Here is a 57,671-nt window from a genome sequence, read left to right as displayed (position 1 = left end):
GAAGTCGTAACAAGGTAGCCGTACCGGAAGGTGCGGCTGGATCACCTCCTTTCTAAGGAGCACTTCTTACCGAGTCCTTCGGGACGAGGTCAGAGGCCACTACGTCGGCAAACGTTCGACGGTGGTTGCTCATGGGTGGAACGTTGATTATTCGGCACCGTCAGTCATCTCGGGCTGCAAGTACTGCTCTTCGGAGCGTGGAAAGCTGATCACGAGTGGTGAGGGTGTCGGGCACGCTGTTGGGTATCTGAAGGTACGGCCGTGAGGTCGCCTTCAGTGCCGGCCCCGGTGAAGCACCAAGGTTCTTGGTGTGTGACGGGTGGTTGGTCGTTGTTTGAGAACTGCACAGTGGACGCGAGCATCTGTGGCCAAGTTTTTAAGGGCGCACGGTGGATGCCTTGGCACCAGGAACCGATGAAGGACGTGGGAGGCCACGATAGTCCCCGGGGAGTCGTCAACCAGGCTTTGATCCGGGGGTTTCCGAATGGGGAAACCCGGCAGTCGTCATGGGCTGTCACCCGCTGCTGAATATATAGGCAGTGTGGAGGGAACGCGGGGAAGTGAAACATCTCAGTACCCGCAGGAAGAGAAAACAACCGTGATTCCGGGAGTAGTGGCGAGCGAAACTGGATGAGGCCAAACCGTATACGTGTGAGACCCGGCAGGGGTTGCGTGTGCGGGGTTGTGGGATCTCTCTTTTACGGTCTGCCGGCCGTGAGACGAGTAAGAAACCGTTGATGTAGGCGAAGGACATGCGAAAGGTCCGGCGTAGAGGGTAAGACCCCCGTAGTCGAAACATTAACGGCTCGTTTGAGAGACACCCAAGTAGCACGGGGCCCGAGAAATCCTGTGTGAATCTGGCGGGACCACCCGTTAAGCCTAAATATTCCCTGGTGACCGATAGCGGATAGTACCGTGAGGGAATGGTGAAAAGTACCGCGGGAGCGGAGTGAAATAGTACCTGAAACCGTGTGCCTACAAGCCGTGGGAGCGTCGCGCAAGGAACTTGTTCCTTGCGTCGTGACTGCGTGCCTTTTGAAGAATGAGCCTGCGAGTTTGCGGTGTGTTGCGAGGTTAACCCGTGTGGGGAAGCCGTAGCGAAAGCGAGTCCGAATAGGGCGATTTAGTAGCGCGCTCAAGACCCGAAGCGGAGTGATCTAGCCATGGGCAGGTTGAAGCGGAGGTAAGACTTCGTGGAGGACCGAACCCACCAGGGTTGAAAACCTGGGGGATGACCTGTGGTTAGGGGTGAAAGGCCAATCAAACTCCGTGATAGCTGGTTCTCCCCGAAATGCATTTAGGTGCAGCGTCGTGTGTTTCTTGCCGGAGGTAGAGCACTGGATAGGCGATGGGCCCTACCGGGTTACTGACCTTAGCCAAACTCCGAATGCCGGTAAGTGAGAGCACGGCAGTGAGACTGTGGGGGATAAGCTCCATGGTCGAGAGGGAAACAGCCCAGAGCATCGACTAAGGCCCCTAAGCGTACGCTAAGTGGGAAAGGATGTGGAGTCGCAGAGACAACCAGGAGGTTGGCTTAGAAGCAGCCACCCTTGAAAGAGTGCGTAATAGCTCACTGGTCAAGTGATTCCGCGCCGACAATGTAGCGGGGCTCAAGCGTACCGCCGAAGTCGTGTCATTGCAGCTATAGGGCCAACGCCCGCTGTGATGGGTAGGGGAGCGTCGTGTGCCGGGTGAAGCAGCACCGGAAGGTAGTTGTGGACGGTTCACGAGTGAGAATGCAGGCATGAGTAGCGATACACACGTGAGAAACGTGTGCGCCGATTGACTAAGGGTTCCTGGGTCAAGCTGATCTGCCCAGGGTAAGTCGGGACCTAAGGCGAGGCCGACAGGCGTAGTCGATGGATAACCGGTTGATATTCCGGTACCCGCTGTGACGCGAAAGACATCGAATCCAGTGATGCTAAGGCCGTGAAGCCGTTCCGGACCCTTCGGGGAATGGAAAGTGGTGGAGCCGCCGGCCCAAGCTGGTAGTAGGTGAGCGATGGGGTGACGCAGGAAGGTAGTCCAGCCCGGGCGATGGTAGTCCCGGGGTAAGGGTGTAGGGCGCTGTCTAGGTAAATCCGGACAGCTTGTGCCTGAGACCTGATGCCGAGCCGATTGTGGTGAAGTGGATGATCCTATGCTGTCGAGAAAAGCCTCTAGCGAGTTTCATGGCGGCCCGTACCCTAAACCGACTCAGGTGGTCAGGTAGAGAATACCGAGGCGTTCGGGTGAACTATGGTTAAGGAACTCGGCAAAATGCCCCCGTAACTTCGGGAGAAGGGGGGCCATTCCTGGTGATTGGACTTGCTCCATGAGCTGGGGGTGGCCGCAGAGACCAGCGAGAAGCGACTGTTTACTAAAAACACAGGTCCGTGCGAAGCCGTAAGGCGATGTATACGGACTGACGCCTGCCCGGTGCTGGAACGTTAAGGGGACCGGTTAGTCACATTTCGGTGTGGCGAAGCTGAGAACTTAAGCGCCAGTAAACGGCGGTGGTAACTATAACCATCCTAAGGTAGCGAAATTCCTTGTCGGGTAAGTTCCGACCTGCACGAATGGCGTAACGACTTCTCGACTGTCTCAACCATAGGCCCGGTGAAATTGCACTACGAGTAAAGATGCTCGTTTCGCGCAGAAGGACGGAAAGACCCCGGGACCTTTACTATAGTTTGATATTGGTGTTCGGTTCGGCTTGTGTAGGATAGGTGGGAGACTTTGAAGCGGCCACGCCAGTGGTTGTGGAGTCGTCGTTGAAATACCACTCTGGTCGTGCTGGATGTCTAACCTGGGTCCGTGATCCGGATCAGGGACAGTGTCTGATGGGTAGTTTAACTGGGGCGGTTGCCTCCCAAAGAGTAACGGAGGCGCCCAAAGGTTCCCTCAGCCTGGTTGGTAATCAGGTGTTGAGTGTAAGTGCACAAGGGAGCTTGACTGTGAGACCGACGGGTCGAGCAGGGACGAAAGTCGGGACTAGTGATCCGGCGGTGGCTTGTGGAAGCGCCGTCGCTCAACGGATAAAAGGTACCCCGGGGATAACAGGCTGATCTTCCCCAAGAGTCCATATCGACGGGATGGTTTGGCACCTCGATGTCGGCTCGTCGCATCCTGGGGCTGGAGTCGGTCCCAAGGGTTGGGCTGTTCGCCCATTAAAGCGGTACGCGAGCTGGGTTTAGAACGTCGTGAGACAGTTCGGTCCCTATCCTCTGTGCGCGTAGGAATATTGAGAAGGGCTGTCCCTAGTACGAGAGGACCGGGACGGACGAACCTCTGGTGTGCCAGTTGTCCTGCCAAGGGCATGGCTGGTTGGCTACGTTCGGAAAGGATAACCGCTGAAAGCATCTAAGCGGGAAGCCTGCTTCGAGATGAGTATTCCCACCCCCTTTGAGGGTTTAAGGCTCCCAGTAGACGACTGGGTTGATAGGCCGGATCTGGAAGCACCGCAAGGTGTGGAGGTGACCGGTACTAATAGGCCGAGGGCTTGTCCTCAGTTGCTCGCGTCCACTGTGTTGGTTCTGAAACCACGAACAACCGTCGTAGCCATGTGCCACGGCTCCGGTTGACAGTTTCATAGTGTTTCGGTGGTCATAGCGTGAGGGAAACGCCCGGTTACATTCCGAACCCGGAAGCTAAGCCTCACAGCGCCGATGGTACTGCAGGGGGGACCCTGTGGGAGAGTAGGACGCCGCCGAACAAATTTTATAGAAAAGCCCCGGACCGGGATACGGTCCGGGGCTTTTCTGCGTTTCAGGAGCGTTTTGGGGAACGCCCCCTCTTTCTTAAAGGCGGCCGGCGGATTTCAGGGCCAGGTAGGCGTCCGCAAGGGCTGGGGCCAATTCGGATGGGGTGGCGTCCACGACGGTGACGCCGTGGCGAGTGAGTTGTTCGGCTGTGCGTAGGCGCTCGGCCTTTGCCTGGGACGCTGACGCGGCGTCGTAGATGGCTTCTGTGGTGCCCCGGGCCGATGTCATCGATTCGACTTTGGGGTCGGCAACCGATGCCAGGACGACCGTGTGGCGTTTCGTGAGACGTGAGAGCACGGGGAGGAGGCCCTCTTCGATGGGGGCCGCGTCCAGGGACGTAAGAAGGACGATGAGGGATCGGCGGTGCGCTGTGTGCAAGGCCGTTGCCGTGAGGCCTCGGGCGTCCGTTTCGATCAGTTCTGGTTCCAGTGGGGCCATGGCGTTGACCAGGGCGGGGAGGACGTCGCCTGCGGTTCGGCCCTGGACCAGGGCGCGGGTGCGGCGGTCGTAGGCCAGCAGGTCCACGCGGTCGCCGGCTCGGGAGGCCAGGGCGCCCAGGAGGAGAGCGGCGTCCATGGAGGCGTCGAGGCGCGGGGCGTCGCCGACTCGGCCGGCGGAGGTGCGGCCGGTGTCGAGGACCAGGAGGATGTGGCGGTCGCGTTCCGGGCGCCACGTGCGGACGGCCACCGCGGAGTGGCGGGCCGTTGCGCGCCAGTCGATGGAGCGGGTGTCGTCTCCGGGAACGTACTCGCGGAGGCTGTCGAATTCTGTGCCCTCGCCCCTGGTCAACACGCTGGTGCGGCCGTCGAGTTCGCGGAGGCGGGCCAGCTTGGAGGGGAGGTGCTTGCGGCTGTGGAAGGGCGGCAGGACACGGACCGTCCAGGGGACCCTGTGGGTGCCTTGGCGGGTGAACAGGCCGAGGGGGCCGTAGGAGCGGATGGTGACGCGGTCGGCCGTGCGGTCGCCTCTGCGGGTGGGCTGGAGGCGCGTCGTGACGCGGCGCCTTTCGCCGGCGGGGATGTTCACGCGGTGGCGGGACGACTCGTACTCCATGCCGGAGTGCCAGCTGCTCGGCGGCCAGGCGTCGCGGAGGGCGGCGCGCAAGGGGCGGCGCGCGGGGTTGGTGATCGTGAGGGTGACGTCGGCCGGGTCTCCGAGACGTACGGAGGTGTCGCCCGAGCGGGTCAGGCGCAGGCGGCGTACGGGGGCGGCCAGGGCGAAGTCGCACGCGCAGGCCAGGGCCAGCGGGGTGTTGACGGCCAGGATGCCGGTCCAGCTGGGGTCCCAGATGCCGACGGGGAGGGAGCCCAGGGCTGCGAGAAGGGCCGTGCGTCCGGTCAGTGCCATTGTCGTGTCGTCCTCCGTCGGGCGTCGGGTCAGCGGGGGACGGGGACGTGGGTCAGGATCGCGTTGATGACGGAATCCGGGGTGACGCCCTCCATTTCGGCCTCCGGGCGCAGTTGGATGCGGTGGCGGAGGGTGGGGAGGGCGAGGGCCTTGACGTCATCGGGGGTGACGTAGTCGCGGCCGGTCAGCCACGCCCAGGCGCGGGCGGTGGCGAGGAGGGCCGTGGCGCCTCGTGGGGAGACGCCGAGGGTGAGCGACGGGGATTCGCGGGTCGCTCGGCAGATGTCGACTACGTAGGCGGTGATTTCCGGGGAGACCGTTGTCTTGGCGACTGCCGCGCGGGCCGTTTCGAGGTCGGCTGCCGTGGCCACCGGGCGGATGCCCGCTGCGTGCAGGTCGCGGGGGTTGAAGCCGGAGGCGTGCCGGGTCAGGACGTCGATCTCGTCCTGGCGGGTAGGCAGCGGAACGTTCAACTTGAGGAGGAAGCGGTCCAGTTGGGCCTCGGGGAGGGGGTAGGTGCCCTCGTACTCGACCGGGTTCTGGGTCGCGACCACCATGAACGGGTCCGGGAGCGGGCGCGCCGTGCCGTCGACCGTGACCTGACGCTCCTCCATCGCTTCGAGGAGGGAGGACTGGGTCTTGGGCGGGGTGCGGTTGATTTCGTCGGCGAGGACAAGGTTGGTGAAGACCGGGCCCGGCTGGAAGGAGAAGCGAGCGGTGTTGGTGTCGTAGACCAGCGAGCCCGTCACGTCGCTCGGCATCAGGTCGGGGGTGAACTGTACGCGCTTCGTGTCGAGTTCGAGGGACGAGGCCAGGGCGCGTACGAGGAGTGTCTTGGCGACGCCGGGCACTCCTTCGAGAAGAACGTGGCCGCGGCAGAGGAGGGCCACGACGAGGCCCGTGACGGTGGAGTCCTGGCCGACCACGGCCTTGGCGATCTCCGTACGCAGGGCCTCCAAAGACGCCCTTGAGCTGCGGGGATCCGTCGTGGGCCCGGCGTTGTCAGTGGTCGGGTCCATCATGGGTTCCGTACCTCACTTTCGAGGGCGTCGAGGTGGTCGGCGAGTGCGATGAGTGCTGCGTCGGTCGCGGGGGGCGGGCCGAAGAGGAGAGTGTGCGGGTCCCGGGCGGGCGTGGGGAGTTGGCGTGCCAGGGCCGGGAGGAAGGTCTCGGGCGAGTGGGCCTGGGAGACGGGGACGCCGATGAGGGGGGCCAGGCGCGTGCGGGTGGAGATACGTAGGGCCGTGGCGGCGCGGTCGCGGGCGTTCGCCTTGCGGTAGAGGCGGGCGCGGCCTTCGACGGTTTCGGAGGCGCGGATCGCGACGGGCAGGCGCTCCTGGACCAGGGGGCCCAGGCGGCGTGCGCGCCACAGTGCGGCCAGTGCTGCCGCGATGAAGAGCTGAAGGGTGCCCCAGAGCCAGCCCTTGGGGATCAGGTCGACGAAGCTGCGGTCGTTCTGCGCGCCGTCGGCCGCCGAGTCGTCGGAGAGGGAGGGGAGGTACCAGACCACATGAGGGCGCGAACCGAGGAGTTGAAGGGCGAGCGAGGCGTTGCCCTGTTCGTCGAGGCGGTCGTTGAGAAGGATGTAGGGGGAACCGAGGACGACCGTGTCGCCTTCGCCGGCGGGGGACGGAAGGCGCAGGAGCGTGGGGGAGCCGTAGCTCGGGTAGCAGGAGTCGGCGCCGGCGAGCGTGCTGCTGTAGCGGTGGCCGCCGGTGTCCGCGGGGCCGGCGCGGCGGGCCTCGGGCAGCGCGCAGCCGGGCGCGAGGGGCTTGTCGGCGGCGGGCTCGGGGTCGGTGGCGACGCCGGGGGCCAGCATGTCGACCGCGGCGGCGCCGGGGGCGACGAGGACGGTGCGGCCGCCGGAGTCGACGGTGGCGGCCTGGAGCCGGGACTGCTGGCGTGCCGTGAGCCGGTCGGGCGCGGCGACCAGGAGGGTGGTGTCGGGGCCTGTCGCCGCGCGGGCCTCGGCGGTCGTGGTGACCACGCGCGTGTCGACGCCCCGGTCGGCGAGGAGTTCGGCGACGGCGCGGCTGCCGCGCTGGTCGGCGGAGCGCGGATCGAGGGCGCCGTGCTGGTCACCGGAGCGGACCACCGCGATGGCCACGGCCGCGACCAAGAGGAAGACCAGGGCCAGGGCGATGCCGCGGGTGCGGGTCCAGATCTGGCGGGCGGTGGGCGTGCTGGAGGTGGTGCCCTCGGGGGCCGGGGGCGACGGGGGCGCGGTGAGGGTCGTCGTGGCGGTGGGGGCTCCGGGGTGTGTTCCGGGCTCGGATTCCGGCTGGTGGCCCGGTGGGTTGATCGGGTGCGCGGTGGCGGGCCGGGGCCGGTCGGGCGTGCGGTCGCCGCCGCTGCGGCCGGAGTTCGGGGTGCGGGGGTCGGTCGGTTCGGTCACCGGGGCGCTCCCGCGGTGGGGGTGAGCGTGGGGGTGGTGCGTTCCACCTCGGTGTCCAGGGTGGACAGGCGCTCGTACGTCTCCGGGGTCGCGGTGCGGCCGCCGTACGCGATGTCGTCGAAGTCGCGGGCCGCCGCGCGGAGGCGGTCCGCGTGCTGGGGCAGCGGGCGGGCCGCTTCGGCGGCGGCCTCGTCGGCGGTGCGGCCGGGGCGCGGGTCGAGGAGGGCGCGCTCCTCCAGGGAGCGGACCAGGGCGCGCATCCGTTCCTGGACGGCCTGGTTCCAGTGTTCCTGGGCGGCGTGCGCCTCGGCGGCCGCGCGGTGTTCGGCGGCGCTGCGCGGGCGGTCGTCGAAGAGCGGGGGCGCGGAGGTGGGGGAGCGGCGCGGTGTGCCGAGGCGCCACCAGAGGGCGGCCGCCACGGCGACGACGGCCAGCAGGATCACGAGCAGGCCGACGGCGCCGCCGGGGGCGGCGCCGGACGCGGCGGAGAAGAGCTCGTCGATCCAGTCCCAGAACTTGTTCAGGGCGCGCATGAACCAGTTCGGGTCGTCCTGGTGGTACGCGGGCTTGGACAGCTCGCGTTTCGCCGCTTCGCGCGCGGGGTCGCGCGGGATCCTCACCGGCGGCTCTTCGCCGCCGGTGAGGACCGACGAGATCGTCGTGTGGAGCACTCCCCCAAGTGCGCTCACGTCATCAACTCCCCGGAGTGGCGCCGGGGGCGGACCCGTAGTCGTGCAGGCCTGCGGAGCGGGCGAGTTCGAGGTCGAGGGCCTCGCGGCGGATCCGCTGGTCGATGTAGAGGAGCACGGTGACGCCGGCCGTGATCGGGAAGGTGATGGTGGAGCCGACGACCGAGCCGATACCGGTGATGATGAGGAAGGCCCAGCCGAAGTTCCCGCCGCTTTCCAGGAGGCTGGTGAAGCCGTCTCCGCTGACCGCCCCGGCGATGGCGGTGAACGGGAAGAGGATGATCTCCGAGACGACCGCGGCGATCAGGGACGCCAGGATCGTGATTCCGAAGACCCGCCACCAGGAGCCGCGGACGAGCTTGGTGGAGCGGCCCATGGCCTTGCGGACGGTCTGCTTCTCCAGCATCAGGGCGGGCGAGGCCAGCGACAGGCGGACCATCAGCCAGATCGTCACGGCGAGGCCGGCGAGACCGCCGACGACTCCGAGTGCGATGCCGCCCGCGGTCGAGCCGAGTGCGCCGACGAGGATGCCGGGCACGATGCTCACGAGCATGATCGCGGCGGCGATCAGCGGGAGGAGCAGCGTCAGACCGAGCAGCCTGAGGATCTGCGGCCGGGCGTCGCGCCAGGCCTCTCCTATGGTGACGGGGCGGCCGAGCACGGCGCGGCTGGTGACCGTCGTCAGCAGGGCTGTCGCGACGATCGTGCCGAGCAGCGTCACGACCGCGACGACCGCGGAGCCGATCAGGAGTGCGCCCAGGGCGCTGAAGATCTCGCGCGGCGTGGCGTCGGGGTTGTCGAGGGCCGTGGTGGTCGCCGCGTCGTTGAGGACGAAGCCCTGGAGGAGGACCGCCAGGAGCTGGGTGACCACGGCGACCGTCAGGGAGATGCCGAGGACGGTGCGCCAGTAGGTCCGCATCGTCGACACCGCGCCGTCGAGGATCTCGCCGACGCCGAGCGGGCGCAGCGGGATGACGCCGGGCTTGGCCGCCGAGGGCTTGCCCTGCCAGCCGCCGCCCCAGCCGGGGTAGCCGCCGCCTCCGGGGCCGCCCGGTCCCTGACCGGGGCCACCGTTTCCGCCTTGGCCGCCCCAGCCCTGACCGCCCCAGCCTTGACCGCCCCAACCCTGACCTTGGCCCTGGCCCTGGCCCTGGCCGGGAGCCGGCGGGGGCGGGGGAGGGGTCTGGGCGGAGCCGGAGGGGGCGGACCACTGGGCGGGCGGGGGCTGCTCCTTGGACCACTTCGGGCCCTGGCCCGCGGCGTCCTGCGGGGGCGCGTCCTGCGGACCGCTGCCCTGTGCGTCGCCGTTCTGCTCGGGGCCGTCCTTACGGTTGCCGTCCGGGCCGTCGGAGGGGGCAGATCCGGGCGATGCCCAGCCCGGAGTGTCGTTCATCGTCGCTCCTTCAAAGTGCCCGTCCGCGGTCGCGGCAGCAGGTTGGCTGCCATCGTGCCATGGGGTGGGTGCCGGATGACCTGGCCCCGTGAGGGCTGCACACCTTCAATTGTCGGGTCGGTACGGGGCAGACTGGGCGGATGGCTGATCAGTACGCGCAATCCGGCGAGGACATATGGCCCATCGACGGCGCACAGCCCGAGGCCGTCGACATCCCGGCGATCCGATGGGAGGAGCCGGCGGAGGGGCCCGTTCTGGTGTTGCTCGACCAGACGCGGCTGCCCGCGGAAGAGGTCGAGCTGGTCTGCACGGATCCGCAGGCCCTGGTGCAGGCGATCCGTACCCTCGCCGTGCGCGGGGCGCCGCTGCTCGGGATCGCCGGGGCGTATGGCGTGGCGCTCGCGGCCGCCCGCGGCTTCGACGTGGAGGAGGCGGCCGACGCGCTGGCGGACGCGCGGCCCACCGCGGTCAATCTGGCGTACGGGGCGCGCAGGGCGCAGGAGGCGTACCGGTCCGCGTTCGGGAGCGGGGCTGGTGACGAGGCGCAGGCGCGGGAGCGGGCTGCCGCGGCGGCGCTCGCCTCGGCGCGGGCGCTGCACGAGGAGGACGCGGCGGCCAGTGCCAAGATGGCCGAGCAGGGTCTGCGGCTCCTCGACGAGCTGGTGCCCGGTGGCAATCACCGCATCCTGACGCACTGCAACACCGGGGCGTTGGTCTCCGGCGGTGAGGGCACGGCTTTCGCGGTCGCGCTCGCCGCGCATCGGGCCGGGCGGCTGCGCCGGCTGTGGGTGGACGAGACGCGCCCGCTGTTGCAGGGGGCTCGTCTGACCGCGTATGAGGCCGCGCGCAACGGGATGGCGTACACATTGCTTACGGACAACGCCGCGGGTTCGCTGTTCGCAGCGGGTGAGGTGGATGCCGTGCTCATCGGCGCGGACCGGATCGCGGCCGACGGTTCGGTGGCCAACAAGGTGGGGAGCTATCCGCTCGCGGTGTTGGCGCGTTACCACCATGTGCCGTTCATCGTGGTCGCGCCGGTGACGACGATCGACCCGGAGACCGCGGACGGGGCTTCCATCGAGGTGGAGCAGCGGGCCGGGCATGAGGTGACGGAGGTCACGGCGCCGCGGGCGCCGCTGGCCGGAGTGGAGGCAGGTGGCGGGATTCCGGTGGCACCACTGGGGACGCAGGCGTACAACCCCGCGTTCGATGTGACGCCTCCGGAGTTGGTGACGGCGATCGTCACGGAGTGGGGCGTTGTGTCGCCTGTGACAAGTGATGGCTTGGGTGAACTGTGTGCCAGCTCACTCCAGGCAACGATGAGCTAATGGGATGATGTGGTCCATGAAGGGACGAGTCCTTGTCGTCGACGACGACACCGCACTGGCCGAGATGCTCGGCATTGTGCTGCGTGGTGAAGGTTTTGAGCCGTCGTTCGTAGCTGACGGCGACAAGGCGCTGGCCGCTTTCCGTGAGACCAAGCCCGATCTGGTGCTGCTCGATCTGATGCTGCCGGGCCGGGACGGTATCGAGGTGTGCCGCCTGATCAGGGCGGAGTCCGGGGTGCCGATCGTGATGCTCACGGCGAAGAGCGACACCGTGGATGTGGTGGTGGGCCTCGAATCGGGGGCCGACGACTACATCGTCAAGCCGTTCAAGCCGAAGGAGCTGGTTGCCCGGATCCGGGCACGGCTGCGGAGATCGGAGGAGCCTGCGCCGGAGCAGCTCGCCATCGGTGACCTGGTCATCGATGTGGCCGGGCATTCGGTGAAGCGGGAAGGACAGCCGATCGCGCTGACGCCGCTCGAGTTCGATCTGCTGGTCGCGCTCGCGCGCAAGCCCTGGCAGGTGTTCACGCGTGAGGTGCTCCTCGAGCAGGTGTGGGGCTACCGGCACGCGGCGGACACGCGTCTGGTCAATGTGCATGTGCAGCGGCTGCGCTCCAAGGTCGAGAAGGACCCGGAGCGGCCGGAGATCGTGGTGACCGTCCGAGGCGTCGGTTACAAGGCAGGACCGAGCTGACGTGTCCCGAAACAGTGCCGCTTCGGCGCCCGGGGCCGCGGGGTCCCGCCCGGAGCGGCCTGTGGGACCCGCGGCGGGACCCACCGCCGCTCGGGGTTCACGGCTGCGCCGGGCCGTCGACGGGGGTCTGCTGCTCCAGGGCGGCATGAAGGGCAGCCCTGTGCTGCGCCTGTTCGCCCGCTGGGTGCGGCGTCCGTTGCTGCCCGCGATGCGGCTGTGGCGGCGCAACATCCAGCTGAAGGTCGTCGTCACGACGCTGCTGATGTCGCTCGGTGTCGTGCTGTTGCTCGGCATCGTCGTCATCGGCTCGGTGCGCAACGGGCTGCTCGACGCCAAGGTGAAGGCCTCGCAGAGTCAGGCCGAGGGCGGTTTCCGCGCGGCCAAGGACAAGGCAGACTCCGCGGCGGCCGGGGTGCGGGACGGTGCGTCCGGTGACAGTCGCACCACGTTGAACCCCAACAACTGGATGAGCGAGCTCGTCACGCAGCTCGCGAGTGGCGGCAAGGGCGCGTTCGACGTCGTGACCCTCAGCTCGAACGATGCTGACAGTGGCAACGGGCGGGCGCCGCGCGGCTCCGGTCTGGTGGACCCGAACCGCAGCGTGCCCGACGACCTGCGGGGGCAGGTCGACCGGATCGCCGGCGCGTCGCAGCAGTACACGAAGATCGTCTACGACGGCGGCAAGGACGCGCAGCCGGGTCTCGTCGTCGGCAAGCGGCTCAACGATCCGCAGGGGCACGCCTATCAGCTGTATTACCTCTTCCCGCTGACGCAGGAGGAGAAGTCTCTCGGCCTGGTCAAGGGGACGCTCGCGACAGCCGGACTCTTCGTCGTGGTGCTGCTCGGGGCCATCGCCTGGCTCGTCGTGCGGCAGGTCGTCACGCCGGTGCGGATGGCGGCGGGGGTCGCCGAGCGGCTCTCCGCGGGCCGCCTCCAGGAGCGTATGAAGGTCACGGGCGAGGACGACATCGCGCGCCTGGGCGAGGCCTTCAACAAGATGGCGCAGAACCTCTATCTGAAGATCCAGCAGCTCGAGGACCTGTCGCGGATGCAGCGGCGGTTCGTCTCGGACGTGAGCCATGAGCTGCGTACGCCGCTGACGACCGTACGGATGGCCGCCGATGTCATCCATGAGGCGCGGGTCGACTTCGATCCGGTGACCGCGCGGTCCGCGGAGTTGCTGGCCGACCAGCTGGACCGGTTCGAGTCGCTGCTGGCCGACCTGCTGGAGATCAGCCGGTTCGATGCCGGGGCCGCCGCGCTGGAGGCCGAGCCGATAGATCTGCGGGAGGTCGTACGGCGCGTGGTGGGCGGCGCCGAGCCGCTCGCGGAGCGCAAGGGCACGCACATCCGGATCGTCGGCGACGACCAGCCGGTGGTCGCAGAGGCGGACGCGCGGCGCGTGGAGCGCGTGCTGCGCAACCTGGTGGTGAACGCCGTGGAGCACGGCGACGGCCAGGACGTCGTGGTGCGGCTCGCGACCGCGGGAGGCGCGGTCGCCGTCGCTGTGCGCGACTACGGAGTGGGACTCAAGCCCGGCGAGGCGACCCGCGTGTTCAGCCGCTTCTGGCGGGCCGACCCGGCACGCGCGCGTACTACGGGCGGGACCGGGCTCGGCCTGTCGATCGCCCTGGAGGACGCGCGGCTGCACGGAGGGTGGTTGCAGGCGTGGGGCGAGCCGGGCGGCGGCTCGCAGTTTCGGCTCACGTTGCCGAGGACGGTGGACGAGGCGCTGCGAGGTTCGCCGATACCGCTGGAACCGGAGGATTCGCGGCGCAATCGGGGACTCGGTGACGCCGGTCTGCCGGGCGCCGACGGCAAGAAGCTCGCCACCGTGCCGGCCCAGGCGCCGCCCGTACCGGCCAAGGCTCCGATCGCCCCGCGCCCCGCGCAGGCGGCGGTGTCCGCCGATCCCACGGCGCTGCCCGGGAGCGGTGCGCGCGTGGTGGCGCGCGGCGGGGCGGCGGGCGAGTCGCGGCAGGCCGAGGACCGTGACGAGCACGGTGACCCGGACGGGCACGGTGGGCGTGACGAGCGCGGCGGGCCGCGCGCGGCGGACGACGAGGCGTCGGCGGAACCCGGCGCGCCCGCGCGGGCGCGTACCGAGCGGACCGCGGCGACATCGCGCGGTGAGGGGAGCGATGGCGGTCGTGGATGAACAGCGGGTGCCGCGGCAGCGGCGCGGGATGCGGGCCGGAATGCTGGCCGGGTGCGGTGCGCTCGTACTCGCCGGCTGCGCGTCGATGCCGGACAACGGGGGTCTCGAATCGGTCGAGGCCTCGCAGCGCCCGGACTCACAGGTGCGCGTCTTCGCCCTGCCGCCGAAGGACGACGTCGGGCCCTCCTCCATTGTCGAGGGCTTCCTGGAGGCGCTGACCAGTGACGATCCCTCGTACACGATGGCGCGCAAGTACCTGACGTCGAAGGCCGCGAAGAACTGGGAGCCCAAGCGGCAGACCGTGGTGCTCGACGACGGCCCCAGCACGCGCCCGACGGGCCGGCCGAATTCGGGGAACGACGGCCGCTCCTACGAACTGACCGGCAAGCAGGTCGCCACGGTCGACCAGCAGCAGGCGTACCAGCCGCGGGGCGGGGCGTACCAGGGGGATCTGCACCTGACGCAGGTGAACACCTCCAAGGGCAAGCAGTGGCGGATCGACGCCCTCCCGGAGGGGGTCGTTCTCGGCGAGTCCGACTTCCAGCGGATCTACAGCTCCGTCAACAAGTACTACTACGCGGTGGATTCGGCGTCGGGCGGTGAGGCCGGGCAGCGGCGCCTGGTCGCGGACCCCGTCTTCGTACGGCAGTGGACCGACCCGCTGACGGAGACCGTCAAGGAGCTGTTGCAGGGGCCGACGCGCTGGCTGAATCCGGTGGTGCGGACGGCGTTTCCGACGCATGCCGCGCTGAAGAAGGGCACCGACTCGCTGGCGCCGGACGACGCCAACAAGCTGACGGTGCCGCTGAACGAGGCGGGCAGCAGGGCCGGGCAGGCCAAGTGCAAGGAGATGGCGGCCCAACTGCTGTTCTCGCTGCGGGACCTGTCGTCGTCGAGCGTGAACGAGGTGGAACTGAAGCGTTCCGACGGCCGGTTCATGTGTGCGATGACCGAGGACGGGGCGGACGCCCTCGCGGCGCCGCGCTCCACCGGGCGCGTCCCGGACCAGTACTTCCTCGACGCCAAGGGCCGCCTGGTGCGGATGCCGGGCAAGAGCAGGTCCGACAAGAGCCCCGAGCAGGTGCCGGGGCCGCTGGGCGAGGGCGAGCAGGTGCTGCGTTCCGTGGCCGTCTCGCGCGACCAGGAGCGCGCGGCGGGGGTCTCGAACGACGGGCGTTCGCTGTACGTGGCGTCGCTGATCGCCGGTGCCTCGCTGGGGGACCCGGTCGCGAGCAGCCACGCCAAGGCGGAGAAGAACGGCTTCACGACGCCCAGTTGGGACGGGAACGGCGATCTGTGGGTGGCCGACCGTGATCCGAAGCACCGGCGGCTGCTGATGTTCGGGCAGGGCCAGGCGGACAAGGTGCAGAAGGTCCGGGTCGAGGGGCTCGGCGACGACGCCACCATCGAGACGGTGAAGGCGTCCGCCGACGGAGCGCGCATCGGACTCCTTGTGTCGGAGAAGGACACCACGTCGCTGTGGATCGGGCGCGTCGAGCGGCACGCCGACGCGAACGGCGACACGGAGGCCTCGGTGACCGAACTGCGCCAGGCGGCACCGCAGATGGAAGAGGTGACGGCCGTGTCGTGGGCGGGCGACAGCCGGCTCGTCGTCGTCGGCCGGGAGCCCGGTGGGCTGCAGCAGATGCAGTACGTGCTGAGCGACGGATCGACGCCGACCGGGCAGGCGCTGCCGGGTCTGACCAGGGTCAGCGAGATCGCGGCGTCGGACAACGACGAACTGCCGCTGCTCGCGCACTCCGACGACGGCATCGTCCGCCTACCCTCCGGGGCGGCGTGGCAGTCGGTGCTGAAGGACGGGACGGCTCCGGTCTATCCGGGGTAGCGACGAGGGCCGTCGGCCCGGGTGTCACCCACACGAGTTCAACCCCTGTTCACAACCGTCGAGTTGTCCACAGGGCGTTGTCCACAGGGCTGGTGGGGCGGCCCGCGGGTCGACACAGTGGTGGGTATGCGGGGGTGGTGGCAGGACTTCTCCGATCTGGTGCTGCCGGCCGAGTGTGCCGGCTGTGGCAGATCTCGTACGACGCTGTGCGCGCGGTGCTCGGCGGCGTTGCGCGGCGCTGTGCCGAGCCGGGTGCGGCCGCGACCGGCTCCGCCGGGGATGCCGGTCGTGTTCGGCGCCGTCCCGTACCGGAACGCGGTGCGGGCCGTGCTCCTCGCCCACAAGGAGCGTGGTGCGCTCGGCCTCGCCCGGCCGCTGGGCGAGGCGCTGGCCGGGGCTGTGCGGGCCGGACTCGTGGACGGCGGGGCCGAGTGGGGCGGCGGGGCCGGGCGGGCTCCTGGCGGCCCTGTGGGCCCCGTGACGCTCGTCCCTGTGCCGTCCGCGCCGCGGGCCGTGCGGGCGCGCGGTCACGATCCGACGCGGCGGATCGCTTACGCGGCGGCGGCCGAGCTGCGCCGTGCGGGTGTCCCGGCGCGGGTGCTGGCCGTGCTGCGGCAGCGGCGAGCGGTGGCCGACCAGTCGGGCCTGGACGCCCGGCAGCGGCTGGTGAATGTGACGGGCGCGCTGGAAGTGGTGGGCGGTGGCAGCGCGTTGCTCACCGGAATTGGCCGGATCGTGCTGGTCGACGACCTGATCACGACGGGTGCTTCTCTCGCGGAGGCGGCGCGCGCAATAGCGGCCGCGACCGGTTACGTGAAGATCGATAGGGAACGCGAGTCGGATCGGGGCCGCTCCGAGGCGGGCCCGGGAAAGGCCGGCGAGATCGCCGGGATCGCGTTTCGAGCGGCCGTGGTGGCCGCGTCTCCGGAATCCTTCGAAATAAACCGGAACTAGTTGGGAATCTGCATCGTTGCAGGTAGAGACAGGGTTCTTTCGCTCGGTTGGAGGTACGTGTCAGTAGAGGGTGCCGACAACCGTCCGGGCGAGATATGTTCGGTTGTGAGGAACTCGGCAGGAAAGGTCTGAGCCACTCCTCACCATTGGATTGCCGTGTCAGGCGCATTGCACAGACAATTTCGCAATCACTCGTCGTGGTGGGGTGTAGATCTTGTCCACGGGGGAGGAGGAGGTGGAAGTCACCGAGTCCGAGACTCCGGAAGTGGCCGGAGTCTGGTGCAAGAGGGAGATGCTCCGCCCAAGGAGCGGGGCTATCCGGGAACGGAGTTCTGCGTGGACATCGTCGTCAAGGGCCGCAAGACCGAAGTACCAGAGCGGTTCCGTAAGCACGTGGCCGAGAAGCTGAAGCTGGAGAAGATCCAGAAGCTCGACGGCAAGGTGATCAGCCTCGACGTTGAGGTGTCCAAGGAGCCGAACCCCCGACAGGCGGACCGGTGCGAGCGTGTGGAGATCACACTGCGCACGCGTGGCCCGGTGATCAGGGCAGAGGCCGCGGCAAGCGACCCGTACGCGGCGCTGGACCTGGCCACGGACAAGCTCGACGCACGCCTGCGCAAGGAGCACGACAAGCGGTCGTCGCGGCGCGGCAAGCGGATCTCTGCGGCAGAGGTCGCCGAGCACGTTCCGGACGCCGCCCTGCTCAACGGGGACGGCACGATCGCCAAGACCGAAGAGGCCGAGCCCGACGGCGTACCGACCACCAAGATGGGCTCGCTGGAGGTCAAGGGCGAGGGCCCGCTCGTCGTCCGTGAGAAGACCCACGTGGCGGCACCCATGACGCTCGATCAGGCGCTCTACGAGATGGAGCTGGTCGGGCACGACTTCTATCTGTTCGTCGACTCCGAGACGAAGGAACCAAGCGTCGTCTACCGGCGGCACGCCTACGACTACGGCGTCATCCACCTCAGCACCGACCCCATGGTCTCCCAGGTCAGGGGAGCCGACGGGGGCGACGCAATCGGCGGCTGACCACAACTGACACCCACTCATCGGGTGCCCCTGAGGTGCGTGTGCGCCCCCAGGGGCACCCTTGTGCGACCCCCTGGTGCACCGCACGGCCATCGCGCCGACGCCGGAGCATGAAATCATGGCGGCGCCGGGTCAACCGGCGTGCTGGTGCCTCGGGTTGGCGCGGCACAGGAAGACAGGCCGCGGCCTTCAGGGGGAGGAACGATGGCGGACAGCTTCGGACTGATGCGGGGCGAGGACGCCGGTGCCGGCGAGGACGGCGCCGACACGGGGCCGGATGCCGGATCCTCGCGCGAGGAACCCATCCGGGTGCTTGTGGTGGACGACCATGCCCTGTTCCGGCGCGGCCTGGAGATCGTCCTCAAGGCCGAGGAGGACATCCTGGTCGTCGGTGAGGCGGGCGACGGGGCGGAGGCCGTGGACAAGGCGGCCGATCTGCTGCCGGACATCGTCCTCATGGACGTACGGATGCCCAAGAGAGGCGGCATCGAGGCGTGCACCTCCATCAAGGAGGTGGCGCCCAGCGCCAAGATCATCATGTTGACGATCAGCGATGAGGAAGCCGATCTCTACGACGCGATCAAGGCGGGCGCGACGGGATATCTGCTGAAGGAGATCTCGACCGACGAGGTGGCCACGGCCATTCGCGCCGTGGCCGACGGGCAGTCGCAGATCAGCCCGTCCATGGCGTCGAAGCTGCTCACCGAGTTCAAGTCGATGATCCAGCGCACGGACGAGCGCCGGCTCGTGCCCGCGCCCCGGCTGACCGACCGGGAGCTCGAGGTGCTCAAGCTGGTGGCGACGGGCATGAACAACCGGGACATCGCCAAGGAGTTGTTCATCTCCGAGAACACCGTGAAGAACCATGTGCGCAACATCCTGGAGAAGCTGCAGCTGCACTCCAGGATGGAGGCCGTGGTGTACGCGATGCGGGAGAAGATCCTGGAGATCCGGTAGGGCGGGGCTCCTGGGGCCGGGCTCCTGGGGTGAGGCCGCGAGCGCAGGGCTGCTAGCGCAGGGCTTCGAGCAGGGCCTTCTTCAGGGGCGCCGACTCCATGTGCTCCACTCTGACGCTGTCGCAGCCGACCCAGCTCGCCGCTTCGTGGAGCGCCGCCGCCACCGCCGGTACGGCCTTCGGGCCGTCCAGGGAGACCTGCTTGGCGACCAGGGTGCTGCCCGCTCGCGCGGGGTCCACGCGGCCCACCAGGCGGCCGCCGGACAGGACCGGCATCGCGAAGTAGCCGTGGATCCGCTTCGGCTTGGGGACGTAGGCCTCCAGGCGGTGCGTGAAGCCGAAGATCCGCTCCGTACGGGCGCGCTCCCAGATCAGGGAGTCGAAGGGGGACAGGAGCGTGGTGCGGTGGCGGCCGCGGGGCGCTGATTCCAGGGCCGTGGGGTCGGCCCAGGCGGGCTTGCCGCCCCAGCCCTCCACCGTGACCGGGACGAGGCCGGTGTCCTCGATCACCGCGTCGAACTGGTCGCTCTTCAGGCGGTGGTAGTCCGCGATGTCCGCGCGCGTGCCGACGCCGAGGGCCTCGCCGGCCTGGCGGACCAGGCGGCGGACGCACTCCGCGTCGTCGAGGTCGTCGTGTAGGAGGGGCGACGGGATCGCGCGCTCCGCCAGGTCGTAGATCCGCCTCCAGCCGCGGCGCTCCACGCAGACCACCTCGCCGTACATCAGCGCGCGCTCGACGGCGATCTTCGACTCGGACCAGTCCCACCACTCGCCCTTGTTCTTCGCGCCGCCCAGTTCCGTGGCGGTGAGTGGGCCTTCCGCGCGGAGTTGCTTGATCACCTGGTCGTACGCGCCGTCGGGGAGGTGGTGGTGCCAGTGGGGGCGGGAGCGGTAGGCGCGGCGGCGGAAGGCGAAGTGCGGCCATTCCTCGATGGGGAGCACGCAGGCGGCGTGCGACCAGTATTCGAAGGCGTGGGGGGCGGAGGACGGGGCCGCGCCCGGCGTCCAGTACGCCGACTCGACCTTGGTCCGGGGGACCGCGCCCAGGCGGGCGTAGGGGATCAGCTCGTGCGAGCGGGCAAGGACGGAGATCGTGTCGAGCTGGACCGCGCCGAGGTGCCGGAGTACGCCACGTACCCCGGCTTTGCGGTCGGGGGCGCCGAGGAAGCCTTGGGCGCGGAGGGCGATGCGGCGGGCTTCGTCGGCGGACAAGGTGGCGGCGGGACGCGGCGAGGTCGTCATGGCCGGAACGATAGAGGCCGGGTCTGACAACGGGGTGGGGGCGGCGCCGGGGGTGGGCTGCGGCGGAGGCGGCTGGTCAGTTCGGGGCCGGGAGGTATGGCAGTGGGGTGGGGAGGTTCAGGTCGGTGGGGAGGAGGGAGGCGAGCCAGCAGTCGCGGAGGACGCCCTTGTTGGGCAGGCCTGCTCGGAGGGTGGCCTCCAGGGTGAAGCCCGCGCGTTCCGCCACCGTGAGGGAGCCCACGTTGCCGACCTCCGCGCGCCACTCCAGGCGTGGACAGGAGAGGTCGGTGAAGGCCCAGCGGGCCACGCCCAGGACGGCCTCCGTCATATAGCCGCGGCCCCGGAACCGCTTGGCCGTCCAGAAGCCGACTTCCCAGGCACCCGCGCGCGGGTGGTGGAGGGAGACCGCGCCGACCACCGGGCCGCTGCCCTCCGTGCGTATCGCGAATGTGTACTCCGTGTCACCGAGCCAGCCGTCCGCGACGACACGGTTGACGAAGTATTCGGCGTCCACGCGCGCGTAAGGCGAGGGAATCGTGGTCCAGCGCTGGATCTCGGGATCCTGGGCCGCGGCGTACACCTCGTCGATGTCGGCGGGCACGAAGGTGCGCAACTGCAGGCGGTCGGTGGTCAGCGTCACGGGGTCCATCGCCCGATTCTGCTCGGCACGCGACGGGGGCGCCACGACTTTTCATGGTCCATACCGGCACCTTCGCGGCGGCCCGCGCGTTGGACCTCATGGCAGACCTCCCGGCACGGTGGGGTCCTCGCATACGATGGCCGTTGCTCTAGTAGTCCTTGGTAGTCCCCAGTAATACTTAGAAGTTTCAGAGAAAACCGACCGTGCCAGGCCCGACCGGCAAGGAGACCAACCCCCGTGTCCGTCCTCCAGAAGATCATGCGTGCAGGCGAAGGCAAGATCCTGCGCAAGCTGCACCGCATCGCGGACCAGGTCAACTCCATCGAAGAGGACTTCGAGAGTCTCTCCGACGCCGAGCTGCGCGCACTCACGGACGAGTACAAGCAGCGGTTGGAGGACGGCGAGACCCTCGACGACCTGCTGCCTGAGGCGTTCGCCACCGTCCGTGAGGCCGCCCGCCGTGTGCTGGGCCAGCGCCCCTACGACGTGCAGCTGATGGGTGGCGCCGCGCTCCACCTCGGTTACGTGGCGGAGATGAAGACCGGTGAGGGCAAGACCCTGGTCGGCACGCTGCCGACGTATCTGAACGCGCTGTCCGGCAAGGGCGTCCACCTGATCACGGTGAACGACTACCTGGCCGAGCGCGACTCCGAGATGATGGGCCGCGTTCACAAGTTCCTCGGCCTGTCCGTCGGCTGCATCCTCGCGAACATGAACCCGGCGCAGCGCCGCGAGATGTACAACTGCGACATCACGTACGGCACGAACAACGAGTTCGGCTTCGACTACCTCCGCGACAACATGGCGTGGTCCCAGGACGAGCTCGTCCAGCGCGGCCACAACTTCGCGGTGGTCGACGAGGTCGACTCCATCCTCGTCGACGAGGCCCGTACGCCGCTGATCATCTCCGGCCCCGCCGACCAGGCCACGAAGTGGTACGGCGACTTCGCCAAGCTCGTCACCCGCCTCAAGAAGGGCGAGGCGGGCAACACGCTGAAGGGCATCGAGGAGACCGGCGACTACGAGGTCGACGAGAAGAAGCGCACCGTGGCCATCCATGAGCCGGGTGTCGCCAAGGTCGAGGACTGGCTCGGGATCGACAACCTCTACGAGTCGGTCAACACGCCGCTCGTGGGTTACCTGAACAACGCCATCAAGGCCAAGGAACTCTTCAAGAAGGACAAGGACTACGTCGTCATCGACGGCGAAGTCATGATCGTCGACGAGCACACCGGCCGTATCCTCGCCGGCCGCCGCTACAACGAGGGCATGCACCAGGCGATCGAGGCGAAGGAAGGGGTGGACATCAAGGATGAGAATCAGACCCTGGCGACCATCACCCTGCAGAACTTCTTCCGCCTCTACGACAAGCTCTCCGGCATGACCGGTACGGCGATGACCGAGGCCGCCGAGTTCCACCAGATCTACAAGCTCGGCGTCGTCCCGATCCCGACCAACAGGCCGATGGTCCGTGCGGACCAGGCCGACCTGATCTACCGCACCGAGGTCGCCAAGTTCGACGCGGTGGTCGACGACATCGCCGAGAAGCACGGCAAGGGGCAGCCGATCCTCGTCGGTACGACCTCCGTCGAGAAGTCCGAGTACCTCTCGCAGCAGCTTGCCAAGCGTGGCGTCCAGCACGAGGTGCTCAACGCCAAGCAGCACGACCGTGAGGCGCCGATCATCGCCCAGGCGGGCCGCAAGGGCGCCGTCACCGTCGCCACGAACATGGCAGGCCGTGGTACCGACATCAAGCTCGGTGGCAACCCGGACGACCTGGCCGAGGCGGAGCTGCGGCAGATGGGCCTCGACCCGGTCGAGCACGTCGAGGAGTGGGCGGCCGCGCTGCCCGCTGCCCTGGAGAAGGCCGAGCAGGCGGTCAAGGCCGAGTTCGAGGAGGTCAAGGACCTCGGCGGGCTCTACGTTCTCGGTACGGAGCGGCACGAGTCGCGGCGTATCGACAACCAGCTGCGCGGTCGTTCCGGTCGTCAGGGCGACCCCGGTGAGTCCCGCTTCTACCTGTCGCTCGGCGACGACCTCATGCGGCTCTTCAAGGCGCAGATGGTCGAGCGCGTGATGTCGATGGCCAACGTGCCGGACGACGTCCCGATCGAGAACAAGATGGTGACCCGCGCCATCGCCTCCGCCCAGTCGCAGGTCGAGCAGCAGAACTTCGAGACGCGTAAGAACGTCCTGAAGTACGACGAGGTGCTCAACCGGCAGCGCGAGGTCATCTACGGCGAGCGCCGCCGCGTCCTGGAGGGCGAGGACCTGCACGAGCAGGTGCAGCACTTCATGGACGACACGATCGACGCCTACATCGGCGCCGAGACCGCCGAGGGCTTCGCCGAGGAGTGGGACCTCGACCGGCTGTGGGGCGCGTTCAAGCAGCTCTACCCGATCAAGGTCACCGTGGAGGAGCTCGAGGACGAGGTGGGGGACCGGGCCGGTCTCACCGCCGAGTTCATCGGCGAGGCCGTCAAGGACGACATCCACGCGCAGTACGAGGCGCGCGAGGAGCAGCTCGGGTCCGAGATCATGCGTGAGCTGGAGCGCCGGGTCGTGCTGAGCGTGCTCGACCGCAAGTGGCGTGAGCACCTCTACGAGATGGACTACCTCCAGGAGGGCATCGGCCTGCGCGCCATGGCGCAGAAGGACCCGCTGGTCGAGTACCAGCGCGAGGGCTTCGACATGTTCACCGCCATGATGGAGGGCATCAAGGAGGAGTCCGTCGGCTACCTGTTCAACCTGGAGGTCCAGGTCGAGCAGCAGGTCGAGGAGGTCCCGGTGGCGGACACGGCGCCGGCGGCGAACCTGGAGAAGCAGGACGCGGTGCCGGCGCAGGCCGGGGGCCGTCCGGAGATCCGGGCCAAGGGCCTGGACACTCCGCAGCGTCCCGACCGGCTGCACTTCCAGGCGCCGAACGCCGAGGGCGGTGTCGACGAGGGCGACTTCGTGACCGAGGGCGGCGGGCCCACGCGCTCCTCTGCGGACGGGCTGACCCGCGCCGAGCGGCGCAAGCAGCAGAAGGGCCGCCGCCGCAAGAAGTGACGCGGCGCGCGTGACGCAGTGTGTGATGCGGCGCGCGTGAAGCAGTGTGTGTGACGCAGTGCGTGTCACGCGATGCGTGAGAAGGGGCTGGGCACGGGGTGCCCAGCCCCTTTCTCGTGCCCTCACCCGCCGACGTCCTCGGTGTCCCGTGGGGGTCGGCCGCCCAGTTCCACCGCCGTGCAGCGCCACCGCTGGTCCTCGCCCAGGGCGAGCCGGAAGGCCAGGGCGTGCAGCCGGGGGCCGACCGCGATGCGGGCGAACACTTCGTAGCTGCCGGGGGCGGGTTCGAAGTGGCCGATGCCGTGCACGGTCGGGCGGGGCCCCGCGCCGGGCAGCAGGGTGCGGCGTTCCACCAGCCAGAGCAGGTCGTCGAAGGCCTGGTGCGCGGCGTGGCGGGCGAACCAGTGCAGGGGCCTGTCGCCGCTGAGCACCAGGAGCAGGCGCTGGGTGAACAGCTCGGTGGGGTGCGGCGGGACCTGTGGTGGGACGCGCCGCGGAACCGCGCCGGGGCGACGGCTGTCGCGGCGGGTGGGCGGCCGGGTGTTTCCGCGTGGCCCCCGCCTGTTCATGACCTTCTGCATGACGCCTCCCGATACCGACCGGTAACTCCTCGTGAGGATCTTGTACGAGGCCGGGGGTGCGGCGGCAAGCGCCGGTGGGCGGCGCCGGGGCGCGGCGGTGGGTTCGCCTATCAGGGTGAGCGGGCGGGCGCGGGGGCCCGGCCCCCGGGAGCGTACGGAGGTCGGCCGCGGGTGGGCGTTGACGCCCGGGCGGACGCGGGCGGCGGCCCGAAGGGGGACGCCCCCACGTATCCTGAAGCCCCCGACGCAGAGCAGAAAGCAGCCGGACCATGCGCGTGTACGTACCTCTGTCCCTGCCTCGACTCGCAGAGGCGTACAAGGCCGGCGAGATCGGGCCCGCGCCCGTCACCGCCTTCGCCGTGACGCCCGCGCTGCGCGAGTGGTACCGGTCCGAGGACATCGAGGAGCTGGAGTACGCGGCGCTCAATCGGGCCGCGCTCGCCTCGCTGCGGCTCGTCGCCGCCGACCCCGCTGCCGCGCGCCGCCGGGTCGTCGTCGCCGTGGACGTGCCGGACCGGGCCGCCGTCGCCGACCAGGACCGCGGAGGCGAGCAGGGCGCGCTCGGCGAGCTGACGGTGCGCGAGACGGTGCCGCTGGCGAAGGTCGCCGCCGTGCACGTCGACTCGGGCGACGCCGACGCCGATGTGGCGGCCGCCGCAGAGGCGCTCGCCGCGGCCGACCGGGGCGACGACGACGCGCAGTTCGTCGTGGACGGCGCCGAGGACCACGACCTGCTGTGGTTCGCCACGCAGGAGATCCCGGGCCTCGTGGGCTAGGTCCTGTCGTCAAACTCCCGTCGTCGCCCGGAGGGCGGCCCGGCGGCGTCTGGCGCCTTGCGAGCGTGCGTGCCAGACGCCGCCGGGCAGACGGGAGTTTGACGACAGGGCCTAGGGCCCTAGGGCGATCGCTGAGGGATCCGCCTCAGGGGTGGGTAGTTTCTTGTCATGGGGAGACACTTCGGGATGCACACGGGTACACACATCGTCTGGGACTGGAACGGCACGCTGTTCCACGACAACGAGGCGGTCATACGCGCCAGCAACGCGGCCTTCGCGGCGGTCGGGCTCGAACCGATCACGCTGGAGAAGTACCGCGAGCTGTACTGCATCCCCATCCCCAAGTTCTACGAGCGGCTGATGGGCCGGCTGCCCACCCAGGCCGAGTGGACGGCGATGGACGGCGCGTTCCACCAGCACTACGAGCGGTACGCGGTGGACTGCCGGCTCACCGAGGGCGTCGAGCTGCTGCTCGCCGGCTGGCAGGAGGCCGGGCGCAGCCAGTCCATCCTCAGCATGGCCGGACACGAGCAACTCGTGCCGCTGGTAAGCCAGTTGGGGATCGCCGAGCGGTTCGTGCGCGTCGACGGGCGGACGGGCCCCTCCGGCGGCAGCAAGACCGAGTACATGGTGCGGCACCTGAAGGTCCTCGACGGCGTGGCCCCGGAGCGGACCGTGGTCATCGGGGACGCCGCGGACGACGCCGTGGCGGCGATCGCCGCGGGCGCGCAGGCCGTGCTCTACACCGGCGGCTCGCACAGCAGGGCCAGCCTCGAAGGGGTGGGCGCTCCCGTCGTCGACACCCTGGCGGAGGCGGTGCGCGAGGCCGAGCGGCTGGCCGCGGCGGCCTGAGCAGCGCCCCCGGGACCCTGAGCAGCGCCCCCGGGACCCTGAACCGCGCCCCCGGCGCCCCGAGCCGCACCCCCGGCCGTCAACCGGAGCGGTGAACCCACCCGTATCCGCCGCCTTTTGCATCGACCCAGTTCACGCTCCGCTGTCGGCTGCGTACGCTGTGGTGGGCCAGTGGCGCGGCGATACGACGGGGGCGGAGTTCATGGGTTTCGGGTTCGGGCAGCGGCGGGGCGGTCAACTCCCCGTAGAAGTAACCACGTTCGTCGGCAGGAAGGGCGAACTGGCCGAGGTGCGGGCCGGGTTCGAGCGTGCCCGCCTCGTCACCCTGGTGGGACCGGGCGGCGTCGGCAAGAGTCGTACGGCGATGCGGGCCGCGGCCGGGCTCGCCGAGCGGTTCCCGGACGGGGTGTGGCTCGTCGAGCTGAGCGCGCTGCGCGACCCCGAGCTGATCCCCGTCACCCTGGCCGCCGTGCTGGAGCTGCCGGAACAGGCAGGCATGGAGCCGCTCGACGCCGTCGTCGCGCACCTTCAGGGACGGCGGCTGCTCATCGTGCTCGACACGTGCGAGCACCTCGTCGACGCCTGCGCCATGCTCACCGATGTGCTGCTGCGGGAGGCGGCAGGCGTCAGCGTGCTCGCCACCAGCAGGCAGCCGCTCGACGTGCCGGGGGAGCGCTGCTGCGCCATCGCGCCGCTCGCCCCCGACGACGCCCTGGAGCTGTTCGTGCAGCGGGCGTCCGCCGTGGTGCCGGGCTTCGCCGTGGACGAGGCGAACCGGGAGCAGCTCGCGGCGCTCGCCCGACGTCTCGACGGGATCCCGCTCGCCATCGAGCTGGCGGCGGTGCGGCTGCGGGCGGTGCCCCTCGAACATCTGGTGGAGCGGCTCGGGCAGCGTTTCGAGGTGCTCACGGGCGGCCGGCGCACCTCGCTGACCCGGCACCAGACGCTGCGTACGGCCATCGGCTGGTCGCACGAACTGTGCACGCCGCAGGAGCGGCTGCTGTGGGCGCGGCTCTCCGTCTTCGCGGGCTCCTTCGAGCTGGCCGCCGCCGAAGTCGTGGGCGCGGGCGGCGAGTTGGCGGGCCCCGACGTGCTCGAGCAGCTCATCGGGCTCGTCGACAAGTCCGTCGTGCAGCGGATCGGGGAGAACGGCAGCCGGTACCGGATGCTCGACACCATCCGCGAGTACGGCGCCGAGTGGCTGGAGGAGGCGGGGCAGTCGGCGGCCGTGCGGCAGCGGCACTCCGCGTACCACCGGGAGCTCGGGCAGCGTTACTGGGACGGCTTCCTGACGACCGAGCAGGTCGGCCACTACCGGGTGCTGCGCGCGGCGCGGGCCGATGTCCGGGCGGCGCTCGAATACGCCTACCAGAGCCCCGACTCGGTGGCCGCCGGCGTGTGGTTCGCCGCGCAGCTCGGCCCGTACTGGCGGGCGGTCGGCCAGCTCTCCGAGGGGCGGTACTGGATCGAGAAGGGGCTCGCGCTCCTCGACGAGGTGGGGCAGGAGCAGGCGTGGGGTCGGTTCATGACCGCCCTCTTCTCGGTGTGGCAGGGGGATCTGCCGGGCGCGCTCGAACTCTTCCACCGGGCCGTCGACATCGCGCGCCGCTCGGGCAACGACCGGGTCGAGCTGTTCTGCGACGCGTATCTGGGCGGCCTCGACGCGCTGTGCGGGGAACCGGACGGGCTCGACGTCATGGAGGACGCGCGGCAGCGGATCCTGGCGCGCGAGGACGGCCTCGGCATCGGCGTCATCCACTACGAAGCGGCTCTGCTGCTCGGCGTACTCGGGGACACGGACGGCGCGCTCGCACTGTGCCGCACGGGGCTCGCCCACCTGGAGAGCACGGGGGAGCGGCAGCTGTTCGGGTCCACGCTCATGGTGCAGGGCGTCATCCTCTGGCTCGCCGGGGAGCGGGTGGAGGCCGTCGCCTCGTTGTGCCGGGGCCTGGAGGCCGCCGCGGAGATCGACGAGGTGCTGATCGCCGCGCTGTGCTGTCTCGGACTCGCCTGGTCCGCCGCGTACGACAAGCGGCAGGTGCGGGCGGCGTGGCTGCTCGGGTACGCGGAGAACGCGCGGCGGCTCGGGGGCGGTGACCCGGTCGGGATGCTGCCGTCACTCTTCGAGGAGCAGGAGACCGTGCGTGGCGCCGTGCTGCGGGCCCTGGGCGAGGAGGAGTTCGGGCGGTGGTGGGGTGTGGGGGCGCGGCTTTCGGGGCGGCAGGTGCTCGATGCCGTACGGGCCGGGGCCGACGCGCCGCCGGTGGCGCAGGTGCCGGCGGCGCGTGGGGGCGGGGTGGATGCGCTCACCCGGCGGGAGCGGGAGGTTGCGGTGCTGGTGGCGGAGGGGATGTCCAACCGGGAGATCGCCGAGCGGTTGGTGATCTCCAAGCGGACGGCTGATGCGCATGTGGAGCATATTTTGGCGAAGTTGGGGGTGGGGTCACGTACGGAGATCCCCTCAATCGCCGGAGGGGCTGAGTTTGCCTAGGTATACGGATTCCGGCTCCGCGTGCGCAGATGCGTATACGGCTCCACGGCGATACCGATGCCGAGGGGGGTCGGGGCGCGGCACGCTGTACAGGTGTCGCGTGCTCTGGAGGAACGGCGCGGCGGGGCGCCGGACGGCAATGGTCAACTCCCCACGGCTGTCGTGGCATCGGCCCCCCGTCGCTGCGTCCGGAGTACGGCGCGTTTCGGTGGCTGCCCTCGTCGGCGGGGCAGCCACCGCACTTACCTAGCTGCCCGCCGGCGCCTTCGCCCGCAGCACCGTCAGGAACTCCCGCATCCACTGCGAGTGGTCCGGCCAGGCGCGGGAGGAGACCAAGGTGCCGTCGACGACCACCTCCGCGTCCTGGAATGTGGCACCCGCCGCCTGCATGTCCGTCTCGAGGGCCGGGTACGCCGTGACGCGTCGGCCCCGCAGGGCGTCGACCGCTGCCGTCAGGAGCGGGCCGTGGCAGATCTGCGCGACGGGCCTGTCGGTGTCGAAGAAGGATTTGATGATCTTGCGGAGCTCGGCGTCGGCGCGCAGATATTCCGGTGCTCGGCCGCCCGGAATCACCAGTGCGGCGTACTGGCCCGGGTCGACTTCGGAGAAGGCCAGGTCGGCCGGCCAGGTGTAGCCGGGCTTCTCCGTGTAGGTGTCGAAGCCGGGCTCGAAGTCGTGGACGACGAACCGCAGCTTCTTGCGGGTCGGAGCCGCGATGTCGACCTCGTAGCCCTCCTCGCGCAGCCGCTGGTAGGGATACAGGACTTCCAGCGATTCCGCCGCGTCGCCGGTGACGATCAGGATTTTGGGTGCCATTGGTCACACACTCCCCTCGCCGGGATCCGCCGTGTCGTCCGCCCAACGTGTCGCCGCCCCGCCCGGCTGGCAAGAGCCCGTACTACGCAAGGGCTTCAGGCGTTCTGTGCAGACTGTCAAAGTTCGCCCCCCTGATTTGTACACAAGCGGCTCATGACGATGCCCCCTCGGGGAGCGATAGCCTGGTCCCGTGATCAGCGCGATATCTCGCGGGGGCATCGTCGCCCCCTGCCCGCGCCGGGAGATCACGACCTGCCACAGCGGTCGTGCCCGGCGCTCAGACGCAGATCATTTCGGGCGGATGGCCTCTTCGTTGAAAACGGCGCATTGTCGTCCTCCCATCTCTCATCCGGGCATAACGTCGTCTCAGACCGGACACCCCGCGTCGGGACGTTGTGCCGAGCGATTCATCTACGCCACATCTACGTCTCGCAACGGCGCGCGACAGGAGCCAGAGGACAATGCAGACCAAGCTGGACGAAGCCAAAGCCGAGCTGCTCACCAGGGCCGCACGGGTAGCTGAGAACAGCCCGGTAGGGGGGAACCTACCGACTGGGGCGACGGGCGAAGGTACGCAAGCCGCCGGGACCACCACCAACACCGACGGCGTGCTCGCGTTCCTCCAGCGCTACTACCTGCACACCGCACCGGAGGACCTGAGCGACCGTGATCCGGTCGATGTCTTCGGGGCCGCACACTCGCACTACCGCCTCGCGGAGAACCGCCCGCAGGGCACGGCCAACGTGAAGGTGCACACGCCGACCGTCGAGGAGAACGGCTGGACGTGCAGCCACTCGGTCGTCGAGGTCGTCACCGACGACATGCCGTTCCTCGTGGACTCCGTGACGAACGAGCTGTCCCGGCAGGGGCGCGGCATCCACGTCGTCATCCACCCGCAGATCACGGTCCGGCGCGATGTCACCGGCAAGCTCCTCGAGGTGCTGCCGGCCGGCTCGTCCGCCGAGGGCCACGACGTGCTCACCGAGTCGTGGATCCACGTCGAGACGGACCGCGAGACCGACCGCTCCGACCTCAAGCAGATCACCGCCGACCTGCTGCGCGTCCTGTCCGACGTACGGGAGTGCGTCGAGGACTGGGAGAAGATGCGGGACTCGGCGCTGCGCATCGCCGAGGAGCTGCCGAGCGAGCCGACCGCCGGTGACCTGCCCGACCAGGAGGTCGATGAGGCCCGCGAGCTGCTGCGCTGGCTGGCCGCCGACCACTTCACGTTCCTCGGGTACCGCGAGTACAACCTCTCCGACGACGACTCGCTGGCCGCCGTGCCCGGCACCGGACTCGGCATCCTGCGCTCCGACCCGCACCACGAGCGCGACGAGCACCACCCGGTCTCGCCGTCCTTCAACCGGCTCCCGGCCGACGCCCGCGCCAAGGCCCGCGAGCACCGCCTGCTTGTCCTCACCAAGGCCAACAGCCGCGCCACCGTGCACCGGCCGAGCTACCTCGACTACGTCGGCGTGAAGAAGTTCGACGCCGAGGGCAATGTCGTCGGCGAGCGGCGCTTCCTGGGGCTCTTCTCCTCCGCCGCGTACACCGAGAGCGTGCGCCGCGTCCCGGTCATCCGCCGCAAGGTCCAAGAGGTCCTCAAGGGCGCGGGCTTCACGCCCAACAGCCACGACGGCCGTGACCTGATGCAGATCATGGAGACGTACCCGCGCGACGAGCTCTTCCAGACGCCCGCCGACGAGCTGCGCTCCATCGTCACCTCCGTCCTGTACCTCCAGGAGCGCCGCCGGCTGCGGCTCTACCTGCGCCAGGACGAGTACGGCCGCTACTACTCGGCCCTCGTCTACCTGCCGCGCGACCGCTACACCACGGGCGTCCGGCTGCGGATCATCGACATCCTCAAGGAGGAGCTCGGCGGCACCAGCGTCGACTTCACCGCCTGGAACACCGAGTCGATCCTCTCCCGGCTGCACTTCGTCGTCCGCGTCCCGCCGGGCACCGAGCTGCCTGAGCTCTCGGACGCCGACAAGGACCGCATCGAGGCCCGCCTCGTCGAGGCCGCCCGCTCCTGGGCCGACGGCTTCGGGGAGGCGCTGAACGCCGAGTGCGGCGAGGAGCGCGCCGCCGAACTGCTGCGCCGCTACGGCCAGGCGTTCCCCGAGGGCTTCAAGGCCGACCACTCGCCGCGCGCCGCCGTGGCCGACCTGGTCCACCTCGAACAGCTCACGCAGGAGAACAAGGACTTCGAGCTCTCCCTGTACGAGCCGGTGGGCGCGGCCCCCGGCGAGCGCCGCTTCAAGATCTACCGGATTGGCGCGCCCGTCTCGCTCTCCGCCGTCCTGCCGGTGCTCCAGCGCCTGGGCGTCGAGGTCACCGACGAGCGCCCGTACGAGCTGCGCTGCAGCGACCGCAAGACCGCGTGGATCTACGACTTCGGCCTGCGCATGCCGAAGCCGGCGAACGGCAACGGGGACGACCTCGGGGCCGACGGCCGCGAGCGCTTCCAGGAGGCCTTCGCCGCCACCTGGACCGGCCTCGCCGAGAACGACGGCTTCAACTCCCTCGTCCTGGGCGCCGGTCTGAACTGGCGTCAGGCGATGGTGCTTCGCGCGTACGCCAAGTACCTGCGCCAGGCGGGCTCCACGTTCTCGCAGGACTACATGGAGGACACGCTCCGGACGAACGTGCACACCACGCGCCTGCTGGTGTCGCTGTTCGAGGCGCGGATGTCGCCGGACCGGCAGCGCGCCGGGACCGAGCTGATCGACGGGCTGCTCGAAGAGGTCGACGGCGCCCTCGACCAGGTCGCGTCCCTCGACGAGGACCGGATCCTGCGGTCCTTCCTCACCGTCATCAAGGCGACGCTGCGGACGAACTTCTTCCAGGAGGCGCTGGGCGGCAAGCCGCACACGTACGTCTCCATGAAGCTCGACCCGAAGGCCATCCCCGACCTGCCCCAGCCCCGGCCCGCGTACGAGATCTGGGTGTACTCGCCGCGTGTCGAGGGTGTGCACCTGCGCTTCGGCAAGGTCGCGCGCGGTGGTCTGCGCTGGTCGGACCGGCGTGAGGACTTCCGTACGGAGATCCTCGGCCTGGTGAAGGCGCAGATGGTGAAGAACACCGTCATCGTGCCGGTCGGCGCGAAGGGCGGCTTCGTCGCCAAGCAGCTGCCCGACCCGTCGGTGGACCGCGACGCCTGGATGGCCGAGGGCATCGCGAGCTACAAGACGTTCATCTCGGCGCTGCTCGACATCACCGACAACCTGGTCGGCGGCGAGGTCGTGCCGCCCGCCGACGTCGTGCGGCACGACGAGGACGACACGTACCTCGTGGTCGCGGCCGACAAGGGCACGGCGTCGTTCTCGGACATCGCCAACGAGGTCGCCGAGTCGTACAACTTCTGGCTCGGTGACGCCTTCGCCTCGGGCGGCTCGGCCGGCTACGACCACAAGGGCATGGGCATCACCGCCCGCGGCGCCTGGGAGTCCGTCAAGCGGCACTTCCGGGAGCTGGGCGTCGACACGCAGTCCGAGGACTTCACGGTCGTCGGCGTCGGCGACATGTCCGGTGACGTGTTCGGCAACGGCATGCTGCTCTCCGAGCACATCCGTCTGGTCGCCGCCTTCGACCACCGGCACATCTTCATCGACCCGAGGCCGGACGCGGCCACCGGCTACGCCGAGCGCCGCCGGATGTTCGAGCTGCCGCGCTCCTCGTGGGCGGACTACAACAAGGAGCTGATCTCGGCGGGCGGCGGCATCTTCCCGCGCTCCGCCAAGTCGATCCAGCTCAACGCCCACATCCGCGAGGCCCTCGGCATCGAGTCCGGCCAGGCGAAGATGACGCCGGCCGAGCTGATGAAGGCCATCCTCCAGGCGCCGGTCGACCTGCTGTGGAACGGCGGCATCGGTACGTACGTCAAGTCGTCGGTCGAGTCCAACGCGGACGTCGGCGACAAGGCCAACGACCCGATCCGCGTCGACGGCCAGGACGTGCGCGCCAAGGTCATCGGCGAGGGCGGCAACCTCGGCGCGACCCAGCTGGGCCGCATCGAGTTCGCCCGCAGCGGCGGCCGGGTGAACACCGACGCCATCGACAACAGCGCCGGCGTCAACACCTCGGACGTCGAGGTGAACATCAAGATCCTGCTCAACGGGCTCGTCTCCGACGGCGACATGACGGTCAAGCAGCGCAACAAGCTGCTGGCCGCCATGACGGACGAGGTCGGCCACCTGGTGCTGCGCAACAACTACGCGCAGAACATCGCGCTGGCCAACTCCTGCGCCCAGGCGCCGTCCCTGCTCCACGCCCACCAGCGGTTCATGCGCCGCCTCGGCAAGCAGGGCCACCTGGACCGGGGCCTGGAGTTCCTGCCCAACGACCGGCAGATCCGTGAACTCCTCAACTCCGGGCGGGGCTTGAGCCAGCCGGAGCTCGCCGTCCTCTTCGCGTACACGAAGATCACGGCCGCCGACGAGCTGATCCGGACCTCGCTCCCGGACGACGCCTACCTGCGCCGCCTGCTGCACGCCTACTTCCCGCAGCCGCTGCGCGAGAAGTACGGCGAGGCGATCGACGGGCACGCGCTGCGCCGCGAGATCATCACGACGGTCCTCGTCAACGACACGGTGAACACGGGCGGTTCGACGTTCCTGCACCGCCTCCGTGAGGAGACGGGCGCGTCTCTGGAGGAGATCGTGCGGGCGCAGCTCGCCGCGCGCGAGATCTTCGGCCTCAGCGAGGTGTGGGACGCGGTCGAGGCGCTCGACAATGTCGTTGCCGCCGACGTCCAGACCCGGGTCCGCCTGCACTCGCGGCGACTTGTCGAGCGCGGCACCCGCTGGCTGCTCAACAACCGTCCGCAGCCGCTCCAGTTGGCGGAGACGATCGACTTCTTCAAGGAGGGCGTCACCGAGGTCTGGGCCGCCATGCCGAAGATGCTGCGCGGCGCCGACGCCGAGTGGTACCAGGGCATCGTCGACGAGCTGACCGGCGCGGGCGTGCCGGAGGAGCTCGCGGAGCGGGTCGCCGGATTCTCGTCCGCGTTCCCGACGCTCGACATCGTGCAGATCGCCGACCGCACGGGCAAGGACGCGCTGTCCGTCGCCGAGGTCTACTACGACCTCGGCGACCGGCTCTCCATCACCCAGCTCATGGACCGCATCATCGAACTGCCGCGCTCCGACCGCTGGCAGTCCATGGCCCGCGCGTCGATCCGTGAGGACCTGTACGCGGCGCACGCCGCGCTCACCGCCGACGTACTGGCGGCGGGCAACGGGACCTCGACGCCCGAGCAGCGGTTCAAGGCGTGGGAGGAGAAGAACGCGGCGATCCTGGGCCGGGCGCGCTCGACCCTGGAGGAGATCCAGGGCTCGGACTCGTTCGACCTGGCGAACCTCTCGGTCGCCATGCGCACGATGCGCACGCTGCTGCGTACGCACTCGTAGCGGATACGCGAACGGGGGCGCCCCGAGCCGGACTTGCGGCTCGGGGCGCCCCCGTTTTGCTGGTCGGGCGCGGTCAGGCGGCGACGGGCGCCTTGGCCTTCTTCGGCTTGGGCTTGCCGGCATCGGTGGCGGCGTTGGTGAACGCCTCGTACTCCTTGAGGACGTCCTCGGTCGGCCCGTCCATCCGCAGCTCGCCGCGCTCCAGCCACAGCACCCGGTCGCAGGTGTCGCGGATGGACTTGTTGCTGTGGCTGACGAGGAAGACGGTGCCCGCGTGCTTGCGCAGCTCCTTGATGCGCTGCTCGGACCGCTTCTGAAAGGCCCGGTCACCGGTCGCCAGCGCCTCATCGATCAACAGCACGTCATGCTCCTTCGCGACGGCGATGGAGAACCGCAGCCGCGCCGCCATGCCGGACGAATACGTCCGCATCGGCAACGTCACGAAATCGCCCTTCTCGTTGATCCCGGAGAAGTCGACGATCTCGTCGTACCGGTCCCGCACCTGCTCGCGCGACATGCCCATCGCGAGCCCGCCGAGCCGCACGTTGCGCTCGCCGGTGAGGTCGTTCATGAGGGCCGCGTTCACGCCGAGCAGGGAGGGCTGCCCGTCGGTGTAGATGTGCCCGTTCTCGGTGGGCAGCAGCCCGGCGACGGCCTTCAACAGGGTTGATTTACCGGACCCGTTGGTCCCGATGAGCCCGATGGCCTCGCCTCGGTAGGCGGTGAAGGACACGTTCTTCACGGCGTGCACCTTCCGCACTCCCGCCCGCTTCTCGGCCCTCTTCCGGCCGCCGAGGATGCGGCTCAGGGCGGCGGTCGCGGCGCCACGGCCCGCGCCCGTTCCATTGACCCGGTAGACGATGTCGACACTGTCGGCGATCACGGTGGGAATCCGCCGGTCGTCCTGGTCGTTGATGTGCTCAGCCACGTCCGTACGTCTCCTCGGCCTTCCAGAAGTAGATGAACCCGCCGACCCCGACAAGCAGTGCCCAGCCGGCCGCCAACGCCCAGATGTGCGGCGGCAGTTGATCCGCGGTGAAGCTGTCGATGAGCGCGAAGCGCATCAGGTCGATGTAGGCGGCGGCCGGGTTGAGCTGGAGCAGCGTCCGTACGAAGGACGGGACGTCCTGCCCGTCCGTCAGCCGGGTCAGGCTCCACATCACGCCGGACGTGTACATCCACGTACGCAGCAGGAACGGCATCAGCTGCGCGAGGTCCGGGGTCTTCGAACCCATCCGCGCCATGATCAGCGCGAGCCCGGTGTTGAACACGAACTGAAGCGCGAGAGCGGGCACCACGAGCAGCCAGGACGGCGCCGGCGGCACGCCCGTCGCCAGCAGGATGACCACGAGCGCGCACATGGAGAACAGCAACTGCTGGAGCTGCTGAAGGCAGAACGAGACCGGCAGCGAGGCCCGCGGGAAGTGCAGGGCCCGGACGAGCCCGAGGTTCCCGGAGATCGCCCGCGTCCCCGCCATCACCGACGACTGCGTGAACGTCCACACGAACACGCCCGTGACCAGGAACGGGATGAAGTCCGGCACACCCCTGCTGGTGCCCATGAGCTTGCCGAAGATGAAGTAGTACACCGCCGCGTTCAGCAGCGGCGTCAGTACCTGCCAGACCTGCCCGAGCTTCGCCCGGCTGTACTGGGCGGTGAGCTTGGCGGTGGAGAAGGACGAGATGAAGTGCCTGCGCTGCCACAGCTGGCGTACGTACGCGGACAGCGAGGGCCGCGCGCCGCTGACGCTCAGCCCGTACCGGGCGGCGAGGGCCGCCGGATCCTCGGGGGTGGACCGCGGTGCCTCCTGCGGGGGAGGCGCGTCCAGGACCTGGCTCACATCCGCTGCTTTCGGTCGGGGGGTGGGGCGACGGCTGGTGTTCACCCGCCGTTTACGTCGGGACGGGTCCGTATCGTCGTGACGTGAGCGTAGGGCGGATCGACGTCGGAACGCAACCGTTTCGTCGTCGCGCGCCTATGCTTTGCCATATGACGACCAACGCCGACTCCCCCAAGCCGACGCGCCGCCGGGCCCCCGCCGGCGCGGCCGTCCTGCGCGAGGACGTGACGGAAGCCATCCGCGCGGCCGTCTTCGAGGAGCTGGCCTCGGTCGGCTACGCGCGCATGTCCATCGAGGGCATCGCGCGCCGCGCGGGCGTCGGCAAGACGGCGGTCTACCGCCGCTGGAAGTCCAAGCTCCACCTGGTCCTCGACCTGGTCTCGGCGATCGCCGTGCAGGGCCTGCCCGCCCCGGACACGGGCTCCCTGGAGGCCGACCTCCGCCTCCTCTACGAGGTCACGTCACGCGCACTGCGCCACCCGGTGGCCGGCCAGATCATCCCGGACCTCCAGGCGGAGGCGGCCCGCAACCCGGAGATCGCCGAGGCCCTTCAGAAGGCGCTGCGCGAGGGGCAGCACGGGGTGGCGAGCGGCATCGTACGAGCGGCGGTGGAGCGCGGAGAGCTGAGCTCGGGCCTCGACGAGGAGCTCGCGCTCGACCTCATCTCGGGCCCGCTGTACTGGCGCACGCTGGTGGTGCGCACGCCGAAGCTGCCGAAGGGGCATCTGAAGAAGCTGTCGGTGGCGACGGCGGCGGCGCTGAAGGCGCTGTGAGCGAGGCGCTGTGAGGGGCTGGGGAATCGCGGGACTGTGACGTAGGACTACGGTCGCGTCGTAGTCCTACGTCACAGTCCCGCCCGCCTCGCGCCTCCCGCCTACGGATCAGGTGGTCGCCACCAAGAAGTCCTCGCCGCTCGACGGGCGCAGGGCGTCCTCGCGGGCCGTGAAGTAGCGGGTCGCCAGCTCCGTGCCCGGTACGTGGCGGGTGGTTGCGAAGCCGGCCTTGCGGGCCAGGGTGAGCATGTCCTCGGGGGCGTAGAAGCTGAGGAAGGGCGTGCCGGAGGCGCTCGCGCCCTTCTTGCTGGTCTCCATGCCCGACCGGTCCGCCTCGTCGAGGAGATCCGCCGGGAGGATGAAGGAGAGCGCCAGGGTCGAGCCCGGGGCCAGCTTCGCGATCTGCTCCAGGGTGGCGGCCGTGGCCTCGCGGGTGAGGTACATGGCGACGCCCGTCGAGACGACGAGCGCCGGGCGGTGCGGATCGAAGCCGGCCGCCGTGAGCCCGTCCCACCAGGACTCCCGCGCCTCGAAGTCGACGGGGACGAGGTGCAGGCGGGGCGGGACCCCGTAGCCGAGCGCTTCGAGGCGGGCGCGCTTCCAGGACTGCGGGCCCGGCTGGTCGACCTCGTAGATGTCGAGGCGGGCGGCGAGTTCCGGGCGGCGCTGGGCCAGCGTGTCCAGGCCCGCGCCGAGGATGACGTACTGGTCGACGCCGCGCTCCGACTCCCGCTCCACGAGGTCCTCGATGAAGCGGGCCCGCGAGACCATCGCGGCCCGGAAGCCGCGGGTCGCGGTCGGCTCCATGTCGGGGCGCTCGCGCCAGTCGGGGGCGGGGGCGAGCAGACGCAGGCCCACCTCGTCCTCCAGTACGTGCGGCGCCTCGTCGACCTGGACGTGCATCGCCCGCCACAGGGCGCAGCGCTCCGCGGTGTTGTCGGGGGCGGGGGTCGGGGGTGTCTGCGTGTTCACGCCCACTCCTTGGTGAGGTCGAGTTCCTCGTTGCGCTCGGTCAGCGAGTACCAGTTGCCGTTGTCGTCGCGGAAGACGGCCTCGATGCCGTACGGGCGTTCCTTCGGTTCCTGGAGGAACTCGACGCCGCGCGCCTTGAACGTCTCGTAGTCGCCGCGGCAGTCGTCGGTGCGAAGGGCGCCGCCGCCGAGGACGCCCTTGGTGACCAGTTCGGTGAGGGCGCGGGCGGACTCGGGGTCGACGCCGTGGCCGTCGGGGCGCATGAGCGCGAGCTCGAACTCCGGCTGGTCCTTGGCGCCGACGGTGATCCAGCGGGAGTCGCCCATGGACATGTCGGTGCGGAGCTCCATGCCGAGCTTCTCGGTGAAGAACGTCTTCGTACGCTCTTGGTCGAGCGTCCAGATGGTGGTGATGCCGACGCCTTTGATCATGGGGGCTCCCGCGGTGTGCTTGTCCTGGCCGGTCCACCGTAGGCAGCGGGAGTGTCAGTCGGCTTCTTCAGAATTGCTGTCTTTGGTCTTGCTGTCGCTGGTCGCGCTGTCGCTGGTCCCGCTGTCTCTGGTCGGGTGGAAGCCGCCTGCCCACAGCAGGGCGTAGCAGCCGGGGATGAGTGCGGCGCCGCGGGCGATCTTCGACCGGCGGTACTCGCCAGGGGTCTGGCCCATGTGCTGCTTGAAGCGCGTCGTGAACGTGCCGAGGCCGGCGAAGCCGACCAGGTGGCAGATCTCGGTGATGCTCAGGTCGCAGGTGCGCAGCATCTCCGCCGCGCGTTCGATGCGGCGCTGGGAGAGGTACTGGCCGGGGGTCCGCCCGTAGGCAGTCTTGAAGACGCGGACGAAGTGCGAGCGCGAGTAGCCGGCGCGGGCCGCCACCGCGTCCAGGTCCAGGGTCTCGTCGGCCCAGTCGCGGTCCATCACGTCCTTGGCGGCGCGGAGCCGGCGGAGGTGCGCGAGGTGGCTTTCGGCGACGGTGTCCATCGCTTCGATCCTGGCACGAAACTCTTAAGTCGTTTAAGTGTGATGTCCGTTACGCTCCATTTGTATGCCTTCGAGGACCCGCCCCGCCGCCACCTTCGACCGCGCCGACCCCTGGCTGACCAAAGCGCTGCCCCGGCTGCGCGGCATCGAGCCGATCAGAAGTTACGGGTACGGCGGCGAGCTGCTGCACGACGACGGGCGGGCCGACATGGAGGCCTACGGCGCGCGCGTCGCCGAGCTCGCGACGCGGCTCGGGGAGGCGCTCCTGTCGTACGGGGCCTCCGCCGAGGAGGCGGTCGCCGGGATGCTCGTCGTCGCCGAGACGTACGGGCTCAGCTACTGCGAGCCGAGCGTCACGCTCGCCTCCGTGTCGCTGTCCGCGCACGCGCCCGGTGAACTCACGCCGCTGCACGCGAACCGGGTGATCCGTAGGCACGCCACCGACTTCCGTACGTTGGGGCGCATCCACGCCCTCGTCGAACGGATCAGTGCCGGGCAGCTCGGGCTCGACGAGGCGCGGGCCGCGATCGCGCGGATCCTCGACGCGCCGGCGGAGCGGGGGCGGTGGGCGGTGTGGCGCGTGCCGGTGCAGACCGGGTTCGTGGCCGCGGGCGGTGGTATCGCTTTCGGTGGTGGCGCGCTCGCGTCGGCGTGTGCCTTCTTCGCCGGGCTGCTCGGGGCGCTGCTGAGCGGCTGGTTGGGGCGCCATGGCGTGCCCGCGTTCTACCGGTCGGCCGTCGCCGCGATGCCGACCGCCGTGCTGGCCGTCGCGATCAGTCACAGCGCGCCGCCGACGACCGTACAGTCCGTCGTGGTCGCCGGGGTGCTGGGGCTGCTGCCGACCGTCACCTTCGTCAGCGCCGTGCAGGACGCGCTCACCGGGCACTATCTGACCGCGCTCGGGCGGCTCTTCGACGCGATGCTGGTGTTCGCCGCGGTGGTCACCGGCGTGGTGGCCGTGCTCGGTGTGGGGCGGCTCGTCGGGTTCGAGGCGCCGGTCGTGCCGACGGCGGAGCGGGCCGAGTATCTGGGGGCGCCCGTCGTGGGCGCCGCCGTGTTCTCGATGGCCGTGGCGGCGCGGGCGCGGACGCCGCGGCGGGACTGGTTGCCCGCGGCGCTGCTCGGGCTCGTCGGGTTCGTGGTGGCGGCCGAGTTCGCGGTCCTCGGGCTTCCCTCGCTCGTCGGTACGGCGGTGGTGGCGGCCGGGGTCGGGTGCGCCGCGCATGCCGTGGCCCGGCGGAGGCGGGAGTCGGCGCTGCCGCTCGTCGTTCCTGGAATCGCGCCGTTGCTGCCGGGCAGTGCGTTGTACGTGGCGTTGGCCGCGCTTGCCTCCGGGCGGACCACGACGGGGGTCGGGGGGCTTGTGCATGCGGCGGCGGTGACGTTGGCGATTGCGGTGGGGGTGGGCCTTGCGGGGGAGGCGGCGCAGCTTGGGCGGAGGGTCCGGGGGGCGGGTTCCCCGGGTTCCGGTGTTGTGGCGCCGCGACGGGGGCCACGTCACGGGGCTCTGCCCCGGACCCCGCTGCTCAATCGCCGCAGGGGCTTGATAATGCCGCGGCGCTAGAGGGTCGCGTTGTCCAGTGCGGTTGTCAGGCGGTCGAGTTGGGAGCGGAGGGATTCGATTTCCTGGAGGTCGAAGCCTGTTGCGGCGGCGATTTTGCGCGGGACCTCGGCCGCGCTTTCCTTCAGCGTCGCGCCGGAGGTCGTGAGGGCGATGGTCACCGAGCGTTCGTCCGTGGCGCTGCGTTCGCGGTGGACGAGGCCGTTCGCCTCCAGGCGCTTGAGGAGCGGGGAGAGGGTGCCGGAGTCGAGGCGGAGGCGTTCGCCGAGGCGCTTGACCGGGATCGGGCCCTCCTCGGGGGCGGCCTCCCAGAGCACCAGCATGACCAGGTACTGCGGATAGGTGAGGCCCAGGTCCTTGAGCAGCGCCCGGTAGATGCCGCCGAAGGCGCGCGACGCCGCGTTGAGCGAGAAGCAGATCTGGCGGTCGAGCCGGAGGAACTCGTCGGTGCTGGGAGTACTGGGAGTGCTGGGCGTGGCCATGCATCCAGGGTAGCGCTCGCGCGATTGAGTTGTGTGCAATTGAATTGTGTGCTCTATTGGTGGAGTACGAAGACAGTCGCGAAGAGATTCACGGAAACGAGAGGCAGGTCCTCCCATGGACGCCATCTACACCGCCGTCGCCACCGCCACCCACGGCCGCGACGGGCGTGCCGTCTCCTCGGACGGCGTGATCGACCTTCAGCTCGGCATCCCGACGGAGATGGGCGGCAACGGCCAGGGCTCCAACCCGGAGCAGCTCTTCGCCGCCGGTTACGCGGCCTGCTTCGGCAGCGCGCTCGGGCTCGTCGGCCGGAGCGCCAAGGTGGACGTCGCCGACGCCGCCGTCACCGCCGAGGTCTCCATCGGCAAGCAGGGCGAGGGCTTCGGGCTCGCCGTCGTGCTCCGCGTCGAGCTGCCCGAGTCGGTCGACGCCGAGACCGGCCGCAAGCTGGTCGAGCAGGCGCACCAGGTGTGCCCGTACTCGAACGCGACCCGCGGCAACATCGACGTGCAGCTCGTCGTCGAGTAGGCCTCAACCGGTCCGCGACGTACCCCCGTTGACCCGCGCGAGCGCCTCGCCCGTCTGTGGGCTCCACGCCACCAGGACCGCCTCCGGCGGCAGCCGCTCGCCCCGGTCGAGCAGCAGCCAGCGGACGCGGTAGCGGTCGGCGACGGCCTCCCGTTCCGCGCGGGTGGACGTGGGGGAGAGGTAGGCGCGCACCGCCGCCCGGCGCCGGTCCCAGTCGGCCCTGTCGACGACCGGGTCGGGGCGGGCGGGCGCGACCAGTGTCGGCCCGTAGCCCGGCAGTGCGCGGACCGGACGGTAGCCGCTGGTGAGGACCGTGTCGCCGGGTGGGATGTGCTGCGCCGCCCAGGTGTACGCGGGCCAGCTCGGCGGCGGGTCGAGGACCGTGGCAAGGAAGCCGAGCGCCGCGCCCGTCGCCGTCAGTGCTCCGAGCACCCGGCGCCGCCGTGGCCAGGGGCGGGGCGCCGCGAGGGCGATCGCCAGGGCGAGCTGGAGCGGCACCACCGTGAGGACCATGGCCGCGCCGTACGCGGAGGGGTGGGCCAGTGCGGCGTACGCGAGGGCCACGACGCCCGCCGCGCACAGGAGCACGAGCGGGTCCTTGCGGTCGCGGCGCAGCCGCAGCCACAGCGGCGGGAGGCCGATCAGCGCGAGCCACGGGAAGTGCGGCTGCGCGGGGTCCGCGTCCGGCCACAGCCACACGAGGCCCACCGCCGCGACCCCCGCCACGGCCCAGCGCGCGCCCTCCCGCCGCAGCCGCCACGCGCCCGCCCACACCCACAGGGCGAGCCCGATCGCGAACGTCGACGGGTAGCCGAGGTCGATCATCAGGGAGCGCAGCGCGAGCGGTTCGGTCCGCCAGTCCGTGCTCGTTCCCCAGAGGAGTGTCAGCGTCAACAGGGCCAGGACCGGGGCCCATTGGCGTGATGTGAGCGCCCGGACGAAGCGGTTCAGGCCCGTCAGTAGAACCAGCAGGTTGGCGGGGCCCGCGAGCTTCATGACCTCCCAGCCCGTCAGGCCCGTCGCCCGCGCGAAGGCGCCCTCCGCCATCGCGTACGGGGAGGAGACGTACGGGTTGCCCGCGCCCGGCAGGTCGACCAGCGGGTGGCGCGGATGCAGCAGGCTCACCTTCAGGCGTTCGATCACCGCCGCGTGCAGCCCGTAGTCGTACGCCATCGGCACCCACCAGTACGCGAGCGTCAGCAGCAGCCAGAACAGGCCGCCGAAGACGAAGAACGGGGTCGGGCGCCAGAAGTGGCCGCCGCGCAGCGCCGTCGCGCCGCGCGCCGCTCCCCGGGCGAGTGCGGTGGTCGTCATGTACGGCATGGGGCATGCGTGCCCCGCCGGAGCGGCCCGCCCCGCCTTTCGTGGGCCGTGCGGGTGAAGGCGCCACGGCCCACATAGGGCGGGCCGGAGTCCGCGACTGCAGCAGGATCCGGCAGAAACGGCCTAGACCGTCAGCGGCCCAGCAAGGAGCGCAGCAGGCCCTTCGGGCGCGGGCCCTGCGTCGGCACGGCCGGTGCCGTCGACTCGTAGCGCGACACCGGCTGCGCCGGGCGCTTCGCCTTCTTGCCGTCGATGCGGATCATCGAGTGCCCGGCGACCTCCTCCGCGCCGTGCCAGAAGTCCTTGCGCCCCGCGAGCATCGCGCCCAGCTCGGTGCGCACCGGCTCGAACGACCCCCACGTCCCGTAGAACTTGGTCGCCGTGATGCACAGCGGCTTCAGCCCTGTCGTGGCGACGGCGCCCCACGTCGCGGCCGCGACGCCCGGACAGTGCTCGGCGCGGAAGTCGTCGAGCACGACGATGCCGTCCTCGCCGAGGAGCTCGCGGGAGGCCTCGATGTCGCCGTGCACGTGCTCGTACAGATGCGAGGCGTCGACATGCACGAAGCGGCAGCTGCCGGGGGCGACAAGAGACGTGATCACGTGCGAGGGGCCCTGCACCACCTCGGGCAACTCGTCATGGAAAGCTTGGTAGTTGGCCTCGAAGGCGGTGCGCGTGAGGCTGCTGTAGGACTTGTTCATCTCCTTGTCGTTCGCCAGGTCGCCGGCGGGCGAGTCGAACAGGTCGCAGACCGTGAAGGTCTCCTTCTCCTCCAGGTACTGCCCCATGAAGATGGCGCTCTTGCCCAGGTAGACGCCGAGTTCGAGGAGATCCCCGCCCTGGCCGAGCGCGCGCTGCCGGCTCAGGAACCAGTCGAAGAGCACCTGGTCGATGTTGTGGAACCAGCCTTTGACGTCGTCGAGCGCGGCCGGGCGGGGCAGTTCGGCGGGCGCGGTGTGGGACTCGTGCTGCATGTCAGCTCCAGTACGGATGACGTGGGTGCGGGGCCGGCGGACGACGCGCTCGTCGGCCGGCCCCGGGAGGCCATCAGCTCTGGGTAGGTGCACGGGGTGTCCGCGCAGTGGCCGGGAGGGAACGAAAGGCCTTCTCGCTCGACAAATCCCGGTTTACTTCACGGCGCCCGCCATCACGCCGGACACGAACTGACGTTGGAACGCGAAGAACACGGCCAGCGGGACCACCATCGAGATGAACGCGCCGGGGCCGAGCACATCGATGTTGTTGCCGAACTGCCGCACCTGGGTCTGCAGCGCGACCGTGATCGGCTGGCTGTCGGTGTCCGTGAAGATGAGCGCGACCAGCATGTCGTTCCACACCCACAGGAACTGGAAGATGCCGAGCGAGGCGATCGCCGGAGCGCCGAGCGGCAGCACGACCCGTAGGAACAGGCGCAGTTCACCCGAGCCGTCCAGGCGGGCCGCCTCCAGGAGTTCGCGTGGGATCTCCGCGAAGAAGTTCCGCAGCAGGAACACCGCGAACGGCAGCCCGAACCCGACATGGAAGAGGATCACACCGAAGATCGAGCCGAAGATGCCGATGTCGCCGAAGAGGCGGGCGATCGGCACGAGCGCGACCTGCACGGGAACCACGAGCAGCCCGACCACGATCAGGAACCACCAGTCGCGGCCCGGGAACTCCATCCACGCGAACGCGTAGCCGGCCAGCGAGCCGACCACGATCACGAGCAGGGTCGCGGGCACCGTGATCAGGGCCGTGTTGACCAGCGAACGCGTGATGTCCGAGTTCTCCAGGAGGCTGCTGTAGCTCTCGAAGGTCAGCTGCGCCGGCTTGCTGAACACCGTCCACCAGCCGCTGTCCGCCATGTCCTCGGGCGAACGCAGCGAGGAGAACAGCAGGCCGATCGTGGGCACCAGCCACAGCGCGCCGATCAGCAGCAGCACGAACTGGATGAACCCGCCGCTGAGCTTGTCGCCGATCCGGCCGGCGAGCGAGCGCTTGGCCTTGACGGTCTCGCCGAGGGTCGTCATCGCCGTGTCTCCTGCCTGAGCCTGCGCATGTTGAACCACATCACCGGGATCACGAGCAGCAGGAGCAGCACCGCGATCGCACTGGCCAGGCCCTCGTTGCCCTCGCTGAACGCCGAGCTGTACAGCTGCAGGGCCAGCACGTTGGCGTCGTCCTGCGAGGATCCCGGCGCGATGATGAAGATCAGGTCGAAGATCTTCAGTACGTTGATCATCAGCGTGACGAGGACGACCGCGAGTACGGGCGCCAGGAGCGGCACCGTGACCCGGCGGAACACCTGCCACTCGGAGGCGCCGTCCACGCGGGCGGCTTCGAGGAGTTCGCGGGGAATGCTGGCCAGACCCGCCCCGATGAGCACCATCGCGAACCCGGCCCACATCCATACGTACGCGACCATGATCGAGGTCGTCACGATGTTGAGGTACAGCTCGAATCCGCCGAGGTGGATCGTGAAGAACTTCTTGTCGCCGAGCCAGTCGGCGCCGTTGTACGGCTCCTTGAAGTTCGCCGCGGGCAGCCGGAGTTGGGCGCCGTCGGCCGCGGCGGGAAGCGCGAAGGTGCCGTTTGCGGCGGCCGACGCGCTGGCCACGACCTTGCCGTCCTTGACGGCCTCGACGCGCATGCCGGGGTAGCCGACCTCGGTCGCGTCGACCTTGTTGATGCCGCCCGCGCCCTTGCCGAGGGTGAAGTCCTGCCACACCGTGCCGGTGACCCCGGCCTTCCCGGCGGCGGGCTCCTTCGCGGGTTTGGCGCCCTCGGGCATCTGGTCGGCGGCGACGCCGACGAGCGGCAGCAGCACGGGAGTTCCGGCCCGCACCGGTTCCTTGGTGAGGAACGGGCCGCCGCTCTTCCCTTCGAGCGTGCCGTTCCCGCGCGGATGCGCCTTCGGGAACGCGGAGGAGTCGGCGAACGTGTCGTGCACCCCGACCACGACCGCGTTCACCGCGCCCTTCTCCGGGTCCTGGTCGTAGACGAGCCGGAAGATGATGCCCGCGGCCAGCATCGAGATGGCCATCGGCATGAAGACCACCAGCTTGAACGCGGTGGCCCAGCGGATCCGCTCGGTGAGCACGGCGAAGATCAGGCCGAGCGCCGTGGCGACCGTCGGGGCCAGCACCACCCACCAGATGTTGTTGTTGATCGCGGCCTTGGTGTCCTCGCGCGTGAACAGCGTCTCGTAGTTGTCGAACCCGATGAACGAGCCGCCCGAGTCGTCGAAGAAGCTGCGGAAGAGCGAGTAGCCGATCGGGTACACGACGAGGGCGCCGAGCAGGATCAGCGAGGGCAGCAGGAAGAGCCCGGCGACGGACTTGCGGGTGCCGGTGACGCTCTTGTGTTTGCGCGGTGGCGTCGCGGCGGCAGCCCCGGGATCCGGGGTGCCGCCGCCGGTGGCGGATGTCATCGCCGCGTCAGTCCTTGAACGCCTTGGCCGCTTCGGCCTCCAGGGCCTTCTGGGCGCCCGCGATGTCCTTGGGGTTCATCAGGAAGTCCTGCAGCGCCTTCCACTCGCCCTTGCCGGGCGTACCGCCGAAGGCCTGCGGCATCTGGTCCGACATGTCGAAGCGGAAGTCGTCGCCGGCCCCCACGAGCGCCTTGGCGATCTCGCGCTGCACCGCGTTCGGGTACGAGGCGAGGTCCACGTTCTTGTTGGGGGAGAGGTAGCCGCCCAGCTTGGCCTGGATGGTCGCCGCCTCCGGCGAGGCCAGCCACGTCACCAGCGCCTGCGCCGCCTCGGAGTCCTTCAGGATCACCGCGGCGTCACCGCCACTGACCACCGGCTTGTCACCGGAGCCGACCGCGGGGAACGGGAACACCTTCGCGTCCGTGCCGACCTTCGCCTTGGTCTGCTGGATGTTCACCTGCGCGAAGTCGCCCTCGTAGACCATGGCGCCCTTGGGCTGGTCGCCGCCGGTGAAGGTCTGCTCGACCGACTTCGTGAACTCGGTCTGCACGGCCCCCTTGTTGCCGCCGGCGAGGAAGTCCTTCTTGCCCCACAGCTGGGCGAGCGTGGTGAGCGCGTCCTTCACGGACGGGTCGGTCCACTTGATCTCGTGCTTGGCGAGCTGGTCGTACTTCTCGGGGCCCGCCTGCGACAGATAGATGTTCTCGAACCAGTCGGTCAGCGGCCAGCCGTCGGCCCCGCCGACGGAGAACGGCGTGACGCCGGAGTCGTAGATCGCCTGCGAGGTGGAGAGCAGTTCCTTCCAGGTCTTCGGCTCCTTGGCGGCCGCGTTCTCGAAGACCTTGGTGTTGTACCAGACCAGAGACTTGTTGGCCGCCTTGTAGTACGCGCCGTACTGCTTGTCGCCGACCTTGCCGAGGTCCTGCCAGCCCTGGGAGTAGTTCTTGGCGAGCTGTGCCTCGGCGTCCTTGCCCAGCGGTTTGGCCCACTTCTTGTCGACGGCCTGCTTGATGGCGCCGGGCTGCGGCAGCATCGCGACGTCCGGCGGGGCGCCGCCGGCCACCTTCGAGCCGAGGAAGTTGATGATCGGGTCCTGGGCGGGGACGAAGGTGACCTTGGCGCCCGTCCGCTTCTCGAACTCCGTGAGCACCTGCTTGAAGTTCTTCTGCTCGTCGCCGGTCCATACGGCGGCTATCTCCACCGACTTGCCGTTCAGCTTCGGCAGCTTGACCGAGGACGCGGGCGTCTTGTCGCCGCTCCCGTCGGACGTGCCGTTGTCGTCATCGCCTCCACAGGCGGTGAGGGTGAGCGCGAGGGAACCGATGGCGATGCCCACGAGGGTCGTGCGGAAGGTGTGGGTGCCGCGGGTCCTGCGGGTGCTGGGTGTGCGTGTACGAAAAGTGCTGCGAGTGCTGCCCATCACTGCCCCGTTCTCGTCCTGAACGCTGAACGTACGTACTGAGCGCTGTCCCGTGCGCACTGGTCTACGCCCGGCCAGGGAGAACCGGCAAGGGTGCCCGTGCTGTAAACCGGGTGATCGTGACGGGGTCGTGATGCGTCAAGCGGGCGGCGGCTGGAGGGAGTTGGGGCCGACCGGGGAAGGTGCCGGCCCCACGGGCCCCGCCGGCTCTCGTCCAAGAGCGGGGCTTGATGTGGTCACAGGAGCGATGGGACCTCGGTCGCTGATACGGAGCGGGCCGCGCGTTCCAGGGCGCTGGCGAGGAGGGCCAGGTCCGTGGGGCCGTTGCCCAGTTCGCGGACCGGGCGGCGGTCCGGGGGGTCGCCCATGCGGGCCCACTCGAGCGCCACCACGGTGGGCCGCTGCGTCGCGGTACGGGGGATGCGCCCGGTCACCCGCCCCGCCTGCACCTCCACGTCACGCCCGTCCGCCCCGTGCAACACCCCGCGCCCCGGCGCCGGATCCTCGCTCCCGGTCCCCGGTGCGTCGAGCACGACCCGCGGCCGGGCCGCCCACCCTCCGGCCCCGCCGGAGGCGAACGCGGCGACGAGGTGCACCCCGAGCCGCTCCCCGTCCCGCACCACGGCCTCCAGGGCGCGAACGACCGACCCGGCGGCCGGCCGCCCCGGCGAACCGAGCGGCGGCGAGAGCAGCGCGTCCAGGTCGTCCACGACCACCACGAGCCGCGGCAGCGGAGGCCCGGCCTCAGCCCGCTCCCGCGTGGCACCGGGACGGAGCCGCATCGTCGAACTCGACGGCACGTCCACATCCCCGGCGCTCTCGGCGGACGGCGCGCCGCGCTGCGACACGACCCGCCCCGACACGGCCCGCTGCGTGTGCCACTCCGAGAAGTGCGTACGCCCTATGAGCTCGGCCCGCCGCTTCAGCTCGGTGCTCAGCGCCTGGGCGAACTCCCGCATCCGTACGGGGTCGTTGGCGGCGAGGTGCGTCGTGACGTGCGGCAGGTCCGTGCAGACCCGCAGCCCCTCCGCGCGCTCCCCGCCCGACGTCCCGTCGACCAGCACCATCCCGAGCCGGTCGGGACGCTCGGCCGCGGCGAGCGACGCGGCGACCGAACGCAGCAGCTCCGTACGGCCACTGCCCGCGGGCCCCTCGACCAGCAGATGCGGCCCTTCGGCGGCCAGGTCCACGGTCAACGAGCCGCGGGGCCCGGCCCCGAGCACCGCCCAGACCCGACCGCCGAGCGAGTCCGGATCGTCCCCGGCCGCCGCCCAACGCGCCATGAGGGACGCCGGGGTGGCACGGGCGAGCCCCAACTCGTCCAGGAGCCGGGAGGTTTGAGGCAGCGGCGCCGACACGCGCGAGCCCGGCCGGTCGCCGGAACCGCCCACCGCGTCCGTGCGCAGCGGGGCGAGCGCCCGCGCGAACCGCTCCGCCCAGGCGAGCGACACCGCGTCGGCCGTGCCGACCGTGCCGTGCCCGACGAGCTGTCCCTGCGCCGCCCGGTGCAACCGCAGCGTCGTCGCCACATCACCGCTGAGCAGCGCCACGGCCCCGCACGCGCGGAACGCCGGGCTCTCCGCGCACGCCGCCTCGTAGCTCTGCGCGGCCGGGGAGGCGGGCGAGGCGGCGGGCGCCTCGGCGAGGCACACGACGTGGATCCCGGCCGCGGCCCCTTCGGCGGCGAGCCGCACCGTGGCCTCCCGCAGCGAGGCGCTTCCGGGGTCGCCGTCGACCACGACGACCGTGGCGGCGACGGGCTCGTCGGGCGCCTGCGCCGAAGGCCTGAGCCCCGCCGCGTGGTCGTCGAGGCGGCGCAGCAGCTCGTTCGTACGGGCCGCAGCCTGCTCCCGGTCGTAGGCGAGCAGCAGCCGGCAGTCCTGGCCGTGGGCGGGCCGCACCTGGGGCAGCCAGCCGAGCCAGGACCAGTCGGCGACCCGCTCCTCCAGGGAGCGCGCCCGGTCGGTCGAGATCAGCACGAGTTCAAGGCGCTCCGGCGCGTGCAGCGTCGTGAGCTGGGCGACGGCGCAGCGCGCCAGACCCGCGAGCCGCGCGCGCGGCCCCGCGAGCCCCAACGCTCCGGCCTCGGCGAGGCCCACGGTCACCGGCACCGCGGGCAGCAGCCCCACCCCGCCGGGGCCCGGCCGGTCGACGCTGCCGAGCCGCACCGCGAGCGCCTCCGCGTGGCCGGGACCGCGCTCCCACAGCCGCGGCCCGGGGCCGAGCGCGGTGAGCAGCAGCGCGGCCGCGTCGGGCCATGTCTCGGCGGCGCCTGCGAGGGGCCTGGGCTCCTCCTCGTACGCGGGGGCCGCAGCGGGTGCGGCCGGATCGGCGACGGGCTCGGAGCGCTGTGGGGTCCGCAGCACGTGCGGCTCGTGGATCTCGTGCTGCTGGTCGTCCATGTCGTAGCCGTCGTGCTCGTCGCGTTTGCCGCGGCGCAGCAGCCGGGAGAGCCCGCCGCGCTTGCGCGGGGCGCGTGGCAGCGAGGTGCCGCGCGCGGGAGTGCCCACGCGCGTGTCGTCCGCCTCTTCGTCCGCCTCCGGCTCGGGCACCAGTGACCGCGCGCCCCCTTGAGCGGCATCGCTCGCCGCGCCCCAGGCGGAGTCCCCGTACGCGTGCCGGGTCTCCTGCTCGGGGTCGGTGGCAGCGGTCTGCGCGGGCGCGTCCACCGGCTTCTCGGCGAACAGCACCCGTACGTGTCCCTCGCCGTCCGGCGCCGTTCCCAGCGGCCGGGGGCGGGCGGCGTCGCCCGCGACGGAGACCCGCAGCGCCGATTCGCCGAGGCGCACCAGCGAACCGGGGGACAGGCGGACGGGGCGGGAGTCGAGGGCGCGGCCGTCCACCGACGTCCCGTTCGTCGACTCCAGGTCCTCCACGGAGATCCGGCCGTCGTCGCCGAGCGTCACCGCGCAGTGCAGACGGGACACGTCCGGGTCGTCGAGGGAGACGTCCGCGTCGGCGGAGCGGCCGACGCGGATCTGCCCGCCGTGCAGCAGGTGGACGCCGCCGGCGTCGGGACCCGCCACCACATGGAGCTGGGCCGCCGCGTCGTCCGGCTCGGGGCCCGGGTCCACGGGGGCGCCGAGCGCGATCACCGCGCCGTCGATCAGTGGGGGTTCACCTATGACGCAGCGCTGTGCGTCGAGCCGCTCCGTGCCCGCGTACAAGGTCGTGGACCCCGCCTCGCCGCCCGCGACGGCCGTGGCCAGGCCGGAGACGACCGCGGCGAGCGCCGTGCCCGCGGGGGCCGTGACCAGTACGTCAACACCGCGCGCGAGTGTGTCGTCACCACGTGCGAGCATGTCGGGGCGCGTGCCCAGGGGGTCTACGACGGTAAGCCGGATCTGCATCGCCGCCTGCGGTCCCTTCTGCGCGGGCGCCCGGAAACAGAGGGGCTGCCCCGCGGTCCCCCACCGCAGATTCCCCCCACCGCCACGGGCACGTCAGCCAGTGCTGGAGGCATCCTTGCACTTGCCGCTGACAACACGCCCGCCAGCCACCCGTAAGTGATCTTGATTGGTCGGCTCTGCCCGTAAAAGTGCCTGCTCGTTGCCTGCTTGAGATCGGTCACGTCATCCCTCGGCAACCAACGGCCCCAGCCGTGCGTCTTTCCGTCGAACACGGGTAGGTGCCGGGGCCGTACACGAGTGGAGCGGCCGGTGCGGGACCGAACCGAAAGCCACAGAAGATCGACAGTGGGTACCGGAGAATCCGCCACTAGAGTGGGTCGGAACACCCGGAACCAGGTGACCCAAGCAAGTACCGATGCAGGGAGCGCATGACGTGCGGCCGGTAGGCAGCAAGTACCTGCTCGAGGAGCCGCTCGGACGCGGCGCCACGGGCACCGTCTGGCGAGCCCGCCAGCGCGAGACGGCGGGCGCTGAGGCGGCCGTCGCCGGGCAGCCCGGCGAGACCGTCGCGATCAAGGTCCTCAAGGAAGAGCTCGCCAACGACGCGGACGTGGTGATGCGCTTCCTCAGGGAGCGCTCCGTCCTGCTGCGGCTCACCCACCCGAACATCGTGCGGACCCGCGACCTGGTCGTCGAGGGCGAGCTGCTCGCCCTCGTCATGGACCTCGTCGAGGGCCCGGACCTGCACCGCTACCTGCGCGAGAACGGACCGTTCTCGCCGGTCGGCGCCGCGCTGCTCACGGCCCAGATCGCCGACGCGCTCGCCGCGTCGCACGCGGACGGTGTGGTGCACCGCGACCTCAAGCCGGCGAACGTCCTGCTCAAGTGGGACCCCGACGGCGGCGCTGAGATGTACCCGATGCTCACCGACTTCGGCATCGCCCGCCTCGCCGACTCCCCGGGCCTGACCCGCACCCACGAGTTCGTCGGCACGCCCGCCTACGTGGCGCCGGAGTCCGCCGAGGGCCGCCCGCAGACCAGCGCCGTCGACATCTACGGCGCGGGCATCCTGCTGTACGAGCTGGTGACCGGCCGGCCCCCGTTCTCCGGCGGCTCCGCCCTCGAAGTCCTGCACCAGCACCTCAGCGCCGAACCGCGTCGCCCGTCGACGGTCCCTGACCCGCTGTGGACGGTCATCGAGCGCTGCCTGCGCAAGAACCCGGACGAGCGGCCCAGCGCGGAGAACCTCGCGCGCGGCCTGCGCACCGTCGCCGAGGGCATCGGCGTGCACGCGAACAGCGCGCAGATCGCCGCCGCCGAGGGCGTCGGCGCGCTCCTGACGCCGGACCCCACCCCGGCCCAGGTCCCGGGCACCCCCGGCACCTCGGACGCGGACCCGACGCAGGTGCTGCCGAACAACGCGGCGGCCGCGGGCCTCGCCGGGGCGGCAGGGGCCGCGGCCGGCGCCGCGGCGGCGTCGGCGTACGACCCGAACGCGGCCACCAGCGTCATGAACCAGCAGGGCGGCGGCCAGAACGCCGACGCGGCCGACCCGACGGCCGTGCTGCCGCCGATGCCGCAGGGCCCGCCGCAGCAGATGCCCGACGCCTGGGGCGACCAGCTGCGCGCCGCCCGCGACCGCAACGAGCAGACGCAGGTCCAGTACCTCGCCCCGAACGAGGACCCGCTGCGCCGTCGCCCGCAGCGCCAGGTCGCGCGCCCGCAGCAGCCGCAGCAACAGCCCCAGCAGCACCAGCCGCAGCAGTACGCGCAGCGGCAGCCGCAGCAGCAGCCCCAGCAGTACGCGCCGCCGCAGCAGCCGCCGCCCCGCCAGGCCCCGCGCCCGGCACAGGAGCCGCGTGAGCCTCGTGAGCCGCGCCGCCGCAGCCCCAACCGGATGCGGATCCCGGGTCTCGGCTGCCTCAAGGGCTGCCTGTTCATGATCGTGATGCTCTTCGTGGTCAGCTGGCTGGTCTGGGAGTTCACCCCGCTCCAGGACTGGATCGGCACCGGCAAGGGCTACTGGGCCCAGATCTCCGACTGGTTCTCCACGGTGTCCGGCTGGATCGGCGATCTGGGGAGCAAAACCGGCAACTAGGGCCTGTCGTTTGGATCAGGCCGGATCAGGGAGCGGGGGCCGGCACGCACGCTCGCGGCGTTGTCGTCGGTCGCCGACGCTCCGCGTCGACTCCCTCCTCCGCCTTGCGATCGCACGCACCGGCCCCCGCTCCCTGATCCGGCCTGATCCAAACGACAGACCCTAGTCCGTCTTGACGGGCCGTCACGATCGGCCGCCGAAGGGCAACTGGTCGGTGACGTTGGAGATTTGTCGACACCCAGCGGGTGAATTCCCCCTCTGATGCGCAGGTTGGCGTCCGAGCCGCGTAGCTTGGGCGCCAACACGCGTCTGTAGGAGCAGCCTTGGCACGGAAGATCGGCAGCCGGTACACCGCACACCAGATCCTGGGACGCGGCAGTGCGGGCACGGTGTGGCTGGGCGAGGGACCCGAGGGTCCGGTCGCCATCAAACTGCTGCGCGAGGACCTCGCCGCGGACCAGGAACTGGTCGGCCGCTTCGTCCAGGAGCGCACCGCCCTGCTGAGCCTCGACCACGCGCGCGTGGTGGGCGTGCGCGACCTGGTGGTGGACGGCAACGACCTGGCGCTCGTCATGGACCTCGTACGCGGCACCGACCTGCGCACGCGGCTCGACCGCGAGCGCCGGATGCCGCCCGAGGCCGCGGTCGCCGTCGCCGCGGACATCGCCGAGGGCCTCGCCGCCGCGCACGCCGCGGGCATCGTGCACCGCGACGTCAAGCCGGAGAACGTACTCCTGGACATGCAGGGCGAGCTCGGCCCCGGCGGCTCCCACCCCGCCCTGCTCACCGACTTCGGCATCGCCAAGCTGATCGACACCCCGCGCCGCACACGCGCGACGAAGATCATCGGTACGCCCGACTACCTCGCCCCCGAGGTCATCGAGGGCCTGCCCGCGCGCGCGGCCGTCGACATCTACGCGCTCGCGACGGTCCTGTACGAACTCCTCGCCGGCTTCACGCCGTTCGGGGGCGGCCACCCCGGTGCCATCCTGCGCCGGCACGTCACGGAGACGGTGGTCCCGCTCCCCGGCATCCCCGACGAGCTGTGGCAGCTGCTCGTCCAGTGCCTCGCCAAGGCCCCGGCCTCCCGCCTCAGGGCCACCGAGCTGGCCGCGCGCCTGCGCGAACTTCAGCCGATGCTCACGGGTCTGCCCCCGCTCGACGTGGACGAGCCGGAGACGGAGCCCGCCCCCGACGAGCCGGAGCAGCGGACCGAGACGCCGCAGGAGCCCCCGGAGCGGCCCCGCCGCGGCGCCGTCTCCCTGATCCCCGGCTCCGCACCCAAGGACTCCAACCGCGACACCCATACGTCGATGAGGGTCCCGGCACCGGACGAACTGGCCGGCGGCGCCCGCGGCACGGCCCGCGCGCCCCGCGCCCACGGATCGCCCCGCCCCGGCTCGGCCCGTAACCGGCAGTCCGCGCGCCGCAGACGCATCACGCTCGGGGTGGCCGGGCTCGTCCTGGTCGCCGCGGTCGGCGGCGGCGTATGGGCGGCCACATCCTCCGGCTCCGACGAGGCGCCCCCCGCGGACAGCAACAATTCCGCGCCCACAGAGCCTTAGAACAGGCACTGAGGACGGCCGGGGCGGATCACTTGCACCAGCCGTTAGGCTGGTCTTGTGGCAGTCGTCGATGTATCCGAAGAGCTGAAGTCCCTCTCCTCGACCATGGAGTCGATCGAGGCCGTCCTGGACCTCGACAAGCTGAGGGCAGATATCGCCGTTCTCGAGGAGCAGGCGGCCGCGCCGTCCCTCTGGGACGACCCTGAGGCGGCGCAGAAGATCACCAGTAAGCTGAGCCACCTCCAGGCGGAGGTTCGCAAGGCCGAGGCGCTGCGCAGCCGTCTCGACGATCTCGGCGTGCTGTTCGAGATGGCCGAGGAGGAGGACGACCCGGACACCCGTGCCGAGGCCGAGTCCGAGCTCAAGGGCGTGAAGAAGGCGCTGGACGAGATGGAGGTCCGCACCCTCCTGTCCGGCGAGTACGACGCGCGCGAGGCGCTGGTCAACATCCGTGCGGAGGCCGGCGGCGTCGACGCCGCGGACTTCGCCGAGCAGCTGCAGCGCATGTACCTGCGCTGGGCCGAGCGCCACGGCTACAAGACCGACGTCTACGAGACCTCGTACGCGGAAGAGGCCGGCATCAAGTCGACCACCTTCGCCGTCCAGGTCCCGTACGCCTACGGGACGCTCTCCGTCGAGCAGGGCACGCACCGCCTGGTGCGCATCTCGCCGTTCGACAACCAGGGCCGCCGCCAGACGTCCTTCGCGGGCGTCGAGGTGCTCCCCGTCGTCGAGCAGACCGACCACGTCGAGATCGACGAGTCCGAGCTGCGCATCGACGTGTACCGCTCCTCGGGCCCCGGCGGCCAGGGCGTCAATACGACGGACTCCGCGGTCCGTCTGACGCACCTCCCCACCGGCATCGTGGTCTCCTGCCAGAACGAGCGCTCGCAGATCCAGAACAAGGCCACGGCCATGAACGTTCTGCAGGCCAAGCTCCTCGAGCGCCAGCGCCAGGAGGAGCGCGCCAAGATGGACGCCCTCAAGGGCGACGGCGGCAGCTCCTGGGGCAACCAGATGCGTTCGTACGTCCTGCACCCGTACCAGATGGTCAAGGACCTGCGTACGGAGTTCGAGGTCGGCAACCCGCAGGCCGTTCTCGACGGCGAGATCGACGGCTTCATCGAGGCCGGAATTCGCTGGCGCAAGCAGCAGGAGAAGTAACTCCGGGATTCAACGAATTAGAGGCAACTGCCGTTCGACGAGCGGCAGTTGCCTTTCGTTTTTGCCCGCACCGAACTTCAAATGTGCCGCACTTGTGAAGACTGACCTGGCATTTACGTCACAGTCACATGTTCGTATGGCGGTCAACTCCGCCCAAGTGTGGACATAACGTGCGCAACGCCCTTGACGTTGATCCCAAAAGTGGAAAGGCTGGCGCGCGGCATGCGTATTAGTGGGACGCGTGTGAACGGGGGAGGGGTGAACGAGGCCTCTGTTGTCTCCGGTTGAACGCGGTCCCTGGCGCTGCTCCACTGACGATTGGCTACTGGGGGTAGCAGACAGATGACCAAGAAGACGCGGATCCGCGTTGCGCGGATAGCGGCCGGCGCGGTAATTGCGGCCGGTGCCTCGCTGACCGCCGCGGGTGCGGCATCCGCCGCCACCGTTGACGAGAAGAGCGGCGAGACCTGCGGCCCGCTCGGCCTTATTTGCTGGCCCACCGAGGACGACGGCGCGGACGGCGGCGACGAGGGTGAGGACCCGGGCAACGGCATCGCCGGTGTGACCGAGGGCAACACCAACGGCGGCGTCGCCGGTGTGTCCGAGGGCAACACCAACGGTGGCGTCGCCGGCGTCACCGAGGGCAACACCAACGGTGGCGCCACGACCGGTGGCGACGACTCCACCGGTGGCGCGACGACGGGCGGTGACGACTCCACCGGCGGTGCCACGACCGGCGGCGACGACTCCACCGGTGGTAACGGCAACTCGGGTGGTAACGGCAACTCGGGTGGCAACGGCAACTCGGGTGGCAACGGCACCAGTGGCTCGTCCACCGGTGGCGACGACTCCACGGGCGGCGGCTCCAGCACCGGTGGCTCGTCCACCGGCGGTGGCGACAACACCAACCCCGACGGCAACAACAGCCCCGTCGAGCAGGGTCAGGGCAAGGACAGCCTGCAGGACACCGGTTCCGCTCCCGTCGAGCAGACCGGCTCGGGCTCCGGCAACGCCAAGGCCACCGGTGAGCTCGCCGAGACCGGTTCCTCCGGCACCACGTTCCTGGTGATCGGTGCGGCCACGATGATCGCGGGCGGTGTCGGCTTCCGACTCCTGCCGCGCCTCGCGAACAACCGCGGCGGCGCCGCCGCGTAGCACTACGCACAAGCAAAGGGCCCGGAGCCGATCGGCTCCGGGCCCTTTTGCATGTCTGTGTGCGGCGGCTACACCGTCTGATGCGCGAGGAGCGCCATCGCGGCCACGAGCACCGCCACCAGGGCGACCAGCGCCATGGGGCTGAGCGCGGCCAGCGGGTTCTGCTGCTGGAGCCGCTCGCGATTCGCCCGGCACACCGGGCAGCGGCCCTCGCTCACCGGGGCCGCACAGTTCGCGCACACCAATCGGTCGTAGGTCATGCGCTTCTCCTCCTCCCGCGCGGCGGAGCTTGCCACCGGGCACCCCTGGGTTCTCTCCGCTCAACGCTCCGGGAAACGCAACCGTTCCCCCTACCACTGTGCCAGCTTCCCGGAAATTCGGCGCGTCTCCCTGGAAGTACCGCCTCTGACCAGGTACGGGGCGGACAATTCCGGCGCCGTATGCGGCATCACAGCGGGACAAAACGCTCAACGAGGGACGGCGCCTGCGCTCTGTGCGCGGCTTCGCGTATGGTCACGCACACCTACCTCCGGCTACCCGTGGTGCACCCGTGATCCGATTCGACAACGTCTCCAAGGTCTATCCCAAGCAGACCCGGCCCGCCCTCAGGGATGTCTCCCTGGAGGTCGAGCGTGGTGAGTTCGTCTTCCTGGTCGGC

Annotated in this window: 42 protein-coding genes and 3 rRNA genes (2 of these 45 only partly in view); 23 read left to right on the top strand and 22 right to left on the bottom strand. The window is 70.1% G+C overall.

Annotated elements, in window-relative coordinates; translation table 11 throughout:
- The 3 genes from OG746_RS01425 to rrf form a co-directional block, all read left to right on the top strand.
- Positions 1-52 (top strand): 16S ribosomal RNA (locus OG746_RS01425); it begins 1,474 nt to the left of the window's first position.
- Between the two features lie 314 nt (positions 53-366).
- Positions 367-3,489, top strand: a 23S ribosomal RNA gene (locus OG746_RS01420).
- Positions 3,490-3,577: 88 nt separating this feature from the next.
- A 5S ribosomal RNA gene (gene rrf, locus OG746_RS01415) occupies positions 3,578-3,694 on the top strand.
- Together the 16S, 23S and 5S rRNA genes form the textbook arrangement of a ribosomal RNA operon.
- Before the next feature lie 85 nt (positions 3,695-3,779).
- Here the strand turns inward: rrf and OG746_RS01410 are convergent.
- The 5 genes from OG746_RS01410 to OG746_RS01390 all read right to left on the bottom strand — a co-directional run bounded on the left by OG746_RS01410 (position 3,780) and on the right by OG746_RS01390 (position 9,567).
- A complete protein-coding gene (locus OG746_RS01410; RefSeq protein ID WP_266710926.1) occupies positions 3,780-5,090 on the bottom strand; it encodes a DUF58 domain-containing protein in 1,311 nt (436 codons plus the stop codon).
- Between the two features lie 29 nt (positions 5,091-5,119).
- Complete coding sequence (locus tag OG746_RS01405; protein ID WP_266710925.1) at positions 5,120-6,109, bottom strand: AAA family ATPase; 990 nt, start codon at positions 6,107-6,109, stop codon at positions 5,120-5,122.
- On the bottom strand, positions 6,109-7,254 hold the full coding sequence (locus OG746_RS01400; RefSeq protein WP_266718645.1) for a DUF4350 domain-containing protein: 1,146 nt from the start codon (positions 7,252-7,254) through the stop codon (positions 6,109-6,111). The genes OG746_RS01405 and OG746_RS01400 overlap by 1 nt, the downstream gene beginning before the upstream one ends.
- Positions 7,255-7,481: 227 nt before the next feature.
- Positions 7,482-8,174: a DUF4129 domain-containing protein gene (locus tag OG746_RS01395; protein ID WP_266710924.1), complete on the bottom strand. Its 693-nt coding sequence runs from the start codon at positions 8,172-8,174 to the stop codon at positions 7,482-7,484.
- A 4-nt stretch (positions 8,175-8,178) separates the two neighbouring features.
- Positions 8,179-9,567, bottom strand: a complete 1,389-nt coding sequence (locus OG746_RS01390) for a DUF7847 domain-containing protein (RefSeq protein WP_266710923.1) — start codon at positions 9,565-9,567, stop codon at positions 8,179-8,181.
- A 140-nt stretch (positions 9,568-9,707) separates the two neighbouring features.
- On the opposite strand from OG746_RS01390, the gene mtnA reads away from it, so the two are divergent.
- The 7 genes from mtnA to OG746_RS01355 all read left to right on the top strand — a co-directional run bounded on the left by mtnA (position 9,708) and on the right by OG746_RS01355 (position 18,536).
- Complete coding sequence (mtnA, locus tag OG746_RS01385; RefSeq protein WP_266710922.1) at positions 9,708-10,895, top strand: S-methyl-5-thioribose-1-phosphate isomerase; 1,188 nt, start codon at positions 9,708-9,710, stop codon at positions 10,893-10,895.
- A gap of 4 nt (positions 10,896-10,899) precedes the next feature.
- Positions 10,900-11,589 (top strand): two-component system response regulator MtrA, encoded by a 690-nt coding sequence (mtrA, locus tag OG746_RS01380; RefSeq protein WP_323179534.1) that lies wholly within the window; start codon positions 10,900-10,902, stop codon positions 11,587-11,589.
- A 1-nt stretch (position 11,590) separates the two neighbouring features.
- Positions 11,591-13,747 (top strand): MtrAB system histidine kinase MtrB, encoded by a 2,157-nt coding sequence (gene mtrB / locus OG746_RS01375; protein ID WP_266710920.1) that lies wholly within the window; start codon positions 11,591-11,593, stop codon positions 13,745-13,747.
- The gene (locus tag OG746_RS01370) at positions 13,731-15,593 is read left to right on the top strand and encodes an LpqB family beta-propeller domain-containing protein (protein WP_266710919.1); all 1,863 of its coding nucleotides are present in this window, start codon (positions 13,731-13,733) and stop codon (positions 15,591-15,593) included. Before mtrB ends, OG746_RS01370 begins: the two co-directional genes overlap by 17 nt.
- A gap of 126 nt (positions 15,594-15,719) precedes the next feature.
- On the top strand, positions 15,720-16,547 hold the full coding sequence (locus tag OG746_RS01365; RefSeq protein ID WP_266710918.1) for a ComF family protein: 828 nt from the start codon (positions 15,720-15,722) through the stop codon (positions 16,545-16,547).
- Positions 16,548-16,883: 336 nt separating this feature from the next.
- Positions 16,884-17,579 carry a ribosome hibernation-promoting factor, HPF/YfiA family gene (hpf, locus tag OG746_RS01360; RefSeq protein WP_267070240.1) on the top strand — a complete coding sequence of 232 codons (696 nt, stop codon included), beginning with the start codon at positions 16,884-16,886 and terminating at the stop codon, positions 17,577-17,579.
- 204 nt (positions 17,580-17,783) lie between these two features.
- Entirely contained in the window at positions 17,784-18,536 is a 753-nt protein-coding gene (locus tag OG746_RS01355; protein WP_266710916.1) for a response regulator, read from the top strand.
- Positions 18,537-18,588: 52 nt separating this feature from the next.
- Here OG746_RS01355 and OG746_RS01350 read toward each other — a convergent pair whose 3' ends face one another.
- Both OG746_RS01350 and OG746_RS01345 read right to left on the bottom strand, forming a co-directional pair.
- Positions 18,589-19,776, bottom strand: coding sequence for a winged helix-turn-helix domain-containing protein (locus tag OG746_RS01350; RefSeq protein ID WP_266710915.1), 1,188 nt, complete (start codon positions 19,774-19,776; stop codon positions 18,589-18,591).
- Between the two features lie 76 nt (positions 19,777-19,852).
- On the bottom strand, positions 19,853-20,425 hold the full coding sequence (locus OG746_RS01345) for a GNAT family N-acetyltransferase (RefSeq protein ID WP_266710914.1): 573 nt from the start codon (positions 20,423-20,425) through the stop codon (positions 19,853-19,855).
- A 228-nt stretch (positions 20,426-20,653) separates the two neighbouring features.
- On the opposite strand from OG746_RS01345, the gene secA reads away from it, so the two are divergent.
- The gene (gene secA / locus OG746_RS01340; protein WP_266710913.1) at positions 20,654-23,467 is read left to right on the top strand and encodes a preprotein translocase subunit SecA; all 2,814 of its coding nucleotides are present in this window, start codon (positions 20,654-20,656) and stop codon (positions 23,465-23,467) included.
- Between the two features lie 122 nt (positions 23,468-23,589).
- Here the strand turns inward: secA and OG746_RS01335 are convergent, their stop codons facing one another.
- Positions 23,590-24,048: an Rv3235 family protein gene (locus tag OG746_RS01335; RefSeq protein ID WP_266710912.1), complete on the bottom strand. Its 459-nt coding sequence runs from the start codon at positions 24,046-24,048 to the stop codon at positions 23,590-23,592.
- Between the two features lie 269 nt (positions 24,049-24,317).
- Here OG746_RS01335 and OG746_RS01330 point away from each other — a divergent pair, with 269 nt between their 5' ends.
- The 3 genes from OG746_RS01330 to OG746_RS01320 all read left to right on the top strand — a co-directional run bounded on the left by OG746_RS01330 (position 24,318) and on the right by OG746_RS01320 (position 28,167).
- The gene (locus tag OG746_RS01330; protein WP_266710911.1) at positions 24,318-24,824 is read left to right on the top strand and encodes a DUF6912 family protein; all 507 of its coding nucleotides are present in this window, start codon (positions 24,318-24,320) and stop codon (positions 24,822-24,824) included.
- A gap of 186 nt (positions 24,825-25,010) precedes the next feature.
- Entirely contained in the window at positions 25,011-25,676 is a 666-nt protein-coding gene (locus OG746_RS01325; protein ID WP_266710910.1) for an HAD family hydrolase, read from the top strand.
- Between the two features lie 202 nt (positions 25,677-25,878).
- A complete protein-coding gene (locus OG746_RS01320) occupies positions 25,879-28,167 on the top strand; it encodes an ATP-binding protein (protein ID WP_266710909.1) in 2,289 nt (762 codons plus the stop codon).
- A 246-nt stretch (positions 28,168-28,413) separates the two neighbouring features.
- On the opposite strand, the gene OG746_RS01315 is transcribed toward OG746_RS01320, so the two are convergent.
- Complete coding sequence (locus OG746_RS01315) at positions 28,414-28,983, bottom strand: DJ-1/PfpI family protein (RefSeq protein WP_266710908.1); 570 nt, start codon at positions 28,981-28,983, stop codon at positions 28,414-28,416.
- 461 nt (positions 28,984-29,444) lie between these two features.
- Between OG746_RS01315 and OG746_RS01310 the strand changes: the two genes are divergently transcribed.
- A complete protein-coding gene (locus tag OG746_RS01310) occupies positions 29,445-34,394 on the top strand; it encodes an NAD-glutamate dehydrogenase (protein WP_266710907.1) in 4,950 nt (1,649 codons plus the stop codon).
- Positions 34,395-34,467: 73 nt separating this feature from the next.
- Here the strand turns inward: OG746_RS01310 and OG746_RS01305 are convergent, their stop codons facing one another.
- Together OG746_RS01305 and OG746_RS01300 are read right to left on the bottom strand one after the other, a co-directional pair.
- On the bottom strand, positions 34,468-35,322 hold the full coding sequence (locus tag OG746_RS01305) for an ABC transporter ATP-binding protein (protein ID WP_266710906.1): 855 nt from the start codon (positions 35,320-35,322) through the stop codon (positions 34,468-34,470).
- Positions 35,315-36,235, bottom strand: a complete 921-nt coding sequence (locus OG746_RS01300) for an ABC transporter permease (protein ID WP_266710905.1) — start codon at positions 36,233-36,235, stop codon at positions 35,315-35,317. Before OG746_RS01300 ends, OG746_RS01305 begins: the two co-directional genes overlap by 8 nt.
- A gap of 149 nt (positions 36,236-36,384) precedes the next feature.
- Here OG746_RS01300 and OG746_RS01295 point away from each other — a divergent pair, with 149 nt between their 5' ends.
- Positions 36,385-37,008 (top strand): TetR/AcrR family transcriptional regulator, encoded by a 624-nt coding sequence (locus OG746_RS01295; RefSeq protein ID WP_266710904.1) that lies wholly within the window; start codon positions 36,385-36,387, stop codon positions 37,006-37,008.
- A gap of 108 nt (positions 37,009-37,116) precedes the next feature.
- Here the strand turns inward: OG746_RS01295 and OG746_RS01290 are convergent, their stop codons facing one another.
- From OG746_RS01290 to OG746_RS01280, 3 genes are read right to left on the bottom strand one after another with little or no spacing between them, the layout of a single operon-like run.
- Entirely contained in the window at positions 37,117-37,980 is an 864-nt protein-coding gene (locus OG746_RS01290; RefSeq protein WP_266710903.1) for a class I SAM-dependent methyltransferase, read from the bottom strand.
- Complete coding sequence (locus tag OG746_RS01285) at positions 37,977-38,411, bottom strand: VOC family protein (RefSeq protein WP_266710901.1); 435 nt, start codon at positions 38,409-38,411, stop codon at positions 37,977-37,979. Before OG746_RS01285 ends, OG746_RS01290 begins: the two co-directional genes overlap by 4 nt.
- 54 nt (positions 38,412-38,465) lie before the next feature.
- Positions 38,466-38,957 carry a helix-turn-helix transcriptional regulator gene (locus OG746_RS01280; RefSeq protein ID WP_266710899.1) on the bottom strand — a complete coding sequence of 164 codons (492 nt, stop codon included), beginning with the start codon at positions 38,955-38,957 and terminating at the stop codon, positions 38,466-38,468.
- A gap of 64 nt (positions 38,958-39,021) precedes the next feature.
- Between OG746_RS01280 and OG746_RS01275 the strand changes: the two genes are divergently transcribed.
- Positions 39,022-40,521, top strand: a complete 1,500-nt coding sequence (locus tag OG746_RS01275; RefSeq protein ID WP_266710898.1) for a threonine/serine exporter family protein — start codon at positions 39,022-39,024, stop codon at positions 40,519-40,521.
- On the opposite strand, the gene OG746_RS01270 is transcribed toward OG746_RS01275, so the two are convergent.
- Positions 40,518-41,000, bottom strand: a complete 483-nt coding sequence (locus tag OG746_RS01270) for a MarR family winged helix-turn-helix transcriptional regulator (RefSeq protein ID WP_266710897.1) — start codon at positions 40,998-41,000, stop codon at positions 40,518-40,520. The genes OG746_RS01275 and OG746_RS01270 overlap by 4 nt on opposite strands.
- Positions 41,001-41,115: 115 nt before the next feature.
- On the opposite strand from OG746_RS01270, the gene OG746_RS01265 reads away from it, so the two are divergent.
- Positions 41,116-41,529 carry an organic hydroperoxide resistance protein gene (locus OG746_RS01265; protein ID WP_266710896.1) on the top strand — a complete coding sequence of 138 codons (414 nt, stop codon included), beginning with the start codon at positions 41,116-41,118 and terminating at the stop codon, positions 41,527-41,529.
- Between the two features lie 3 nt (positions 41,530-41,532).
- Here OG746_RS01265 and OG746_RS01260 read toward each other — a convergent pair whose 3' ends face one another.
- The 6 genes from OG746_RS01260 to OG746_RS01235 form a co-directional block, all read right to left on the bottom strand.
- Positions 41,533-42,843, bottom strand: coding sequence for a phosphatidylglycerol lysyltransferase domain-containing protein (locus OG746_RS01260; protein WP_266710895.1), 1,311 nt, complete (start codon positions 42,841-42,843; stop codon positions 41,533-41,535).
- A gap of 140 nt (positions 42,844-42,983) precedes the next feature.
- Complete coding sequence (locus OG746_RS01255) at positions 42,984-43,826, bottom strand: class I SAM-dependent methyltransferase (RefSeq protein ID WP_266710894.1); 843 nt, start codon at positions 43,824-43,826, stop codon at positions 42,984-42,986.
- A gap of 153 nt (positions 43,827-43,979) precedes the next feature.
- A complete protein-coding gene (locus OG746_RS01250; protein ID WP_266710893.1) occupies positions 43,980-44,861 on the bottom strand; it encodes a carbohydrate ABC transporter permease in 882 nt (293 codons plus the stop codon).
- On the bottom strand, positions 44,858-46,261 hold the full coding sequence (locus OG746_RS01245) for a carbohydrate ABC transporter permease (RefSeq protein ID WP_266710892.1): 1,404 nt from the start codon (positions 46,259-46,261) through the stop codon (positions 44,858-44,860). Before OG746_RS01245 ends, OG746_RS01250 begins: the two co-directional genes overlap by 4 nt.
- A gap of 7 nt (positions 46,262-46,268) precedes the next feature.
- Positions 46,269-47,681, bottom strand: a complete 1,413-nt coding sequence (locus tag OG746_RS01240; RefSeq protein WP_266710891.1) for an ABC transporter substrate-binding protein — start codon at positions 47,679-47,681, stop codon at positions 46,269-46,271.
- 236 nt (positions 47,682-47,917) lie between these two features.
- Positions 47,918-51,031 carry an FHA domain-containing protein gene (locus OG746_RS01235; RefSeq protein ID WP_266710890.1) on the bottom strand — a complete coding sequence of 1,038 codons (3,114 nt, stop codon included), beginning with the start codon at positions 51,029-51,031 and terminating at the stop codon, positions 47,918-47,920.
- A 433-nt stretch (positions 51,032-51,464) separates the two neighbouring features.
- Between OG746_RS01235 and OG746_RS01230 the strand changes: the two genes are divergently transcribed.
- From OG746_RS01230 to OG746_RS01215, 4 genes are all read left to right on the top strand, one after another.
- Entirely contained in the window at positions 51,465-53,129 is a 1,665-nt protein-coding gene (locus OG746_RS01230) for a serine/threonine-protein kinase (protein WP_266710889.1), read from the top strand.
- A 323-nt stretch (positions 53,130-53,452) separates the two neighbouring features.
- On the top strand, positions 53,453-54,694 hold the full coding sequence (locus tag OG746_RS01225; protein WP_266710888.1) for a serine/threonine-protein kinase: 1,242 nt from the start codon (positions 53,453-53,455) through the stop codon (positions 54,692-54,694).
- 57 nt (positions 54,695-54,751) lie between these two features.
- Positions 54,752-55,858 (top strand): peptide chain release factor 2, encoded by a 1,107-nt coding sequence (gene prfB / locus OG746_RS01220; protein WP_266710887.1) that lies wholly within the window; start codon positions 54,752-54,754, stop codon positions 55,856-55,858.
- Positions 55,859-56,200: 342 nt separating this feature from the next.
- A complete protein-coding gene (locus OG746_RS01215) occupies positions 56,201-57,013 on the top strand; it encodes a hypothetical protein (protein ID WP_266710886.1) in 813 nt (270 codons plus the stop codon).
- Between the two features lie 68 nt (positions 57,014-57,081).
- Here OG746_RS01215 and OG746_RS01210 read toward each other — a convergent pair whose 3' ends face one another.
- Complete coding sequence (locus tag OG746_RS01210) at positions 57,082-57,273, bottom strand: hypothetical protein (RefSeq protein ID WP_266710885.1); 192 nt, start codon at positions 57,271-57,273, stop codon at positions 57,082-57,084.
- 290 nt (positions 57,274-57,563) lie between these two features.
- Here OG746_RS01210 and ftsE point away from each other — a divergent pair, with 290 nt between their 5' ends.
- Positions 57,564-57,671, top strand: the beginning of a protein-coding gene (gene ftsE, locus OG746_RS01205; RefSeq protein ID WP_266710884.1) for a cell division ATP-binding protein FtsE. Its footprint extends 582 nt past the window's final position; 108 of the gene's 690 nt are visible here — the first part of the coding sequence; its start codon is at positions 57,564-57,566; the stop codon falls past the right edge of the window.

The organism is Streptomyces sp. NBC_01016 (assembly GCF_026341035.1).
GTDB lineage: Bacteria > Actinomycetota > Actinomycetes > Streptomycetales > Streptomycetaceae > Streptomyces.
Note: the sequence above shows the minus strand (reverse complement) of the source record. Positions and strands in the feature narration are given on the sequence as shown.

Bases quoted from the DNA above. Each gene is read 5' to 3' on its own strand.
- OG746_RS01410 (WP_266710926.1), bottom strand. From the start codon at position 5,090: ATGGCACTGACCGGACGCACGGCCCTTCTCGCAGCCCTGGGCTCCCTC.
- OG746_RS01405 (WP_266710925.1), bottom strand. From the start codon at position 6,109: ATGGACCCGACCACTGACAACGCCGGGCCCACGACGGATCCCCGCAGC.
- OG746_RS01390 (WP_266710923.1), bottom strand. From the start codon at position 9,567: ATGAACGACACTCCGGGCTGGGCATCGCCCGGATCTGCCCCCTCCGAC.
- mtnA (WP_266710922.1), top strand. From the start codon at position 9,708: ATGGCTGATCAGTACGCGCAATCCGGCGAGGACATATGGCCCATCGAC.
- mtrA (WP_323179534.1), top strand. From the start codon at position 10,900: ATGATGTGGTCCATGAAGGGACGAGTCCTTGTCGTCGACGACGACACC.
- OG746_RS01370 (WP_266710919.1), top strand. From the start codon at position 13,731: ATGGCGGTCGTGGATGAACAGCGGGTGCCGCGGCAGCGGCGCGGGATG.
- OG746_RS01365 (WP_266710918.1), top strand. From the start codon at position 15,720: ATGCGGGGGTGGTGGCAGGACTTCTCCGATCTGGTGCTGCCGGCCGAG.
- OG746_RS01355 (WP_266710916.1), top strand. From the start codon at position 17,784: ATGGCGGACAGCTTCGGACTGATGCGGGGCGAGGACGCCGGTGCCGGC.
- OG746_RS01350 (WP_266710915.1), bottom strand. From the start codon at position 19,776: ATGACGACCTCGCCGCGTCCCGCCGCCACCTTGTCCGCCGACGAAGCC.
- OG746_RS01345 (WP_266710914.1), bottom strand. From the start codon at position 20,425: ATGGACCCCGTGACGCTGACCACCGACCGCCTGCAGTTGCGCACCTTC.
- OG746_RS01335 (WP_266710912.1), bottom strand. From the start codon at position 24,048: ATGCAGAAGGTCATGAACAGGCGGGGGCCACGCGGAAACACCCGGCCG.
- OG746_RS01330 (WP_266710911.1), top strand. From the start codon at position 24,318: ATGCGCGTGTACGTACCTCTGTCCCTGCCTCGACTCGCAGAGGCGTAC.
- OG746_RS01325 (WP_266710910.1), top strand. From the start codon at position 25,011: ATGCACACGGGTACACACATCGTCTGGGACTGGAACGGCACGCTGTTC.
- OG746_RS01320 (WP_266710909.1), top strand. From the start codon at position 25,879: ATGGGTTTCGGGTTCGGGCAGCGGCGGGGCGGTCAACTCCCCGTAGAA.
- OG746_RS01315 (WP_266710908.1), bottom strand. From the start codon at position 28,983: ATGGCACCCAAAATCCTGATCGTCACCGGCGACGCGGCGGAATCGCTG.
- OG746_RS01310 (WP_266710907.1), top strand. From the start codon at position 29,445: ATGCAGACCAAGCTGGACGAAGCCAAAGCCGAGCTGCTCACCAGGGCC.
- OG746_RS01295 (WP_266710904.1), top strand. From the start codon at position 36,385: ATGACGACCAACGCCGACTCCCCCAAGCCGACGCGCCGCCGGGCCCCC.
- OG746_RS01285 (WP_266710901.1), bottom strand. From the start codon at position 38,411: ATGATCAAAGGCGTCGGCATCACCACCATCTGGACGCTCGACCAAGAG.
- OG746_RS01280 (WP_266710899.1), bottom strand. From the start codon at position 38,957: ATGGACACCGTCGCCGAAAGCCACCTCGCGCACCTCCGCCGGCTCCGC.
- OG746_RS01275 (WP_266710898.1), top strand. From the start codon at position 39,022: ATGCCTTCGAGGACCCGCCCCGCCGCCACCTTCGACCGCGCCGACCCC.
- OG746_RS01270 (WP_266710897.1), bottom strand. From the start codon at position 41,000: ATGGCCACGCCCAGCACTCCCAGTACTCCCAGCACCGACGAGTTCCTC.
- OG746_RS01265 (WP_266710896.1), top strand. From the start codon at position 41,116: ATGGACGCCATCTACACCGCCGTCGCCACCGCCACCCACGGCCGCGAC.
- OG746_RS01260 (WP_266710895.1), bottom strand. From the start codon at position 42,843: ATGACGACCACCGCACTCGCCCGGGGAGCGGCGCGCGGCGCGACGGCG.
- OG746_RS01255 (WP_266710894.1), bottom strand. From the start codon at position 43,826: ATGCAGCACGAGTCCCACACCGCGCCCGCCGAACTGCCCCGCCCGGCC.
- OG746_RS01250 (WP_266710893.1), bottom strand. From the start codon at position 44,861: ATGACGACCCTCGGCGAGACCGTCAAGGCCAAGCGCTCGCTCGCCGGC.
- OG746_RS01245 (WP_266710892.1), bottom strand. From the start codon at position 46,261: ATGACATCCGCCACCGGCGGCGGCACCCCGGATCCCGGGGCTGCCGCC.
- OG746_RS01240 (WP_266710891.1), bottom strand. From the start codon at position 47,681: ATGGGCAGCACTCGCAGCACTTTTCGTACACGCACACCCAGCACCCGC.
- OG746_RS01235 (WP_266710890.1), bottom strand. From the start codon at position 51,031: ATGCAGATCCGGCTTACCGTCGTAGACCCCCTGGGCACGCGCCCCGAC.
- OG746_RS01215 (WP_266710886.1), top strand. From the start codon at position 56,201: ATGACCAAGAAGACGCGGATCCGCGTTGCGCGGATAGCGGCCGGCGCG.
- OG746_RS01210 (WP_266710885.1), bottom strand. From the start codon at position 57,273: ATGACCTACGACCGATTGGTGTGCGCGAACTGTGCGGCCCCGGTGAGC.